This is a genomic window from Candidatus Propionivibrio aalborgensis (genome assembly GCF_900089945.1).
In the GTDB taxonomy this organism is placed as follows: Bacteria; Pseudomonadota; Gammaproteobacteria; order Burkholderiales; family Rhodocyclaceae; genus Propionivibrio; species Propionivibrio aalborgensis.
In genome coordinates this window covers 1-55,583 of sequence record NZ_FLQY01000012.1, presented here as the reverse complement: position 1 = coordinate 55,583, position 55,583 = coordinate 1, and the positions used below count along the sequence as shown (strand labels likewise).

At 57.2% G+C, this 55,583-nt stretch carries 57 protein-coding genes and 1 tRNA gene; 37 read left to right on the top strand and 21 right to left on the bottom strand.

What is annotated here, in order from left to right:
- The 16 genes from PROAA_RS01210 to PROAA_RS01135 form a co-directional block, all read left to right on the top strand.
- A partial coding sequence (locus PROAA_RS01210) for a DNA gyrase C-terminal beta-propeller domain-containing protein (RefSeq protein WP_186409563.1) occupies positions 1 to 228 on the top strand: 228 nt, incomplete at its 5' end.
- A gap of 70 nt (positions 229 to 298) precedes the next feature.
- Positions 299 to 1,390 (top strand): prephenate dehydratase, encoded by a 1,092-nt coding sequence (gene pheA / locus PROAA_RS01205; RefSeq protein WP_186409562.1) that lies wholly within the window; start codon positions 299 to 301, stop codon positions 1,388 to 1,390.
- A 28-nt stretch (positions 1,391 to 1,418) separates the two neighbouring features.
- On the top strand, positions 1,419 to 2,522 hold the full coding sequence (gene hisC, locus PROAA_RS01200) for a histidinol-phosphate transaminase (protein ID WP_186409561.1): 1,104 nt from the start codon (positions 1,419 to 1,421) through the stop codon (positions 2,520 to 2,522).
- A complete protein-coding gene (locus tag PROAA_RS01195; RefSeq protein WP_186409560.1) occupies positions 2,519 to 3,403 on the top strand; it encodes a prephenate dehydrogenase in 885 nt (294 codons plus the stop codon). The genes hisC and PROAA_RS01195 overlap by 4 nt, the downstream gene beginning before the upstream one ends.
- A 5-nt stretch (positions 3,404 to 3,408) precedes the next feature.
- Complete coding sequence (locus PROAA_RS01190; RefSeq protein WP_186409566.1) at positions 3,409 to 5,352, top strand: bifunctional 3-phosphoshikimate 1-carboxyvinyltransferase/cytidylate kinase; 1,944 nt, start codon at positions 3,409 to 3,411, stop codon at positions 5,350 to 5,352.
- A 172-nt stretch (positions 5,353 to 5,524) separates the two neighbouring features.
- Complete coding sequence (gene rpsA, locus PROAA_RS01185; RefSeq protein WP_186409559.1) at positions 5,525 to 7,222, top strand: 30S ribosomal protein S1; 1,698 nt, start codon at positions 5,525 to 5,527, stop codon at positions 7,220 to 7,222.
- A 9-nt stretch (positions 7,223 to 7,231) separates the two neighbouring features.
- Complete coding sequence (locus tag PROAA_RS01180) at positions 7,232 to 7,525, top strand: integration host factor subunit beta (protein WP_186409558.1); 294 nt, start codon at positions 7,232 to 7,234, stop codon at positions 7,523 to 7,525.
- Positions 7,526 to 7,606: 81 nt separating this feature from the next.
- The gene (locus PROAA_RS01175) at positions 7,607 to 7,891 is read left to right on the top strand and encodes a LapA family protein (RefSeq protein ID WP_186409557.1); all 285 of its coding nucleotides are present in this window, start codon (positions 7,607 to 7,609) and stop codon (positions 7,889 to 7,891) included.
- A gap of 48 nt (positions 7,892 to 7,939) precedes the next feature.
- Positions 7,940 to 9,106, top strand: coding sequence for a lipopolysaccharide assembly protein LapB (lapB, locus tag PROAA_RS01170; RefSeq protein WP_425393988.1), 1,167 nt, complete (start codon positions 7,940 to 7,942; stop codon positions 9,104 to 9,106).
- Positions 9,107 to 9,124: 18 nt separating this feature from the next.
- Positions 9,125 to 10,057, top strand: coding sequence for a D-glycero-beta-D-manno-heptose-7-phosphate kinase (rfaE1, locus tag PROAA_RS01165; RefSeq protein WP_186409555.1), 933 nt, complete (start codon positions 9,125 to 9,127; stop codon positions 10,055 to 10,057).
- A gap of 9 nt (positions 10,058 to 10,066) precedes the next feature.
- Positions 10,067 to 11,062: an ADP-glyceromanno-heptose 6-epimerase gene (rfaD, locus tag PROAA_RS01160; RefSeq protein WP_186409554.1), complete on the top strand. Its 996-nt coding sequence runs from the start codon at positions 10,067 to 10,069 to the stop codon at positions 11,060 to 11,062.
- Complete coding sequence (gene cysM, locus PROAA_RS01155; RefSeq protein WP_186409553.1) at positions 11,055 to 11,954, top strand: cysteine synthase CysM; 900 nt, start codon at positions 11,055 to 11,057, stop codon at positions 11,952 to 11,954. Before rfaD ends, cysM begins: the two co-directional genes overlap by 8 nt.
- Before the next feature lie 16 nt (positions 11,955 to 11,970).
- Positions 11,971 to 12,759 carry a 3'-5' exonuclease gene (locus tag PROAA_RS01150; RefSeq protein WP_186409552.1) on the top strand — a complete coding sequence of 263 codons (789 nt, stop codon included), beginning with the start codon at positions 11,971 to 11,973 and terminating at the stop codon, positions 12,757 to 12,759.
- 139 nt (positions 12,760 to 12,898) lie between these two features.
- A complete protein-coding gene (locus PROAA_RS01145) occupies positions 12,899 to 13,156 on the top strand; it encodes a hypothetical protein (protein WP_186409551.1) in 258 nt (85 codons plus the stop codon).
- A gap of 239 nt (positions 13,157 to 13,395) precedes the next feature.
- Positions 13,396 to 15,006, top strand: coding sequence for an NAD+ synthase (locus PROAA_RS01140; protein ID WP_186409550.1), 1,611 nt, complete (start codon positions 13,396 to 13,398; stop codon positions 15,004 to 15,006).
- Between the two features lie 60 nt (positions 15,007 to 15,066).
- Positions 15,067 to 15,405: a P-II family nitrogen regulator gene (locus PROAA_RS01135; RefSeq protein ID WP_186409549.1), complete on the top strand. Its 339-nt coding sequence runs from the start codon at positions 15,067 to 15,069 to the stop codon at positions 15,403 to 15,405.
- A gap of 133 nt (positions 15,406 to 15,538) precedes the next feature.
- On the opposite strand, the gene PROAA_RS01130 is transcribed toward PROAA_RS01135, so the two are convergent.
- A complete protein-coding gene (locus PROAA_RS01130) occupies positions 15,539 to 16,096 on the bottom strand; it encodes a Smr/MutS family protein (protein WP_186409548.1) in 558 nt (185 codons plus the stop codon).
- A 107-nt stretch (positions 16,097 to 16,203) separates the two neighbouring features.
- A complete protein-coding gene (gene trxB, locus PROAA_RS01125; RefSeq protein ID WP_186409547.1) occupies positions 16,204 to 17,163 on the bottom strand; it encodes a thioredoxin-disulfide reductase in 960 nt (319 codons plus the stop codon).
- Between the two features lie 146 nt (positions 17,164 to 17,309).
- Here trxB and PROAA_RS01120 point away from each other — a divergent pair, with 146 nt between their 5' ends.
- The 5 genes from PROAA_RS01120 to serS all read left to right on the top strand — a co-directional run bounded on the left by PROAA_RS01120 (position 17,310) and on the right by serS (position 23,712).
- A complete protein-coding gene (locus PROAA_RS01120; protein WP_186409546.1) occupies positions 17,310 to 17,984 on the top strand; it encodes a Crp/Fnr family transcriptional regulator in 675 nt (224 codons plus the stop codon).
- A 74-nt stretch (positions 17,985 to 18,058) separates the two neighbouring features.
- Positions 18,059 to 20,398 (top strand): DNA translocase FtsK, encoded by a 2,340-nt coding sequence (locus tag PROAA_RS01115; RefSeq protein WP_186409545.1) that lies wholly within the window; start codon positions 18,059 to 18,061, stop codon positions 20,396 to 20,398.
- Between the two features lie 33 nt (positions 20,399 to 20,431).
- Positions 20,432 to 21,097: an outer membrane lipoprotein periplasmic chaperone LolA gene (gene lolA, locus PROAA_RS01110; protein WP_186409544.1), complete on the top strand. Its 666-nt coding sequence runs from the start codon at positions 20,432 to 20,434 to the stop codon at positions 21,095 to 21,097.
- Complete coding sequence (locus tag PROAA_RS01105; protein ID WP_186409543.1) at positions 21,090 to 22,424, top strand: replication-associated recombination protein A; 1,335 nt, start codon at positions 21,090 to 21,092, stop codon at positions 22,422 to 22,424. Before lolA ends, PROAA_RS01105 begins: the two co-directional genes overlap by 8 nt.
- Before the next feature lies 1 nt (position 22,425).
- A complete protein-coding gene (gene serS, locus PROAA_RS01100) occupies positions 22,426 to 23,712 on the top strand; it encodes a serine--tRNA ligase (protein ID WP_186409542.1) in 1,287 nt (428 codons plus the stop codon).
- A gap of 13 nt (positions 23,713 to 23,725) precedes the next feature.
- Here the strand turns inward: serS and mltF are convergent, their stop codons facing one another.
- The gene (gene mltF, locus PROAA_RS01095) at positions 23,726 to 25,126 is read right to left on the bottom strand and encodes a membrane-bound lytic murein transglycosylase MltF (protein WP_186409541.1); all 1,401 of its coding nucleotides are present in this window, start codon (positions 25,124 to 25,126) and stop codon (positions 23,726 to 23,728) included.
- A 35-nt stretch (positions 25,127 to 25,161) separates the two neighbouring features.
- Between mltF and PROAA_RS01090 the strand changes: the two genes are divergently transcribed.
- A tRNA-Ser gene (locus PROAA_RS01090) sits at positions 25,162 to 25,249 on the top strand.
- Positions 25,250 to 25,441: 192 nt separating this feature from the next.
- Positions 25,442 to 25,933 (top strand): flavodoxin family protein, encoded by a 492-nt coding sequence (locus tag PROAA_RS01085; protein ID WP_186409540.1) that lies wholly within the window; start codon positions 25,442 to 25,444, stop codon positions 25,931 to 25,933.
- Between the two features lie 94 nt (positions 25,934 to 26,027).
- On the opposite strand, the gene aceA is transcribed toward PROAA_RS01085, so the two are convergent.
- From aceA to clpS, 4 genes are all read right to left on the bottom strand, one after another.
- Positions 26,028 to 27,326 (bottom strand): isocitrate lyase, encoded by a 1,299-nt coding sequence (gene aceA, locus PROAA_RS01080; protein ID WP_186409539.1) that lies wholly within the window; start codon positions 27,324 to 27,326, stop codon positions 26,028 to 26,030.
- Positions 27,327 to 27,575: 249 nt separating this feature from the next.
- Complete coding sequence (gene rraA / locus PROAA_RS01075) at positions 27,576 to 28,070, bottom strand: ribonuclease E activity regulator RraA (protein WP_186409565.1); 495 nt, start codon at positions 28,068 to 28,070, stop codon at positions 27,576 to 27,578.
- Between the two features lie 74 nt (positions 28,071 to 28,144).
- Complete coding sequence (clpA, locus tag PROAA_RS01070) at positions 28,145 to 30,403, bottom strand: ATP-dependent Clp protease ATP-binding subunit ClpA (RefSeq protein WP_186409538.1); 2,259 nt, start codon at positions 30,401 to 30,403, stop codon at positions 28,145 to 28,147.
- Positions 30,404 to 30,712, bottom strand: coding sequence for an ATP-dependent Clp protease adapter ClpS (gene clpS, locus PROAA_RS01065; RefSeq protein WP_186409537.1), 309 nt, complete (start codon positions 30,710 to 30,712; stop codon positions 30,404 to 30,406).
- Positions 30,713 to 30,944: 232 nt separating this feature from the next.
- Between clpS and PROAA_RS01060 the strand changes: the two genes are divergently transcribed.
- The 3 genes from PROAA_RS01060 to pabB all read left to right on the top strand — a co-directional run bounded on the left by PROAA_RS01060 (position 30,945) and on the right by pabB (position 34,636).
- Positions 30,945 to 31,148 (top strand): cold-shock protein, encoded by a 204-nt coding sequence (locus PROAA_RS01060; protein WP_186409536.1) that lies wholly within the window; start codon positions 30,945 to 30,947, stop codon positions 31,146 to 31,148.
- 148 nt (positions 31,149 to 31,296) lie between these two features.
- Positions 31,297 to 32,790: a beta-barrel assembly-enhancing protease gene (locus tag PROAA_RS01055; RefSeq protein ID WP_186409535.1), complete on the top strand. Its 1,494-nt coding sequence runs from the start codon at positions 31,297 to 31,299 to the stop codon at positions 32,788 to 32,790.
- A 61-nt stretch (positions 32,791 to 32,851) separates the two neighbouring features.
- Positions 32,852 to 34,636, top strand: coding sequence for an aminodeoxychorismate synthase component I (gene pabB / locus PROAA_RS01050; RefSeq protein WP_186409534.1), 1,785 nt, complete (start codon positions 32,852 to 32,854; stop codon positions 34,634 to 34,636).
- 35 nt (positions 34,637 to 34,671) lie between these two features.
- Here the strand turns inward: pabB and PROAA_RS01045 are convergent, their stop codons facing one another.
- Genes PROAA_RS01045 through coaBC form a run of 4 tightly spaced genes read right to left on the bottom strand, consistent with a single transcriptional unit; the run spans position 34,672 to position 36,981 of the window.
- Positions 34,672 to 35,085, bottom strand: a complete 414-nt coding sequence (locus tag PROAA_RS01045; protein WP_186409533.1) for a secondary thiamine-phosphate synthase enzyme YjbQ — start codon at positions 35,083 to 35,085, stop codon at positions 34,672 to 34,674.
- Between the two features lie 38 nt (positions 35,086 to 35,123).
- Complete coding sequence (gene dut / locus PROAA_RS01040) at positions 35,124 to 35,573, bottom strand: dUTP diphosphatase (protein WP_186409532.1); 450 nt, start codon at positions 35,571 to 35,573, stop codon at positions 35,124 to 35,126.
- An 11-nt stretch (positions 35,574 to 35,584) separates the two neighbouring features.
- The gene (locus PROAA_RS01035; RefSeq protein ID WP_186409531.1) at positions 35,585 to 35,791 is read right to left on the bottom strand and encodes a hypothetical protein; all 207 of its coding nucleotides are present in this window, start codon (positions 35,789 to 35,791) and stop codon (positions 35,585 to 35,587) included.
- Positions 35,791 to 36,981, bottom strand: coding sequence for a bifunctional phosphopantothenoylcysteine decarboxylase/phosphopantothenate--cysteine ligase CoaBC (gene coaBC, locus PROAA_RS01030; RefSeq protein ID WP_186409530.1), 1,191 nt, complete (start codon positions 36,979 to 36,981; stop codon positions 35,791 to 35,793). The genes PROAA_RS01035 and coaBC overlap by 1 nt, the downstream gene beginning before the upstream one ends.
- 62 nt (positions 36,982 to 37,043) lie before the next feature.
- Here coaBC and radC point away from each other — a divergent pair, with 62 nt between their 5' ends.
- The 3 genes from radC to rpmG all read left to right on the top strand — a co-directional run bounded on the left by radC (position 37,044) and on the right by rpmG (position 38,225).
- Complete coding sequence (radC, locus tag PROAA_RS01025) at positions 37,044 to 37,721, top strand: RadC family protein (RefSeq protein ID WP_186409529.1); 678 nt, start codon at positions 37,044 to 37,046, stop codon at positions 37,719 to 37,721.
- A gap of 98 nt (positions 37,722 to 37,819) precedes the next feature.
- Positions 37,820 to 38,053 carry a 50S ribosomal protein L28 gene (gene rpmB, locus PROAA_RS01020; RefSeq protein ID WP_186409528.1) on the top strand — a complete coding sequence of 78 codons (234 nt, stop codon included), beginning with the start codon at positions 37,820 to 37,822 and terminating at the stop codon, positions 38,051 to 38,053.
- Positions 38,054 to 38,069: 16 nt separating this feature from the next.
- Entirely contained in the window at positions 38,070 to 38,225 is a 156-nt protein-coding gene (gene rpmG / locus PROAA_RS01015) for a 50S ribosomal protein L33 (RefSeq protein WP_186409527.1), read from the top strand.
- A gap of 77 nt (positions 38,226 to 38,302) precedes the next feature.
- Here rpmG and aceK read toward each other — a convergent pair whose 3' ends face one another.
- The gene (aceK, locus tag PROAA_RS01010) at positions 38,303 to 40,072 is read right to left on the bottom strand and encodes a bifunctional isocitrate dehydrogenase kinase/phosphatase (RefSeq protein ID WP_186409526.1); all 1,770 of its coding nucleotides are present in this window, start codon (positions 40,070 to 40,072) and stop codon (positions 38,303 to 38,305) included.
- Between the two features lie 261 nt (positions 40,073 to 40,333).
- Here aceK and icd point away from each other — a divergent pair, with 261 nt between their 5' ends.
- Positions 40,334 to 41,563 (top strand): NADP-dependent isocitrate dehydrogenase, encoded by a 1,230-nt coding sequence (gene icd / locus PROAA_RS01005; protein WP_186409525.1) that lies wholly within the window; start codon positions 40,334 to 40,336, stop codon positions 41,561 to 41,563.
- A gap of 80 nt (positions 41,564 to 41,643) precedes the next feature.
- Here the strand turns inward: icd and arsB are convergent, their stop codons facing one another.
- The 8 genes from arsB to otnI all read right to left on the bottom strand — a co-directional run bounded on the left by arsB (position 41,644) and on the right by otnI (position 49,232).
- On the bottom strand, positions 41,644 to 42,732 hold the full coding sequence (gene arsB / locus PROAA_RS01000) for an ACR3 family arsenite efflux transporter (protein WP_186409524.1): 1,089 nt from the start codon (positions 42,730 to 42,732) through the stop codon (positions 41,644 to 41,646).
- A 1-nt stretch (position 42,733) separates the two neighbouring features.
- On the bottom strand, positions 42,734 to 44,536 hold the full coding sequence (arsA, locus tag PROAA_RS00995; protein ID WP_186409523.1) for an arsenical pump-driving ATPase: 1,803 nt from the start codon (positions 44,534 to 44,536) through the stop codon (positions 42,734 to 42,736).
- An 18-nt stretch (positions 44,537 to 44,554) separates the two neighbouring features.
- Positions 44,555 to 44,917 carry an arsenite efflux transporter metallochaperone ArsD gene (gene arsD, locus PROAA_RS00990; RefSeq protein ID WP_186409522.1) on the bottom strand — a complete coding sequence of 121 codons (363 nt, stop codon included), beginning with the start codon at positions 44,915 to 44,917 and terminating at the stop codon, positions 44,555 to 44,557.
- A 46-nt stretch (positions 44,918 to 44,963) separates the two neighbouring features.
- A complete protein-coding gene (locus PROAA_RS00985; RefSeq protein ID WP_186409521.1) occupies positions 44,964 to 45,479 on the bottom strand; it encodes an arsenate reductase ArsC in 516 nt (171 codons plus the stop codon).
- Complete coding sequence (locus PROAA_RS00980) at positions 45,476 to 45,796, bottom strand: ArsR/SmtB family transcription factor (protein WP_186409520.1); 321 nt, start codon at positions 45,794 to 45,796, stop codon at positions 45,476 to 45,478. Before PROAA_RS00980 ends, PROAA_RS00985 begins: the two co-directional genes overlap by 4 nt.
- Before the next feature lie 401 nt (positions 45,797 to 46,197).
- Complete coding sequence (locus PROAA_RS00975; RefSeq protein WP_186409519.1) at positions 46,198 to 47,268, bottom strand: hypothetical protein; 1,071 nt, start codon at positions 47,266 to 47,268, stop codon at positions 46,198 to 46,200.
- A gap of 197 nt (positions 47,269 to 47,465) precedes the next feature.
- On the bottom strand, positions 47,466 to 48,443 hold the full coding sequence (gene denD, locus PROAA_RS00970; RefSeq protein ID WP_186409518.1) for a D-erythronate dehydrogenase: 978 nt from the start codon (positions 48,441 to 48,443) through the stop codon (positions 47,466 to 47,468).
- A gap of 12 nt (positions 48,444 to 48,455) precedes the next feature.
- Positions 48,456 to 49,232, bottom strand: coding sequence for a 2-oxo-tetronate isomerase (otnI, locus tag PROAA_RS00965; protein ID WP_186409517.1), 777 nt, complete (start codon positions 49,230 to 49,232; stop codon positions 48,456 to 48,458).
- A gap of 289 nt (positions 49,233 to 49,521) precedes the next feature.
- Here otnI and PROAA_RS00960 point away from each other — a divergent pair, with 289 nt between their 5' ends.
- The gene (locus PROAA_RS00960; RefSeq protein WP_186409516.1) at positions 49,522 to 49,923 is read left to right on the top strand and encodes a DUF2914 domain-containing protein; all 402 of its coding nucleotides are present in this window, start codon (positions 49,522 to 49,524) and stop codon (positions 49,921 to 49,923) included.
- A gap of 106 nt (positions 49,924 to 50,029) precedes the next feature.
- Here PROAA_RS00960 and PROAA_RS00955 read toward each other — a convergent pair whose 3' ends face one another.
- Positions 50,030 to 51,016 (bottom strand): malate dehydrogenase, encoded by a 987-nt coding sequence (locus PROAA_RS00955; RefSeq protein ID WP_186409515.1) that lies wholly within the window; start codon positions 51,014 to 51,016, stop codon positions 50,030 to 50,032.
- A 216-nt stretch (positions 51,017 to 51,232) separates the two neighbouring features.
- Here PROAA_RS00955 and PROAA_RS00950 point away from each other — a divergent pair, with 216 nt between their 5' ends.
- From PROAA_RS00950 to PROAA_RS00925, 6 genes are all read left to right on the top strand, one after another.
- Positions 51,233 to 51,973, top strand: coding sequence for a GntR family transcriptional regulator (locus PROAA_RS00950; RefSeq protein WP_186409514.1), 741 nt, complete (start codon positions 51,233 to 51,235; stop codon positions 51,971 to 51,973).
- A 118-nt stretch (positions 51,974 to 52,091) separates the two neighbouring features.
- Positions 52,092 to 52,484 carry a succinate dehydrogenase, cytochrome b556 subunit gene (gene sdhC, locus PROAA_RS00945; RefSeq protein WP_186409513.1) on the top strand — a complete coding sequence of 131 codons (393 nt, stop codon included), beginning with the start codon at positions 52,092 to 52,094 and terminating at the stop codon, positions 52,482 to 52,484.
- Positions 52,478 to 52,825: a succinate dehydrogenase, hydrophobic membrane anchor protein gene (sdhD, locus tag PROAA_RS00940; protein WP_186409512.1), complete on the top strand. Its 348-nt coding sequence runs from the start codon at positions 52,478 to 52,480 to the stop codon at positions 52,823 to 52,825. The genes sdhC and sdhD overlap by 7 nt, the downstream gene beginning before the upstream one ends.
- 9 nt (positions 52,826 to 52,834) lie before the next feature.
- The gene (sdhA, locus tag PROAA_RS00935) at positions 52,835 to 54,610 is read left to right on the top strand and encodes a succinate dehydrogenase flavoprotein subunit (RefSeq protein WP_186409564.1); all 1,776 of its coding nucleotides are present in this window, start codon (positions 52,835 to 52,837) and stop codon (positions 54,608 to 54,610) included.
- Positions 54,611 to 54,643: 33 nt separating this feature from the next.
- On the top strand, positions 54,644 to 55,357 hold the full coding sequence (locus PROAA_RS00930; RefSeq protein WP_186409511.1) for a succinate dehydrogenase iron-sulfur subunit: 714 nt from the start codon (positions 54,644 to 54,646) through the stop codon (positions 55,355 to 55,357).
- A partial coding sequence (locus PROAA_RS00925) for an FAD assembly factor SdhE (protein WP_186409510.1) occupies positions 55,357 to 55,583 on the top strand: 227 nt, incomplete at its 3' end. The genes PROAA_RS00930 and PROAA_RS00925, both read left to right, overlap by 1 nt.

Below are 55,583 nucleotides of genomic sequence, written 5' to 3'. Positions count from 1 at the left end.
GTCCATGACGAAGACGAGATCATGTTGATTACCACGGGCGGTGTGCTGATCCGCACGCGCGTCAGCGAAATCCGCGAGTTAGGCCGTGCCACGCAAGGCGTTACACTAATTGCGCTGGATGCCGGCGAAAAGCTTGCCGGTCTGGAAAAAGTTGTCGAAACGGAAGATGATCAGGATGTCGTGCCGGAGTCAGGCGATGAGAAAGCTCCAGGGATGGATCAATCGTAAAGTCCGATCCCCGAGCATGAGATCATGATCAAATGAGCCGCAAATGCCGACACCATGCCGGATATAGACCATGAGCGATGAGCTTCAGCAAAAACTCTCGATAGTACGGGCCGAGATCGACGCCATCGATGCACAGTTGATCGAGCTTCTCAATCGTCGCGCCAAGTGTGCGCAGCAGGTTGGGGAAATCAAGGCAAGTCACGGGGATGCGGGCTACATTTATCGCCCCGAGCGCGAGGCGCAAGTGTTGCGTCGCATTCAGGAAATCAATCCGGGGCCCCTGTCGAACGAGAGCGTTACCTGGTTTTTCCGCGAGGTCATGTCCGCCTGTCTGTCGCTTGAACAAGCGCTCGGTATTGCCTTTCTCGGTCCGCTGGGCACCTTCTCGGAAAGCGCGGCAACCAAACACTTCGGCCATGCGGCGCGACTGATGCCGCAAGTTTCGATTGATGACGTGTTTCGTGAGGTTGAAGCGTCGCACGCCGATTATGCCGTGGTGCCGATCGAGAATTCAACCGAAGGCGCGATCGGGCGCACCCTTGATCTCTTGCTGACCACACCGCTGAAGATCTGTGGCGAAGTCGTGCTGCGAATTCACCAGCATTTGCTGTCGAGTGAAACATCGCTTGGCAACATTAGCAAGGTTTATTCGCATGCACAATCACTGGCGCAATGCCACGAATGGCTGAATCGTTCCCTGCCTAATGCCCAGCGTATCCCGGTGGCCAGCAACGCTCAGGCGGCTCAGTGCGCTGCTGCCGAGGCAGGAACTGCGGCGATTGCCGGGGAGGCCGCCGCCGAGCGGTACCAGTTGCCAAAACTGGCGAGCAGCATCGAAGACGAGCCGAACAACACCACACGTTTTGTCGTTCTCGGTCGTCAGGAAGCGAGGCCATCGGGGCGAGACAAGACATCGCTGATCATGTCGGCGCACAACCGGACAGGTGCGCTCGGTAAACTGCTCGCGCCATTTTCCGAGTCCGGTGTATCGATGACCCGGCTCGAATCCAGGCCGGCGCGGCATACTTTGTGGGAGTACGTCTTTTTCGTCGATATCGAAGGGCATCGAGAAGATCCCGCCGTGGCGACGGCGCTGGCCGAGCTTGGCCAGCGCGCAGCCTATCTGAAAGTTATGGGTTCCTACCCGGTTACTGTCTACTGACGACCCGCCAACTTTTCAAGGATCATCCATGGCGCTGTGTGACCAGTCGTTGCCTAACGTTCGTGCCATTTCACCCTATCTGCCGGGCAAGCCGATCACTCAACTGGCTCGCGAAATGGGCATACCGGTTGAGCGAATCGTCAAACTGGCTTCCAACGAGAATCCCTTGGGCATGAGCCCGAAAGCGAAGGTGGCGGTTGAAAAAGCCCTCGTTTCACTGGAGCGCTACCCTGATGACTTCGAGCTGAAACATGCGCTGGCGAATCATGTTGCTCTGGGCATGGAGCACATCGTTCTAGGCAACGGATCGAACGACGTTCTTGATTTGATTGCCCGAGTATTTTTGTCACCGGGTCGTTCGGCCATTTTTTCGCAACATGCTTTTGCCGTGTATCCGTTGGCGACACTTTCGGCAGGTGCCGAACTGATCCAAGTTCCGGCAAAGGACTACGGACACGACCTTGAGGCCATGGGTAATGCGATTCGCATTGACACCCGGCTGATCTGGATCGCCAACCCGAACAACCCGACCGGCACCTTCCTGACATATCCGCAACTGAAGGCCTTTCTGCGAGCTACCCCCCCGGATGTCGTTGTCGTACTCGATGAAGCGTACAACGAGTACATTCCTCCATTGGAACGTGCCGATACGACCGCCTGGCTGGCCGAATTTCCGAATCTTGTCGTCACGCGGACCTTCTCAAAGATTTACGGTCTGGCCGGCTTGCGTATTGGTTATGCGCTGGCATCGGTTGCAATAGCCGATCTGATGAATCGCGTGCGTCAACCCTTCAACTGTAACAATCTGGCGCTGGCCGCAGCGACGGCCGCACTGGACGATCACGAGTTTGTGGCACGCAGCTATGCGCTCAATCGCTCCGGCATGGAGCAGATCGTCACCGGCCTGAAGCACTTCGGCTTTTCGCATCTTCCGTCGCATGGAAATTTCGTGACATTCAAGGCCGGCGATGCGGCGGCTCTGAATCAGAGGCTGCTCAAGCAAGGCGTGATCGTCCGTCCGATTGGCGGCTACGGTATGCCAGAGTGGTTGCGAGTGACCATTGGCACCGAGACGGAAAACTTTCGATTTCTCGAAGCGTTGGACAACGCGCTGACGAGGCCGCAGCAATGAGCGGAAGCCCCGAATTTGGCAAGCTGGTCATCTTCGGCGTTGGCCTGATCGGCGGGTCCTTCGCTCTCGGGCTCAAGGCTGCCGAACAGGTCGAGGAAGTCGTTGGCTTCGGCCGTAGCCTGTCCACGCTGACTCAGGCCATGGACCTGGGTATTATCGATCGTGTGGGTGCCAATGCCGGACAGGAAGTCGCCGATGCCGATCTTGTTTTGATGGCCACTCCGGTCGGTCAGATGCCGGAGATCATGGCGCGCATTGCTCCCTATCTTGGCGCTCAGACGGTCGTTACCGACGGTGGTAGCACCAAAGCGGATGTGGTCGCGTCAGCACGTGAGCATTTTTCGGACAAGCTTGGACAATTTGTTCCTGCGCATCCCATTGCCGGAGCCGAGAACAGTGGGGCAGCGGCGGCGCGCGCCGATCTTTATCGCGACAAGAAAGTGGTGCTGACTCCCTTGCCGGAAAACCCCGTTCTTAATGTGGCTCGTGTACGTTCGGCCTGGGAATGGTGTGGCGCACAGGTTCACGAGTTGCCGCCGGCCGATCATGATCGCATTTTTGCCGCCGTTAGCCATCTTCCGCACCTATTGTCTTTTGCTCTGGTATATGAACTGGCAGTGCGCGAGAACTGTGATCAGTTTTTTGATTTTGCGGCAAGCGGATTCCGCGATTTCACGCGAATTGCTGCCAGCCATCCCGAAATGTGGCGCGATATCTGTCTGGCCAACCGTCCAGCGTTGCTGGACGAACTCGACCGCTATCGCGCGCAGCTGGACACATTGCGCGATGCGTTGCAGCGTGATGACGGCGCCCTGCTTGAGCGAACCTTCGACGTCGCCCGCAAGGCGCGTCGCAACTGGGCGGACGGCAAGGGCAAGTGATGGTCATGGACTTCGTCGATCTGCCGCCGCTGCTGTCCGCAAAAGGCGTAGTGCGTCTGCCCGGCTCAAAGAGCATATCCAATCGCGTGCTTCTACTCGCCGCGCTCGCCGACGGACAGACTGAAGTTCGCGATCTTCTGGAGTCCGACGATACAGCGCGCATGATAGATGCATTGAGATTGCTTGGCGTTGTCGTGGAGTCTCTGGGTGATCGCGCCTATCGCGTGCACGGCGTGGCCGGCAAATTTCCGTGCCGGCAGGCCGAGCTGTTTCTAGGCAACGCCGGAACGGCGTTTCGCTCGCTGACCGGGGCGCTGGCACTGGCAGGTGGGCACTACACGCTGACCGGCGTGGCGCGGATGCATGAGCGACCCATCGGCGATCTTGTCGACGCCTTGCGCCAGCTTGGCGCCGACATCCGCTATCTTGGGAATGAAAAATTCCCGCCGCTCGAGATTCGCCCGTCCGCGATCCGTTCCGGTGGCGTACTGCAGGTACGAGGCGATCTGTCGAGCCAGTTCCTGACCGGCCTGTTGATGGCGTTGCCGCTGACCGGCGTAGAAACCACGGTAGAGGTGGTGGGCGATCTGATCTCCCAGCCCTACATTGAAATCACCCTCGCGACGATGGCGCGCTTCGGTGTACAGGTGGAGCGCCAAGGGTGGCAGCGATTTACCCTTCCCGCCGGCCATGCCTATCGTTCGCCAGGGGTGGTGTCCGTTGAAGGTGATGCCTCTTCGGCATCGTACTTCCTTGCCCTTGGTGCGATTGGCGGCGGTCCGCTACGCGTTGAGGGCGTCGGTCGCGATTCGGTTCAGGGTGATGTGCGTTTTGCCGACGCGTTGGCGCTGATGGGTGCCCGCGTCGAAAGAGGCCCGAACTGGATTGAAACTGCCGGGCCACTGCAGGGAAAGTTGCACGGGATTGACCTTGACTGCAAGCACATTCCGGATGCGGCGATGACGCTGGCGACGACCGCGTTGTTTGCGGAAGGCGCGACGACGCTGCGCAATATCGCCAGCTGGCGTGTCAAGGAGACCGACCGCATTGCCGCCATGGCGACGGAATTGCGAAAGCTTGGGGCGGCGGTCGAGGAGGGGGCCGACTTTATTCGCGTCACCCCTCCCCATTCCTCGTTCCTCACTCCTCCCGCGGGTATCGATACCTATGACGATCACCGCATCGCCATGTGTTTCTCCCTGGCAGCGTTTGCTAACACCTTGCGCATCAATGATCCAGGTTGTGTCACCAAGACTTTCCCCGATTTTTTTGCACGTTTCGCAGCGGTCACGCAGCCTGTTCCGGTAATTGCCATTGACGGTCCATCAGCCTCGGGCAAAGGTACGGTTGCGGCACGTCTTGCTTCGACACTGGGTTGGCATTACCTTGATTCGGGGGCCTTGTATCGCCTCACCGCCTTGGCCTGCAGACGCGCCGGCGTGACGTGGGACGACGAGGCGGCCACAGCAACCATCGCTGCCGGACTGGATGTGGTGTTTGGCGAGAACTCGATACGGCTGTCCGGCGATGAAGTCAATGACGCAATTCGCGACGAGGAAATCTCCTCAGGGGCTTCCCAGGTTGCGGCGCTGCCTGCAGTGCGTGATGCGCTGCTCTTCAGACAGCGCGTCTTCCGGCGGGCTCCCGGTTTGGTCGCCGATGGTCGCGATATGGGATCAGTGGTATTTCCGGATGCGCTGACCAAGGTTTTTCTCACTGCGAGCGTTGAAGTTCGAGCGGAAAGACGTCATAAGCAGTTGATCGAAAAAGGAATCGCTGCTAGTATCCTGCCTCTTTTGCTGGATTTGCGCGAACGTGACCAACGCGATAGCCAACGTAGCGTTGCGCCCTTGCAGCAGAGTGAAGACGCCAATTTGCTCGATACGACAGATTTGACCATTGAACAAGCCGTGTCTCAGGTCTTGTCCTGGAGCAAACAGGGCGCATAGAAAAGGGAGTGTGTAAATGCCGGGTGTGGGCAAATGCCGTTCCCTTAATTGTTGCCGGTTCAATACATTTCGCATGCCCGTCAGGACACTTCGTGTTCCGCTGGGGTAGCGATCAGAATCGGTGATTTTTTATTAACTTTACCCGCAGCCATGCGGACAGGTCATTTTATATATGTCAGCTAATCCCGTTATCCAGGAAAGTTTTGCAGATCTTTTTGAAGCCAGCCTTGCGCGTCAGGAAATGCGCCAGGGTGAAGTCATCACCGCTGAGGTGGTGCGCATCGACCAGAATTTTGTGGTCGTCAATGCAGGATTGAAGTCCGAAAGCTATATTGATCGCGAAGAATTCCTGAGCGATCAGGGCGAACTTGAAGTCAATGTCGGCGACTTTGTGCAGGTCGCCATTGAGCAACTCGAAAACGGTTTCGGCGAGACCCGCCTGTCGCGTGAACGCGCCAAACGCGTTGCCGCATGGAACTACCTTGAGGCTGCCTTGAACGAAGGCACCCTGGTCACCGGAACCATCACCGGCAAGGTCAAGGGTGGCCTGACCGTCATGGCCAACAGCGTCCGTGCATTCCTGCCGGGTTCGCTGGTCGACATGCGTCCGGTCAAGGACACTACGCCATACGAAGGCAAGACCTACGAGTTCAAGGTCATCAAGCTTGATCGCAAGCGCAATAACGTCGTCGTTTCCCGTCGTGCCGTTCTCGAAGCCAGCGTTGGTGAAGAGCGCGAAGCACTGCTGTCCAATCTTAAGGAAGGCAGTATCGTCAAGGGTATCGTCAAGAACATTACCGACTACGGCGCATTCGTCGATCTCGGAGGCATTGACGGTCTGCTGCACATCACCGACCTGGCCTGGCGCCGTGTCCGTCATCCGTCAGAAGTTCTGGCAGTCGGCGACGAAGTGCAAGCCAAAATTCTCAAGTTCGATCAGGACAAGAACCGCGTCTCGCTGGGCCTCAAGCAGCTTGGCGAAGATCCGTGGGTCGGCATCTCGCGTCGTTATCCGCAGAGCACCCGTATGTTCGGCAAGGTTACCAATCTGACCGACTACGGCGCTTTCGTCGAAATCGAGCAAGGTATCGAAGGCCTGGTGCACGTCTCCGAGATGGACTGGACGAACAAGAACGTTCATCCGTCCAAGGTGGTTCAGCTCGGCGACGAAGTCGAAGTCATGATTCTCGAGATTGACGAAGAGCGACGTCGTATTTCGCTTGGCATGAAGCAGTGTGCGGCCAATCCGTGGGACGATTTCTCGATGAACCAGAAGAAGGGCGACAAGGTTCGCGGCGCGATCAAGTCGATTACCGACTTCGGCGTGTTCATTGGTCTGCCGGGCGGCATAGATGGCCTGGTTCACCTTTCGGATCTGTCATGGTCCGTTCCCGGCGAAGAAGCGATCCGCAACTTCAAGAAGGGCGACGAAGTTGAAGCCGTCGTTCTCGCCATTGATACCGACAAGGAGCGTATCTCGCTCGGCATCAAGCAGCTTGACGGTGATCCCTACACCAGTTTTATTGCCACTCACGAGAAGAACGCCATTGTTCGCGGTGTCGTCAAGTCGGTTGATGCCCGCGGTGCGGTCATTACTCTGGAGGGCGACATGGATGGCCATCTTCGAGCCTCGGAAGTGTCGCGGGATCGTATCGATGACCTGACCAAGGTTTATAAGGAAGGTGACGCAGTCGAGGCGATGATCATCAACATCGACCGCAAGACGCGTTCGATCAACCTGTCGATCAAGGCCAAGGATCAGGCCGAGCAACATGAAGCGATGCAGAAGTTTTCAGCGGACAGCAACGCGAGCTCGGGTACAACAAACCTTGGCGCTTTGCTGAAGGCCAAGCTGAGCAACACACAATAAGGCTTGAGCATGACCAAGTCAGATATGATCGCGCGACTGGCGGACCGGTTTCCGCAGCTTGTCGCAAAAGATGCCGATTTCGCGGTCAAGATGATTCTCGATGCGATGTCCGAGGTTCTGGCCAAGGGCGATCGTATCGAGATTCGCGGGTTTGGTAGTTTTTCGCTGAACTACCGACCACCGCGCGTTGGCCGAAACCCCAAGTCCGGGGATAAAGTCAGTGTCCCGGCAAAATGGGTTCCACATTTCAAGGCTGGCAAGGAGTTGCGTGAGCGTGTCGATAGCGCGCTCAACGCGGGTTGAGTGACGAAGCGGTGATACCGTGAAATACCCTGTTGGGCGGCGACGAAGGTTGCCGCCCTTTTCATTGCTGGAGGATGACCGATGAATGCCTTGTTGTGGGGATTTCGCATTTTCATATTCCTGTTCTTGTTCGCCTTTGCCCTCAAGAACACGGATCCCGTGGGCGTCCGCTTTTTCTTTGATTCCGTCTGGCAAGCACCGCTGATCATCATCGTTCTGGCCTTTTTTGCGGGCGGTGCGGTACTGGGCGTGATGTCGCTGCTCGGAATGGTTTTCAACTTGCGCCGGGAAGTGGGCAAATTGAAGCGCGAACTGAAATCAGCGAATCAGCATCAGAATCGCGCAACGCAACTGGACTCGAAATAGCGTGCGGCGATCAGGTTTCGCGTGTGACCATAAAATTGGCATGGCATGATTGAATTCGAATACTGGCAACTCCTCTTCTTCCCCGTCTTCTTCGGACTGGGCTGGGCGGCTGCACGAATCGATATCCGGCACTTGGTCAAGGAGTCGCGTGCCTTGCCGCGCTCCTATTTTCAAGGGCTCAATTTCCTGCTCAATGAACAGCCGGACCGGGCCATCGAGTCCTTCGTCGATGCTGTCAAGGTCGATCCGCAAACCATTGAACTGCACTTCGCGCTGGGCAGTTTGTTCCGTCGTCGTGGCGAGACCGAACGTGCCATCCGTATGCATCAGAATCTCGTCGAGCGGGATGATCTGCCGCAGGATCTGAAGTTGCAGGCGTTGTCCGAACTGGGGCAGGATTATCTAAAAGCTGGTCTGCTCGACCGCGCCGAGGAAGTGTTCAACAAGCTTCGTGACTCGGCAATGGTCAAGGAAGCCAAGAGGAATCTTCTCGAAATCTACCAGCTCGAAAAGGACTGGGAGAAGGCGATAGCCATCGCCGCTGAACTGCCTGACATCGCTACGCAGAAGGAAATTGCCGAGTACTATTGCGAGCTTGCCGCCGCTGAAATGATTCGTTCGCGACGCGACGTTGCGTCGGGCTACCTGAAGACAGCGCTTGAGCGTAACCGGAAATGTGTTCGTGCCAGTCTGTTGCAAGGTGACATCGAGGCACAGCAAGACAGAATCGAGGAGGCTGTTGCCTGCTGGCAACGCATCGAGCAGCAGGACCCGACCTATCTGGCGCTGGTTGCCTCCCGTCTGCTTGATGCATTTCGCAAGCTGGCGCGTCGCGACGAAGGTTTGCAGCTTCTGCGTGGCTATCTGGAGCATTATCATTCGCTCGACCTGCTTGACGTCGTCTTTCAGCTCGTGCTGGAAAGTGAAGGCGCCGACGCGGCGTATTGTCTGGTCCGCGACGAGTTGAAACGCAACCCGACACTGCTCGGATTCGACAAGTTGATCGAAGCCCGATTGCTGGTCGCACCGCCCGAAACGCGCGCTGATCTGGATCTTGCCAAAAGCATTGTGCAGGGCTACACACGCCGGCTGGCACGCTATCGGTGCGATAATTGCGGCTTCAAGGCACGACAGTTCTATTGGCGCTGTCCAGCGTGTGGCGGCTGGGAGACCTACTCGCCAAAACGTACCGAAGAATTCGATTTGACGCCTTAGTTTGCCGGGGTAATTTGCATGGTTTTGGGAGATTTTTCGACAGTTCGCCTGCTCATTGTCGGCGATGTCATGCTCGACCGTTACTGGTTCGGAGAGGTGTCGCGCATTTCGCCTGAAGCGCCGGTGCCGATCGTCAGGGTCGAGCGTAGCGAGGAACGTCCCGGAGGGGCCGCCAACGTGGCACGCAATGCAGCGGCGCTTGGAGCACAGGTCTCCTTGTTGGCGCTGGTCGGTAATGATGAACCGGGCGAACGGCTAAGAGGCTTGATGAAAGAAAGCGACATCAACGCCAGCCTGTACATCGACGAAGCCGTTACGACAACGGTCAAGCTGCGCGTGATTGGCCGACAGCAACAACTGTTGAGAATAGATTTCGAGACGATACCTTCGCATGAAGTGCTGCGGGCAAAGCTTTCAGAGTTCGAGCAGCGCCTGCCCATGTGTGATGCCGTTGTTTTCTCTGATTATGGCAAGGGTGGATTGACGCACATCAGCGAGATGATCAGTTTGGCGCGTGCTTCCGGAAAGATCGTTCTGGTTGACCCGAAGGGTGAAGAGTACTCGAAGTATGCGGGCGCAACGATCATTACGCCGAATCGAGGTGAGCTGCGTTCTGTCGTCGGGCGCTGGAAGGACGAGGCTGAGCTGGAGCGCAAAGCCAGTGCTCTGCGCACAGAACTGGCGCTCCAGGCACTGCTGGTTACGCGCAGCGATGAGGGCATGTCGCTTTTCCATGCCGGGGGTACGGTCCATGAAAAGGCCGTGGCACGCGAGGTGTTTGATGTGTCGGGCGCGGGTGATACGGTAATTGCCACGCTGGCGGTCATGCTGGCGCGCGGTGCTGATTGGACGCACGCGATTCATGTTGCGAATGTCGCGGCCGGCATTGTAGTCGGCAAGTTGGGTACTGCCGTTGTGACGCGTGCCGAGCTTGACGCGGCACTGAACTGAGGGCGTTTTATGTATACCATTGTCACAGGCGCGGCAGGTTTTATCGGCTCAAATCTCGTCAAGGCGCTCAATGAGCGCGGTACAGACCAGATTATTGCGGTCGACAATCTTACGCGCGCCGACAAATTCAAAAATCTGGTTGATTGCGAAATCGTCGATTACATCGACAAGACCGAGTTCCTCGCACGACTGCTGGGCGGGCAATTCAACGGTCAGGTCGACGCCATATTCCATGAAGGCGCGTGTTCCGACACGATGGAGTCTGACGGTCGCTACATGATGGAGAACAATTTCCGTTATTCACTCGGGATACTCGATTGGTGCATCGACCAGGGCGTGCAATACCTCTATGCATCAAGTGCAGCGACCTACGGGGGAAGCAGTGAATTCAGGGAAGAGCGGGCATTCGAGGCGCCGCTAAACGTTTACGGCTATTCCAAGTTCCTCTTTGATCAGATTGTGCGTCGGCGTTTGCCGAAGGCTTCGTCGCAGATCGTCGGTTTTCGCTATTTCAATGTCTATGGTCCGCGCGAATCGCACAAAGGGCGTATGGCCTCGGTCGCCTTTCACCACTTCAACCAGTTTCGTGCCGAGCACAAGGTAAGGCTGTTCGAAGGCTGCAATGGTTTTGCGAATGGTGAGCAGAAGCGCGATTTCGTTTTTGTTGGCGATGTGGCCGCAGTGAACCTTTACTTCCTCGATCACCCTGAAGAATCCGGGATATTCAACGTCGGCACCGGACGCGCGCAAAGCTTCAACGAACTGGCCGCAGCCAACGTGAACAGTTGCCGCGCGCTGGCGGGTGAGCCCGCACAGTCGCTGGATGAACTCGTCAGGCTGGGCTTCATTGAATACATACCCTTTCCCGAAGCGCTTCGAGGCAAGTACCAGAGCTTCACTCAGGCGGACCTGGCCACGCTCCGGAAGGCGGGTTATGACGCACCGTTTGCCAGTGTCGAGCAAGGTGTGGCGAAATACGTTGAATGGTTGAACGCGCGTGTATAAAACGCTGGAAGATTTCGTTGGCGGCACGCCGCTGGTTCGCTTGAAGCGTCTGCCAGATGAGGGTCTGGAGGCGAGGGGCAACGTCATCCTGGCCAAGCTTGAAGGCAACAACCCGGCAGGGTCGGTCAAGGACAGACCGGCGTTGTCGATGATCCGTCGCGCCGAACAACGTGGCGAGATCAAACCGGGCGATACGCTGATCGAGGCAACCTCGGGCAATACCGGTATCGCTCTGGCGATGGCGGCGGCAATGGGCGGCTATCGCCTGCTTCTCGTCATGCCGGAAAACCAGAGTATCGAACGTCGCCAGACCATGCGTGCCTTCGGTGCGGAACTTGTCCTCACACCAAAGAGCGGCGGCATGGAGTTGGCCCGCGATGTGGCGGAGAAGATGCAGAAAGAAGGCAGTGGGTTGATTCTCGACCAGTTTGCCAACCCGGATAATCCGCTGGCACACTACGAAGGCACCGGACCTGAGATCTGGCGCGATACGCAAGGGCGTGTTACGCACTTCGTCAGCAGCATGGGCACGACGGGGACGATCATGGGCGTTTCACGTTATCTCAAGGAGCAGAATCCGGCCGTCTGCATTGTCGGCTGCCAACCGGAGGAGGGTTCGCAGATACCTGGAATCCGGAAGTGGCCGGAAGCCTATCTTCCGAAGTTCTTTGAGCCATCGCGTGTGGACCGCGTTGAGTCGGTCGCGCAGGGGGATGCCGAGGCCATGACACGGCGGTTGGCACGCGAAGAGGGAATTTTTGCCGGTATTTCTTCCGGTGGCGCAGTTGTGGTTTCCTTGCGGCTGGCGCGTGAAATCCAGAACGCCACGATCGTGACGATCATTTGCGACCGTGGTGATCGTTACTTGTCCACCGGCGTGTTTCCATCCTGAACCCATCGAGTTTCGTATGAAGCCCGTTCTCGTCTTCGATATTGAAACCATTCCGGACGTGCCGGGCCTGCGCCGTTTGCATGATCTCGACCCGGCATTGTCGGACGCCGAGGTCGCGGAAATGGCCTTTCAGCAATGTCGGGTCAAGAGCGGAAACGATTTTCTGCCACACCATCTGCAACGCATCGCCGTCATCTCCTGCGCATTGCGTTCTGGCGAGGATATTCGCGTCTGGTCGCTGGCCGAGCCTGAGCAGAGCGAAGCCGAGATTATTCAACGCTTCTTCGACGGTGTCGAAAAGTTTACCCCGCAGATCGTTTCCTGGAACGGGGGAGGGTTCGACCTGCCGGTGCTGCATTATCGTGGGCTGATTCACGGTGTTGTGGCGCCGCGCTACTGGGATCTTGGCGACGGCGACTACGGCGACAGCCGCGAGTTCAAGTGGAACAACTATATCAGCCGTTACCACACGCGCCATCTCGACCTCATGGATTTGTTGGCCATGTACCAGCCGCGAGCCAGCGTCCCGCTGGATGCTCTCGCCAAGCTGATCGGTTTCCCCGGCAAGCTCGGCATGGATGGAAGCAAGGTCTGGGAGGCCTGGCAGAACGGCGAAATTTCCGGGATTCGCGACTACTGCGAAACCGATGTGATGAATACCTATCTCGTGTCGCTGCGTTTCCGGCTGATGCGCGGCGAGTTATCGCGGGCTGAATACGATGCCGAGATCAGGTTTGTTCGCAGCGAGCTGGAGCGGCTCGACAAGCCGCACTGGCGGGAGTTCCTGGCCGCTTGGGGCGGCTGATGTCGCGGTGCTCGGGCGGTACCTTCCGTGAGTACATCGACAGGCTTGCTAAAGTTGTTGCGATGGAGGCCGTAGACCGACTTGTCTCCAACCCGAACCTCACGAGGTCCAGCGCCCTAAAAAGATACTGGGAAGTGCCATGTTGAATTTAACCCTGAATACCAATGACTCGATCGAAACCGTTCTGCCGACCGTTGAACTGGCCATGCATACCGGGGATGTCTGCAACATTCACAACATCAACTACCTGGGCCATATCCACATGGCGGCACTGACCCTGCTGGCGATGTCCGAAAATCTGTTGGATCCGGTGACCGGCCGGATCTTTCACCCGCACCCGGGTTTCCGCTTGCTTGGCATCGACGAACATGGGGTGACGCGAACACTGGTGATGTGATCTGAACAGTGGTCTGGGCGTGCTTTTCTTCGGACCCGGTCGCCATGAATATGGCACAGGGCGCAGCCCGCATTTCCATGCATCATGACCATCTGGTTGATTTGCAGTGTCGACTCAGCAATTGCCTGCGTATAACCGTATACCTCGCAACACGATGCGTGGATCGGTTTGGCATTGACGGCTAGGAAGTAGTCGTTGGTCCGTTCTTTAGGCGGGCGCTATCGTTTATAGTTACGCCTATGCCCCTAAAGATCGCCATTGCTCAAATCAACGCCACGGTCGGCGATCTGACCGGCAATGCGGCGCGGATTCTCGATTTCGCCGAACAGGCCAAGGCTCAAGGCGCCGATCTTCTGCTTACCCCCGAATTGGCACTTTGCGGCTATCCGCCGGAAGACTTGTTGTTGCGCGAGGACTTTTATGTGGCCTGTGAACGGGAACTCGATGCACTGGCAGCCAGAGTCAAAGGCATTGCCGTAATCGTTGGACATCCGCTTTTGCGCGAAGGGTGCCGCTACAATGCGGCCACCTTGCTGATGAATGGTGTGCGCATCGCGACTTACTGCAAGCAGCGCTTGCCCAACTATGAGGTTTTCGACGAGGAGCGCTATTTCGAGTCCGGAGATACCGCTTGCGTCGTGAACATCAACGGAGTCCGCTGCGGCATCAACATCTGTGCCGATGTCTGGGAGGCGGGGGCGGCGGATCTGGCTCGGGAATCCGGGGCCGAAATACTTCTCGTGCTCAACGCCTCGCCCTATCACATTGGCAAACAGCAGCGTCGAGCCGATGTGTTGCGGAAGCGCATCGCGTCAACCGGATTACCGGTGGTTTATGCCAATCTGGTCGGTGGTCAGGATGAACTGGTCTTCGACGGTGGGTCGTTTGCCATGGATTCGCGCGGTGTGCTGTGTTGTCAGTTGCCCAAGTTCGACGAAGCGCTGGCAATGGTTGATTTCGATCATGGCGAGCCGCAGCCGGGCATTATCGTTGCGGATCAGGCCGTCGAAGCCGAAGTTTATCGGGCGCTTGTCATCGGCGTGCGCGACTACCTCGGGAAGAATGGTTTCCCGGGCGCAATCATCGGGCTTTCGGGCGGCATCGACTCGGCGTTGACTCTTTGCATCGCAGTCGACGCACTTGGCGCAGACAAGGTACGTGCCGTGATGATGCCTTCGCCATACACCGCCGAGATCAGTTTGTCGGATTCGCGGGAGATGATTCGCCTGCTCGGCGTGCGCTATGATGAAATTCCCATTGAGCCGGCGATGCAGACCTTTGCCAGCATGCTGGAGAAAGAATTTTCCGGCTTGCCAGCCGACACGACGGAAGAGAACCTGCAAGCGCGCATTCGCGGCATGATCCTGATGGCGCTCTCGAACAAGACCGGGTCGCTGGTATTGACGACCGGTAACAAGTCCGAGATGGCAGTCGGATATTGCACGCTCTACGGCGACATGGCTGGCGGGTTTGCGGTAATCAAGGACATTGCCAAGACGCTGGTTTACCGTCTGTCACGCTGGCGGAATTCGGTTTCCTGCGCGATTCCCGAGCGCATCATTACGCGGGCGCCTTCGGCCGAATTGAAGCCGGGGCAGACCGACCAAGACAATTTGCCGCCCTACGATGTGCTTGATGCCATCATCGAGGCGTATATGGAAGACGACCTCAGTCCGCGTGAGATTATTGCCAGAGGTTATGCCGAAGCCGATGTGTGCCGTGTCGTACAACTGCTCAAGATCAGCGAGTACAAGCGACGCCAGGCACCGGTGGGTATCCGCGTAACGCAGCGAGGTTTTGGCAAAGATTGGCGGTATCCGATTACGAATCGCTATCGCGACCCGTACTGAACTCATGCTGAAACCCGATTTCTGGTACGATTTGGCAAGATTTTTCCGGAGTAAACTGCTATGAAAAAAATTGAGGCTGTGATCAAACCCTTCAAACTCGACGAGGTGCGCGAAGCGTTGTCGGAAATTGGCGTATCGGGCCTGACAGTGACTGAAGTGAAAGGCTTCGGCCGTCAGAAGGGCCATACCGAGTTGTATCGTGGCGCAGAGTACGTCGTCGATTTCTTGCCCAAGGTCAAGATCGAGATCGTTGTCGCGGATGATGCGGTCGAAGGCGCCATTGAATCAATCATCAAAGCCGCACGCACCGGCAAGATCGGTGACGGCAAGATCTTCGTCTCTCCCGTTGAACAGGTTGTACGTATTCGTACCGGCGAGACGGGCGAATCAGCCGTTTGATTTTCCTCCCGTTCGACACAGACGGCTCGCAAATTCGCGAGCCGTTTTTGGTTCGGCCGGCAGGAGTATAAGCCGGCATACCTTTCGAAAACTACGCCATCCCCAAGCGATTATTCCGATTCTCAGCCGATTCTCAGCCCCGAAAATCTGCCTTGAGCAACACCCACAACGCACCTTCGCCGCCGTCGCAGGGCGGGGCGTGGCAGAAGGCCAAAACATCCTTGCGACGCGCGAGCCACGATTTGACCAGTTGACGCAGGATGCCCTCCCGGCCGGGGGAGCCGTGTCCGCGACCATGCACAATGCGCAGGCATCGTTTGCCGGAGCTGTGTGATTCAGCAAGAAAGCGCGAAACTTCTTCATGTGCCTCGTGTCGGTTGAGGCCGTGCAGGTCGGTGTGATTCTGGATCGACCAGCGGCCGCGGCGCAAATCGCGTAGAACGTTGCGCGGCAGCCCCGTGCGCAGGTAGGAGTCGGCATCGCCGATGGCCAGCAGATCGTCGATTTCAAACGGGCCGTACAGGGATTCGGTGACGGCTGCCGCCTCATCGAGCTCCCTTTGGCGCGGACGCGGACTGGGCTTGGGCGGTTCAAAAGCAACACGCTCAGGTACGCGCAAGGGGACAGCGCCATCGACCGCAGCACGAAAGGCGGCCAGATCTTCCGGGGTCGGTTGGCGGCGTTGAGTCATCGGAATTGACTAGTGAACAGAATATCCACCACAAAGCATCCTGAGCACACCGGGAAAGCCTGGCTGTCTATCCTGGCAATCCCCGTATTTCTTGCGCTTTGTGGCTCTCAGTTCTCAAGACTGTCGAGATAGCGTTCGGCGTCGAGTGCGGCCATGCAGCCGGTGCCGGCCGAGGTGCAGGCTTGTCGGTAAATGTGATCCTGCACGTCGCCGGCAGCGAAGACACCGGGGATCGAAGTCGCCGTTGCATTCCCCTTGCTGCCACACTCGGTAATGATGTAGCCGCCTTCCATCTCCAGTTGCCCGACGAAAAGGTCCGTATTCGGCTTATGGCCGATGGCGATGAATACGCCCATCAGCGCGATATCTTCGCAGGCGCCGTTCAGCGTACTCTTGATGCGGATTCCCGTAACCCCTGATTTGTCGCCGAGTACCTCGTCGAGCGTGTTGTTCCATTTGATGGTGACTTTTCCGGCTTTTTCTTTCTCAAAGAGTTTGTCCTGCAGAATCTTTTCTCCGCGCAGCTTGTCGCGCCGATGCACGAGCGTCACGTGACTGGCGATATTGGCCAGATAGAGCGCTTCCTCGACAGCAGTATTGCCGCCGCCAATAACGGCCACCGGCTGGTTCCGGTAGAAGAAGCCGTCACAGGTGGCGCAAGCGGAAACACCTCGGCCGGAAAACGCTTCCTCCGAAGGCAGGCCGAGGTACTGCGCCGAAGCACCGGTAGAAATAATCAGTGCATCGCAGGTGTAGGTTCCCGCGTCGCCCATTAGCGTGAAGGGCTTCTCGGTCAGCTTGGCCGTATGGATGTGGTCAAAAATGATCTCGGTTTCGAAGCGCTTGGCGTGTTCTTCGAAGCGCTGCATCAATTCCGGTCCCTGTACGCCCTGGGCGTCGGCTGGCCAGTTATCGACGTCGGTGGTTGTCATCAATTGGCCACCCTGGGCCATTCCGGTAATCAGCACGGGTTTGAGGTTGGCGCGGGCGGCGTAAACGGCTGCCGTGTAGCCGGCAGGCCCGGAACCGAGTATAAGAAGGCGGCAGTGGCGCGGAGTGAGGGTCATTTCCATTCCATTCGAGGCTAAGCGAGAGGAAAATTATAACCGGCAATGCTCGATCCAATTCGGGGTGAATTGCTACCAATCCCATAAAGTGTCTTATAATTCCAACGCAACCTATTGAAATAATTGCTCAAACGGAAGGAGCAATCATGCAGGCAAAACAGCAGAAGGCGGGTGCGAAGTCAGGACTGACTTTGTTGCAGAGTATTCCCATGTTTGCGGGCTTGCCGGATGCGCAACTCGAACAGATTTCCAGAATGGCAGTGAGTCGCAAAGTGGCACGAAATACGACCATTGTCTATGTCGGTGACAGTACGGACTCACTGTTCGTCATTGTAAGCGGAAGTGCGAAAGTGATGAATCGGGACCCCGAGGGCAACGAGGTCATTCTGTGCTTTCTGAACGAAGGTGAATGCTTTGGAGAGATGGGTTTGATCGACGGGTCTCCGCGCTCGGCAGACGTTGTCGCCAACGAAGCCTGCGAGCTGCTGGTCATTGCCAAGTCCGATCTGATGAAAGCCTTGGCAGAAAACCTTGATCTCTGTCTGAACATCATGAAGAGCCTAGTGCTGCGATTGCGCGAGGCAAACCGAAAGATCGAGAGTCTGGCACTGATGGATGTTTATGGCCGGGTGGCCAAGCTGCTGCTCGATCTTTCCGAGAAGGAAAACGGCATTCGCACAATTCGGCGCAAGATAACAAAACAGGATATGGCCAAGATGGTGGGGGCATCCCGCGAAATGGTCAGTCGCGTAATGAAGGATCTGGAGCGTAGCGGTTACATCCGTGTCGAAGCGGGACGGATCGTCCTCAACGAGGACTGAACATTGGTCGAACCGCTCCGGTTGTTGCCTGCAGCCGGCTATAATCCTCGTTTGTCCAGTTTCTACTGATATCGATGGCTTCGCTGCTCAAGAACAGGATTGATCGGGCTTCCAATCCGCCCAGCCCGCTACCGGAAAAGATTGCCGCCATATTGCAGGAATCGCGCTGGCTGGCGCTGGTTGTCCTTGCCGCATTTCTTGGCTTGGCCTTGTGGGGCTACCAGCGGGATGATCCCGGCTGGTCGCATGCTGTGCATGGAGGGGCACTTCACAATCCGGCGGGTCGTGGCGGCGCCTGGATCGCCGATTTGCTGCTTTATGTCTTTGGTCTATCAGCCTGGTGGTGGATCGTCTTCCTGGTTGCCGTTGTCTGGTGGGGCTATCGTCGGCTTGACGGTCTGCGTACGACGGATCGGCGCCCTTTCTATATCGCGCTGGCCGGCTTTGTAGTTTTTATCCTGGCCAGTTGCGCACTTGAGAACTTGCGTTTTTACACGCTCACGGTTCAGTTGCCGCTCGAACACGGTGCCGGCGGAATGCTGGGTATCGAAATCGGTAATGCGGCAGTGCGTTATCTTGGCTATACCGGTGCCACGCTGACTTTGCTTGCAGCGCTGGGGCTTGGTTGGAGCATATTTTCCGGAATGTCGTGGCTTTCGGCTGCCGAACGTTTTGGCAGCTTGCTTGAAACTACTTACGGCGCGGTTCGCGACTTGATCGAGCGCTGGCAGGACAGACGCATTGGACGTGAGGTGGCGCGCGAGCGCGAAGCAGTGGTTGACGACGAGAAACGTCGGGTGGAAGGCCATGGGCCGATATATATCGAAGCGCCTGAGCCGGCGGCCCCGCTGCCGGCCAAGGTCGAAAAGCGGATCGAACGCGAGCGTCAGGTACCGCTCTTCCCCGAGGCAGTTGTTGGCGGCCTGCTGCCCCCACTGCATTTGCTCGAACAAGCCGAATCCCACACCGACCATGTCAGTAGCGAGAGTCTCGAGTACACGTCGCGCCTGATCGAACGCAAGCTCGCCGACTTTGGTGTTCAGGCCAGGGTGCTCGCCGCGTATCCGGGACCGGTAATCACGCGTTACGAGATCGAGCCGGCGGTCGGGGTCAAGGGTGCTCAGATCGTCAATCTGGCCAAGGATATGGCGCGTGCTCTGTCCATGGTTTCAATCCGGGTCGTCGAGACGGTACCCGGAAAATCGTGCATGGCGCTTGAGCTTCCGAACGCCAAGCGGCAGATCGTTCGGCTTTCCGAGATTATTTCGAGCAGTGCCTATCACGATATGTCATCGCCGCTGGCCATGACGCTGGGCAAGGATATCGGCGGTCATCCGGTAGTTGTCGATCTGGCCAAGATGCCGCATTTGCTGGTCGCCGGAACGACCGGGTCGGGCAAGTCGGTCGGAATCAATGCGATGATTCTTTCGCTGCTGTACAAATCCGAACCGGACAAGGTGCGTTTGATTCTGGTCGACCCGAAAATGCTCGAACTGTCCATCTACGAAGGCATCCCGCATCTGCTGGCGCCGGTGGTGGTGGATATGAAACAGGCGGCCAATGCGCTCAACTGGTGCGTGGCGGAAATGGAAAAACGTTACAAGCTGATGTCGGCCATGGGCGTGCGCAATATTGCCGGGCTCAACCATCGCATCAAGGATGCGGAGAAGGCCGGGAACAAGTTGACGAATCCATTTTCGCTGACGCCGGAATCGCCTGAGCCTTTGATTTCAATGCCGAACATCGTCGTGGTCATCGACGAACTGGCTGATCTGATGATGGTCGCCGGCAAGAAGGTCGAGCAGTTGATTGCACGACTCGCCCAGAAGGCACGTGCGTCGGGCATCCATCTGATTCTCGCGACACAGCGACCTTCGGTCGACGTGATTACCGGCCTGATCAAGGCCAACATACCCACGCGAATGTCATTCCAGGTGTCATCGAAAATCGACTCGCGCACCATTCTCGACCAGATGGGCGCCGAGGCACTGCTGGGTCAGGGCGATATGCTTTTCCTTGCACCGGGAACCGGGTATCCGACGCGCGTGCATGGCGCTTTTGTGGCCGACGATGAAGTACACCACGTTGTCGATTACCTGAAGCGCGCCGGTGCGCCGGACTACGTCGAAGGCGTGCTGTCAGGCGCCGGTGTTGACGATGACAGCGACGAGGCGAGCGATGGTGGCAACGGCAATGGAAATGGCGGCGATGGCGAATCCGACGCGCTGTACGATCAGGCTGTAGAGATCGTTCTCAAGAACCGCCGCGCTTCGATCTCGCTGGTTCAGCGCCATTTGCGCATTGGCTACAATCGCTCGGCGCGCCTGATCGAAGCCATGGAGAAATCCGGGCTGGTATCGGCCATGGATGGGCGCGGTGGCCGCGAAGTCATTGCGCGAAAGACGCAGGAATGACAAGAGTCAGCTCACCACAGAGACGAATAACAGATGCAATACACTAAGAATTGGTCCATCTCGCTCTTGTCTGTGTCTCTGTGCCTCTGTGGTTTGCTGTTGATAAATAAAGCCCATGCCGGTGCCATCGACAAGCTGCACGCCTTCTTTGAAACAACGAAGAGCATGCGCGCCGATTTTGCGCAGATCGTAGTCGCCAAAAATGGCAAAAGGCCGCAGCAGTCGACCGGCGTGATGATGTTCTCGCGACCCGGAAAATTCCGCTGGCAGATCGAAAAACCCTATAGTCAGTTGCTGGTCGGTGATGGCAAGAAAATATGGATCTACGATCCTGATTTGCGCCAGGTGACGGTGAAGAAGTTCGACGCCGCCCTTGGCAGCTCGCCGGTGGCGCTGCTTGTTGGCGAGAGTGATGGTAAGGGGAGCGACAAAGGTGCCCTTGAGAGAAACTTTACCCTGCGCGAAGCCGGCGAGCGGGAGGGTCTCGAATGGCTGGAGGCGATCCCGAAATCGGCGGACAGTGGTTTTGAGAAATTGTTGCTGGGGTTTTTCGGAAACGATCTCAAGTCGATGGAGCTGTTCGACAATTTCGGACAGGTCACAACCTTGTTCTTTTCAAATCTGGACCGCAATCCACCGCTATCGCCCGCGCTTTTCCGCTTTACGGCCCCTGCGGGCGTCGATGTCCTAGGTGAGTGATCTCTTCGCACAGCCTCATCCAGTGCCCCTCGCGGAAGCGCTGAGACCCGCGACGCTGGACGAGGTGATCGGCCAGCAACATCTGCTCGGCGCCGGGAAGCCTCTCAGGCTGGCGTTTGAAGCGCGCAAACTGCATTCGCTGATTCTCTGGGGACCGCCAGGCGTCGGCAAAACGACGTTGGCACGCCTGATGGCCGATGCCTTTGATGCCGAATTCATTGCCCTGTCTGCGGTATTTTCGGGGATCAAGGATATTCGGGAGGCGGTAGCGAGTGCTGAAGCCGCATGGGCTCGGCACGGTCGACCGACGATACTTTTTGTTGATGAAGTCCATCGCTTCAACAAGGCGCAACAGGATGCCTTTCTGCCTTACGTTGAAAGCGGGCTGCTGACGCTGGTTGGTGCGACGACCGAGAACCCCTCGTTCGAAGTCAATTCTGCCCTCCTGTCGCGCGCTTCGGTTTATGTTCTGAATCCCCTGTCCGAAGATGAATTGGGCGTGTTGCTTGAGCGCGCCTGCCGGCAGGCCCTGCAAGGGTTGAGTTTTGAGGACGATGCGCGATCGCGCTTGATCGGCGCGGCTGACGGTGATGCGCGCCGGCTGGTCAATCTGCTGGAGCAGATGCGTACTGCGGCGGCCACAGCGAATCTGTCGCAAATCGACAGCGTCTTGATCGAAAACACACTGGCGCAGAATCTGCGCCGCTTCGACAAAGGTGGCGAGGCCTTTTACGACCAGATTTCGGCTCTGCACAAGGCGGTGCGCGGCTCCAATCCCGATGCGGCGCTGTACTGGTTCTGCCGCATGCTCGACGGGGGCGCGGATCCGCGCTATCTGGCGCGGCGAATCGTGCGCATGGCGTGGGAAGACATCGGCCTCGCCGACCCGCGTGCGGCACAAATTACTGGCAGCGCAGCCGAAACCTACGAACGCCTCGGCTCACCCGAGGGCGAACTGGCGCTGGCCGAAGCCGTGCTCTATCTGGCGCTGGCAGCCAAATCGAATGCGGCCTACGTCGCGTATAATGCGGCGCGAGGATTCATTGCCAAAGATGCTTCCCGGCCGGTGCCGCTTCACTTGCGCAATGCGCCGACGCGGCTGATGAAGGAACTCGACTACGGCAAGGATTACCGATACGCGCACAATGAAGCCGAGGGCTTTGCCGCCGGCGAAAACTATTTTCCGGAAGGTATGCCACCGGTCGAATGGTACCGGCCGGTCGAGCGTGGGCTGGAGATCAGATTGGGCGAAAAGCTTGCTCATCTGCGCGATCTTGACCGCGATGCGCTGAAATTCACAAGAACTCCCAAAGACTCAGAGGACTGAAATGCTTGATATTCAACTGTTGCGTAACGATATAGGTGTTGTTTCCGAACGGTTGGCAACACGAGGTTATACCCTTGACATTGCCGCATTCCAGCAACTCGAAGCCGAACGCAAGTCGCTGCAGACGCGCACCCAGGACTTACAGGCCAGCCGTAACAGCCTGTCCAAGCAGATTGGCGTGCTCAAGGGCAAGGGGGAGGACGCTTCGGCCGTCTTGGCCGAAGTCGCCACGCTGAAGGAAGAACTCGATGCCAACGAGATCCGGCTCGACGCCTTGCTCAAGACCTTCGACGCCTTTGTGGCGATGATTCCCAATCTACCTCAGGAGAGTGTTCCGGTCGGCAAATCCGAAGTCGACAACGTCGAGGTGAGGCGTTGGGGGACACCGCGCAACTACGATTTCACGGTCAGAGATCACGTCGATCTGGGCGAAGCACTTGGGCTGCTCGATTTTGCCACGGCTGCCAAGATTGCCGGCTCGCGTTTCTCGCTGATGACCGGGTCGCTTGCCCGCCTGCATCGCGCCATTGCCCAGTTCATGCTCGACGTGCATAGCGAAGAGCACGGCTATACCGAAGTCTATGCACCCTACCTGGTCAATGCCGCCAGCCTGTTCGGCACCGGCCAGTTGCCAAAATTCGAGGAGGATCTGTTCAAGATATTGCGTCCTGATGCCGAACCGCTGTATCTGATTCCGACCGCCGAAGTTCCGGTTACCAACATCGTGCGCGACGAAATTCTGGCTTGGGAAACTCTGCCGCTCAGACTGGTCTGCCATACACCGTGTTTTCGCTCGGAGGCAGGTTCCTACGGCAAGGACACGCGCGGCATGATTCGTCAGCACCAGTTCGACAAGGTTGAACTGGTGCAGATTGTTGCAGCTGACAAATCAAATGAGGCGCATGAGGAGTTGACGCGTCACGCCGAGATCATTCTTGAGAAACTTGATTTGCCTTATCGTCGCGTCGCCCTATGCACCGGCGATATGGGCTTCTCTTCGGCCAAGACTTACGATCTGGAAGTCTGGCTGCCGGCACAGAATACCTACCGCGAAATTTCTTCCTGCTCCAATTTCGAGTCCTTCCAGGCGCGGCGCATGCAGGCGCGCTGCCGAAATGAAAAAAACAAGACCGAGCTGGTGCACACGCTCAATGGTTCGGGCCTTGCCGTTGGGCGCACCTTGGTCGCCATCATGGAGAACTACCAGAATGCCGACGGCAGCATTTCCGTGCCCGCTGTCTTGCGTTCGTATCTTGGCGGCCTGGAAAAAATCGCGGCGCAAAAGTAAGCCGCTCGGATCGTTATGGCGTTACCGGTTGTTCTGTTCGCAGTTTCTGTTGCCTGCTTCCAATGACAGATACGTGTTCCAATGGATTGTAAGCTGGTTCGTAGCGATCAAGTATGTCGGTGAAGACGCGGATGTTCTCAACCATGATGACGGCTTCTCCGCCACGCCCCTTGCCGGATTTTAGCCGGCTGTAGTACTGAGGAAGTCCGAGCAAGGGGAGGACCTTCTTCATGGCATACCAGGAATCCGGGTTGGCCTTTAGCGTCTTGGCAATGTAACGGGCGGCGTTCAGGTGACCCATGCCCAGATTGTAGGCGGCAAGCGCCAGCCATAAACGATCGGGTTCGGCAATGCTCGCCGGGAGCGCCTCGCGCAGGTCACGGATGTACTGGGCTCCGGCACTGATGCTTTGCGCTGCATCGAGCCGGTTGCTGACGCCCAGCAGGTCGGCAGTATCCTCGGTCAGCATCATTATGCCGCGCACGCCGGTTGGACTGGTCGCCAGCGGATCCCACTGGGATTCCTGGTAGGCGACCGCCGCCAGCAGCCGCCAGTCGATTCCTGTTCGCGTCTGAGCCTCTTGAAAAAGGGGGCGATAGGGCTTGAGAACAGAGTGCATGCGCTCGATGAAACGAATGCTGTCGGCCTCGGTGAGCCGCTTGACATGCCCGAAATAACGGTCTTTCAAGCGATCCATTTCGCCATTCTTCTGCGTGCGCTCCAGAAAAGCGTCGGCTCGGGCAATCAGTTCAGGATCAACACCCGGTGAAAACAGCCAGACTATCGGTCGGGCTGCGTCGATCTTCAGCGCGTCCTGCAATTCCGGGTAGAAATTGTTCCCAATATTGAATGCTGCGTTATTGACTAGGGTCGCCTCCAAGCGTTGGGTTGCGACGCCTTCCAGCAAGTCGAGCTCACGGCGTTTATGACTGCCGACGATGATCATTTCTGGAAATTCACTACTCAGTTCGCGTAACGCCTCCTCCTGCCGCGAACCGGAAACAACATGTATGGTCTTGTTGGCCAGTTGCTCGATGCCGGTCAATGGCAATGCCGCTTCGTGGGAGACCAGCACGTCATAGTCCTGGAAGTAAGGCGTGCTGCTGTGAATCTCCGGATCGTCAACCGGCGACTGCCACGCGGCTGCCATGTGCGCTTCGCCGTTTTTGAGTCGTAGCAGTATGTCACTGTCGCTGGCGGCAACAACAATACGGATCTTCAGACCCAGTTCCTTGGCGAACATGCGGACCAGGTCGTAGTCAAAGCCCGTGGCGCCATTCGTTTCATCAACCGAGTAGGTGGTTGAACCCACTCGGGTGAGGACGACAAGCTTTTTGGTACTTTCGAGAGGCTGCCGAGTGCTATCGCCGCAGCCGCCAGCAATGACGGCGAGAAGAAGAAGGATCAGGCGCATAGGCTGTCGAGTTGTGCTAAACTCCCGCCCCTGACGGAGAGGTGGCAGAGTGGTCGATTGTACCTGACTCGAAATCAGGCGTACTGCAAGGTACCGAGGGTTCGAATCCCTCCCTCTCCGCCAGATGCCAAGCCACCTTCGTATCCAAGCGCCGCACGAAGTGCTTTGCCGTATTATTTGCCATCGCAGATACCGTTCATTGTGCGCTTGAATGGTCTATCCTGACACAAGAACTCGGTCATGCACTATCGACGGGCTGTTCTTCTTCTGTGGATCCGGCGAGACGTGTGATCCCCTTTTATGCGGGCACCCGAGATGAAAACGCTACTCGTTGTATATAACTCGATGACCGGCGGCACCGAGCAAATGGTGCGTGCGCTGGTCATGGGTGCCAAGCTTGAAGATGGAGTGACGACGCGACTACTCCATGCATCGGCCGCTTTGGCGGCGGATGTCATCAACGCCGACGGTTACGTGTTCGCAACGCCGGAGAATCTCGCGGCTATTTCGGGGCTGATGAAGGATTTCTTTGATCGCTGCTATTACCCTGCGCTCAATCGGATCAACGGTCGGCCTTATGCCGTCCTGGTCTGTGCAGGCAGCGATGGGCAAAACGCCGTGCGACAGATTGACCGCATCGCTACCGGATGGCGACTGCGACGTACAGCCGAAGCTCTGATCGTTTGCACACACGCGCAATCTCCGGAAACCATACTTTCGCGCAAAACCATCAGCCCGCCTGATCTTGATCGCTGCAGGGAACTTGGAGCAGCGTTCGCTACGGGACTAGCGATAGGCGTGTTCTGATCGCACGGACAATTCCGCCGTCCACAAACCGAAGCAAGCGTGGCGTTGGGGCAAAAAAAAGCCGCCTGCTGGCGGCTTTTTTGATCGAGTCAGATCAGTGAAACTGCTCTTCTTCTGTCGAGCCGGTTAGTGCGGTGACCGATGAGACTCCGCCCTGGATAACGGTGGTGACTTCGTCGAAATAGCCGGTACCGACTTCCTGCTGGTGCGATACGAAGGTGTAACCACGATCACGCGCCGCAAACTCGGGTTCCTGAACCTTTTCGACGTAGGCCGTCATGCCGCGTTTTACATAGTCTTGCGACAGATCGAACATGTGGTACCACATGTTGTGGATGCCGGCGAGGGTGATGAACTGGTACTTGTAGCCCATGGCGCCGAGTTCTTTCTGGAATTTGGCGATGGTGGCGTCGTCCAGATTCTTCTTCCAGTTGAACGAAGGCGAGCAGTTGTAGGCAAGCATCTTCCCCGGGAACTTGGCATGTACGCCCTCGGCGAATTTCCGGGCAAACTCCAGATCCGGTGTGCCCGTTTCGCACCATACGAGGTCGGCGTAGGCCGCATAGGCCACGGCGCGGGAGATAGCCTGCTCCAGGCCTTTTTTCGTTTTGTAAAAGCCTTCCGCTGTGCGCTCGCCGGTGACGAAGGGCTTGTCGTTCTCGTCATAGTCGGAGGTCAGCAGGTCGGCAGCTTCGGCATCGGTACGGGCGATAACCAGCGTCGGTACGCCACAGACGTCAGCAGCAAAACGTGCGGCAATCAGTTTCTGGACCGCTTCCTGGGTTGGCACCAGAACCTTGCCGCCCATATGGCCGCACTTCTTGACCGAGGCCAGCTGGTCTTCCCAGTGAACGCCGCCAGCGCCAGCGCGGATCATGGCTTTCATCAGCTCGAAAGCGTTGAGCACGCCGCCGAATCCGGCTTCAGCATCGGCAACGATCGGCGCGAAATAATCAACGTAGCCTTTGTCTCCAGCGTTAATGTTCTTGGAGAACTGAATCTCGTCGGCGCGACGGAATGAGTTATTGATGCGCTCGACAACCTTCGGGACGGAGTCGACGGGGTACAGCGACTGATCGGGATACATCGCGGCATAACCGTTGTTGTCCGCGGCAACTTGCCAGCCGGACAGGTAGATGGCTTTTACACCTGCCTTGACCTGTTGCATGGCCTGGCCTCCGGTCAATGCGCCGAGGCAATTGACGTAAGGTTCGCTGTTGACGAGGTTCCACAACTTCTCGGCGCCTTGACGGGCTATGGTGTATTCGATCGGGAAGGAGCCACGCAAACGGACAACATCAGCCGCTGAGTAGCCTCGCTTGATTCCCTTCCAACGTGGGTTTTCAGCCCAGTCTTTTTCAAGTTCGGCGATTTGTTGTTCACGTGTGCTCATAATTGATCTCCCAAAAGATTAGAAACATGACCGGAATTCGAGAAAAACAGACTGCAAGTCTTGTCTATGGATGATTCACTATTCCGAGCAGTCTATACGAACAATTATAGAGCGCTTTTGCTTCAGCATCAATAGTCTTATATAAGACATAAGATATTTGCCGCTCGCGATAATTTTTGGTCAGGCGTGCGACTTGATCCTGCCGAATCAAGTTGGAGGCGATCGTTCGGGAATTGCTGCAAGAAGGTCTTAAGTCAGCGCCGACGATGAGACGATCACGCCGTCCTCATCAGCGTAAATCCATTCGCCCGGCTTGAAGGTGACACCGCCGAAGGTGATGTCGATGTTGCGGTCGCCAACGCCCTTCTTGATGCTTTTCAGAGGGTGGGTATTGAGGGCACGAACGCCAATGTCGATCAGGTTGATATCACCAGAATCCCGGATACAGCCGAAGACGATCGCGCCTTCCCAACCGTTTTTGTGTGCGAGGATCGCCAACTGATCGCCGACCAACGCGCAGCGCGTTGAACCACCCCCATCAATCACCAGCACCTTTCCGTTTCCAGCTTCAGCGAATGCCTCGCGCACCAGCGAGTTATCTTCAAACAGCTTGAGCGTGACGATCTGGCCACTGAACGAAGTTCGAGCGCCGTAACGCTGGAACATTGGAGCGACAACACGCACGGCGCCTGCAAGGGTCTGCTCTTCGTTGGAATCGAGAAGGTCGGGGGTTTTGAGACTCATGGGGGGGCCTGAATGAAAACAAAATACTTGGGGGCGATAAGAAAGCCCTGAGGAGAGCGCCTTGTCCAGGCTAGTCAAACGACCGCTTCGGCTTCTTCTTCAAAAACCAGTCTTACCTTGTCCTCTTCGTCCAGATCGACCGTTACCTGACCGCCGCTGGTCAAGCGTCCGAACAGCAATTCGTCAGCCAGCGCCGAGCGGATGGTGTCCTGAATCAGGCGCGCCATGGGGCGTGCGCCCATCAGTGGATCGAATCCATGGGCGGCAAGGTGTTCCTTCAGCCGATCGGTGAAGGTGGCTTCCACCTTCTTCTCATGCAACTGTTCCTCAAGCTGGATAAGGAACTTGTCGACCACGCGCAGAATAATGTCGTGGTCAAGTGCCTTGAAGGAAATGGTGGCGTCGAGCCGGTTGCGGAACTCGGGCGTGAACAGTCGTTTTATTTCGACCATCTCGTCGCCTGCCGTCTTGACATTGGTAAAGCCCATACTGGTTTTTTGAATGGATTCCTGACCGGCATTGGTGGTCATGATGATGACCGCGTTGCGAAAATCAGTCTTGCGGCCGTTGTTGTCCGTCAGGGTGCCATGGTCCATCACCTGCAACAGGATGTTGTAAATATCCGGGTGGGCTTTTTCGATCTCGTCAAGCAACAGTACGCAATAAGGCTTCTTGGTGACTGCCTCAGTCAATTGCCCGCCCTGCTCGAAACCGACATAGCCCGGTGGCGCGCCGATCAACCTTGAAACCGCATGGCGTTCCATGTACTCCGACATGTCATAACGCAATAATTCATTGCCGAGGCAGTAGGCGAGCTGTTTGGCCACTTCGGTTTTGCCGACGCCAGTGGGGCCGGAAAACAGGAAGCAGCCAATCGGCTTGGTTGGATTGCCCAGTCCCGAACGTGCCATCTTGATCGCCCTGGTCAGAGCATCGATGGCTGCCTCCTGTCCAAAGACTACCGCTTTGAGATCGCGGTCAAGGTTCTTCAGCGAACTGCGGTCATCGGTCGAGACGTGCGTCGAGGGAATGCGTGCGATCTTGGCCACGATCTCTTCGATGTCCTGCTTGCCAATCATCTTCTTCTGACGGGACTTGGGAAGAATGCGTTGTGCGGCACCGGCTTCATCGATGACATCGATGGCCTTGTCCGGGAGGTGGCGGTCGGAGATGAAGCGTACCGAGAGTTCAACGGCCGAGGTCAACGCTGCAGCCGAGTACTTGATGCCGTGGTGCGTCTCGAAGCGGGTTTTTAGACCCTTGAGAATTTCAATGGTCTCGGCGATAGAAGGTTCATTGACGTCGATTTTTTGGAAGCGACGCGACAACGCGTGGTCTTTCTCGAAGATGCCGCGGTACTCGGTGTAGGTTGTCGCACCGATGCACTTGAGCTGGCCGTTGGAAAGCGCCGGTTTGAGCAGGTTCGACGCATCGAGTGTGCCGCCGGAAGCCGATCCGGCACCAATCAGGGTATGGATTTCGTCGATGAACAGAATGGCCTGGGGTTTTTCGCTCAGTTGCTTCAGAACGCCTTTTAAGCGCTGCTCGAAGTCGCCGCGATACTTCGTGCCCGCCAGCAGCGCGCCCATGTCTAGTGCGTAGACGTTTGCCTTCTCGAGAACCTCCGGCACGTTATTTTCAACGATTCGACGGGCAAGGCCCTCGGCAATGGCAGTTTTGCCCACCCCCGCTTCGCCTGCCAGCAAGGGGTTGTTCTTGCGTCGACGGCAGAGTGTCTGGATGACCCGCTCAAGTTCCTTTTCACGCCCGATCAGAGGATCGATCTTGCCTTGCTGGGCAAGTGCGTTGAGATTGATGGTGTAGCTCTCCAGCGGCCCGGCGGCGACCTGGGCTTCACCTTCGGTTTCAACATCATTTTCGCTGCGCACCGTGCCTTGCGGTACCTTGCTGATGCCGTGGGAAATGTAATTGACTACATCAAGGCGGGCGATTCCCTGTTTCTGCAGGTAATACGCCGCGTGTGAATCCTTTTCGCCAAAAATCGCGACCAGGACATTGGCGCCATTGACCTCTTTCTTACCGGAAGACTGGACATGCAGGATGGCGCGTTGGATAACGCGCTGAAAACCGAGCGTGGGTTGCGTATCGATATCGTCTTCACCGTCGACCGTCGGCGTGTGCTCAACGATGAACTTGGTCAAATCCTTGCGAAGCTGTTCTATGTTTCCGCCACAGGCGCGCAAGGTCTCGGCGGCTGAGGTGTTGTCAAGCAGCGCAAGCAGAAGGTGCTCGACCGTGATGAACTCATGGCGCTTTTGTCGTGCCTCGACAAAAGCCATGTGCAGGCTGACTTCAAGCTCTTGCGCAATCATTCAGTTTTCCTCCATTACACACGCCAGGGGATGCTGGTTTTCCCTGGCGAAGATCGCAACCTGCTCGACCTTGGTGGCGGCCACATCACGCGGATAAACTCCACAGACGCCTCGCCCCTCGATATGTACTTTGAGCATGATTTGCATTGCTTGTTCTCTGTTCATGGAAAAAAACCGCTGCAACACAAGAACAACAAACTCCATTGGCGTGAAATCGTCGTTGAGCAACAGTACGGTGTAAAGCGGCGGCGGCGCGGTCTTGCTGCGTTTAGCCTCGAGTACGGAACCTTCCTGCTGCTGTTTTGCCATGATTCAATTCTAACCAGTCTTTTCGAATGTGCAAAACCACTTTAGAACCGCTTTGTTTGCCTCTTTCGTTGTACAAATCCCGCTGTGCCGGCATTCGCGTTCAAAAATGCTTGACGCATCCACCATAACTAGCGTAAAAAGTCTTCATGTTTTGGTTCAAGTCCTAATTTGAATTTCAAACATGCACGTCGGGCGATGCCCGGATCTTGTCTCTTTTCAAGGAAGTAGCAATATGGCAACAGGTACAGTTAAGTGGTTCAATGACGCCAAGGGTTTCGGTTTCATTACTCCGGATGATGGCAGCGAAGATCTTTTTGCGCATTTTTCCGCGATCACCATGGGCGGATTCAAGACCCTCAAAGAGGGCGAGAAGGTTTCCTTCGACGTTACGCAGGGTCCTAAGGGCAAGCAGGCTTCGAATATTGGGCGTGCCTGAGCTTAGTCTCAGAGCTGCGCCGAGAAAACCCGCCTTTGGCGGGTTTTTTTTCGTCGAGCGAATTTGACAGGGCACGCCTGAAACATCTGGAAACACGGCGATACGATCGAGTCCGGTATCATTGCGGCATGTACTTGGAATTGTATTCATGAACATAGTGAACTTCTGCCTTTCCAGCTCGCTATTCCGCATAGTCCGTGCCGTCTTGCAGCTGACGGTGGCAATAGCGGTCTCGGGATTCCCGAATTCATGGGCCGCTGAGCTCCCGGATCTCGGAGAGTCGGCGCGTGCCGATTTTTCGCCGCAGGTTGAGCGCCGGATCGGCGAGAGCATCATGAACGAGATTCGACTGCGTGAACCCAGCTACGTCGACGATCCGGAAATCAACGACTACCTCAATCGCCTGGGCCACCGCCTTGTTGAAGCCAGTGCGAATCCGGTTGGCGATTTTCACTTTTTTGCCATTCGCGACAACACGGTAAACGCGTTCGCGATGTTCGGTGGCTTTATCGGCGTAAATACCGGAACCATTCTTACAGCACAGTCCGAGTCGGAACTGGCGGGCGTGATTGCTCACGAAATCGGGCACGTGACGCAGAACCATCTGGCCCGGCAGATCGCCAAGGAAAAGCAGAATACGATTCCAAGCATGATCGCCATGGCCGTTGGCCTGCTTGCTGCCCGTGCCAATGCAAATATCGGCATGGCCACAATATCTTCGGTGCAGGCCGGCGTGATTCAATCGCAGCTTGGGTTCAGCCGGGATTTTGAGCGGGAGGCAGATCGCTCGGGCTATAGAACCCTCGAGAAGGCCGGCTTCGATGTTCGTGGCATGAGCGATTTCTTCGAACGCATGCAGAAGGCTGGGCGAGTTTACGAGAACAATGCGCCCGTCTATTTGCGTACGCATCCGCTGACGATCGAACGGATTTCCGATATGCAGAACCGGGCGCAGAGCTCGCCCTATCGGCAGGTTGTCAGCAGCCTCGATTTTCATCTCGTGCGCGCCAAGCTGCGCGCGCTGATGGGTACGCCACGCGAGGCCGTGAGTGAGTTTGAAACCCTGTTGCGGGAAAGGAAATATGCATCGCAGGCGGCCGCTCAGTACGGGCTCGCCTTTGCCTTCATGAGGGCCAAGGACGTTCCGGCTGCGCAGCGTGAAATGGACGCTCTCAAAGCCCTCAAGGTGGCGTCGCCAATTATTGCCGATCTGGCTGCCGAGATCAGGGCGGCCGCCGGGGACTTGCCTGCTGCCCAGGACATCTATCGCGATGCCCTGTTACGCTTTCCTCAGGCCAAGTCGCTCGTCTATGGGTATGCCGAGTCGCTTTATGCGGGGAGGCAGTACGAACAGGCCTTGCAGTTTCTGGATTCACAAGTGCAGCTCAGTTTTTCTGACTACAAACTCTATGGCCTGCAAGCCAGATCATATTCTGCCCTGGGCAGGCGCTTGCAGCAGCATCGGGCGCAAGCCGAGTTCTATTTCCTGCAGGGGCAGCTCGGGCAGGCGGTTGAGCAGTTGCAGTTCGCACAGCAGGCAACCGATGGCAATTTCTATGAAAAATCTGCCGCTGATGCGCGACTCCGCGAATTGCGCAAGTTGCTGGCCGAAGAGGCGAAGCTGAAAAAGGATGGCGGTTGAACATCCATCTAGCAACAGCTTGCCGGCAGCAGAACCGTTTCTTCAAGACTGAACGCTGATCATGATCGATGGCCGTTTCGCATTGTTTGACAGCGATAACGGTCATGCCATTCTTTTGTCGGAGTATCGACGAGCGATCATTTTCGATGGCGATGATGAACGCCGCGATGATTTGGCGTCGGTATTTTCCGCATTTGAAGCGGCTGCAAGGCAGGGCGAATGGGTAGCTCTTGCTGCGGACTATGCGCTTGGCGGGTGTTTCGAGCCCGCCAGCACCTTGCCGAAAACCGGGCGCCCGTTGTTGCGGGGTTGGGTGTTTGGTCAGGCCCGGCAGCTTGACCCGGCGGCGCTCGAAGCGTTTTTCAGTGAGCAGCTGGCTGGCGTTTCCGAACAGGATCGGGTTGTGGGGGTGGCCGACCTTGTGGCGGCCCTCGATGCTGAAGAACATGCGTCAAAGGTCGAGCAGATAAGGCGCTGGATTGCCGACGGCGATTGCTACCAGATCAATCTCACCTTCCCGATCGATTTCAGGCTCTACGGCCATCCGCTGGCGCTATACGCCCGACTGCGCGAACGCCAGCCGGTGCGTCATGGAGCTTACATCGACACGCAAGAGGAAATACTGCTTTCCTTTTCTCCTGAACTGTTTTTCGAGCGGATCGGCGGTCGAGTCCTTACGCGCCCGATGAAGGGAACCACTCAACGTGGTGCGTCGCCGTCAGACGATGTTGTGAGGCGCAATGAATTGCTGGCGTCGGAGAAGGAGCGCGCCGAGAACATCATGATCGTCGACCTGCTGCGTAACGATCTGGGGAAGCTGGCGTTGCCCGGCAAGGTGCGGGTTGAATCCTTGTGCGAAGTTGAAGCCTATCCGACTCTGTGGCAGGTCGTATCGACAGTTTCGGCAGAGCTGCCCGATGTGTGCCTCTATGACTTGTTCCGGGCGCTATTTCCTTGCGGTTCGATTACCGGCGCTCCGAAAATTCGCGCCATGCAGCGTATCTCGGAGTTGGAGGACTCTCCGCGCGGCATCTACACGGGGTCGCTGGGCTGGATGGCGCCTAACGGCGATTGTCGTTTCAATGTAGCGATTCGGACGCTTGCGCTTGCCCCTGATGGGCGGGCTCGCCTCGGCGTCGGTAGCGGCGTCGTCATTGATTCGGAGCCCGAACGCGAATATGCCGAATGCCTCCTGAAATCGCAGTTTCTCACGGGCTTTGACCCTGGTTTCAAGCTCATTGAAACCATGCGTTTGGAGCACGGGGCGTATCGTCTTCTGGACTTCCATCTGGAGCGGCTTAAGGCTTCGGCGTTTGCCCTGGGCTTTGCGTGTGATGTCTCGTCGATTGCGGCGAGTCTGTCGGAGCAGGCATCGGCTCAGACAACCGGTATTTTCCGGGTTCGTTTGACTCTTTCCCACAACGGCCACTATCTGATCAGCCTTACTTCGATGGATGACGGCATTCAATCATGGAAGGTAGTTGTAGCGGACGAACGCGTGGATGCCGAGAACTACCTTCTGCGCCACAAGACCAGCGCGCGCGGCATGTATGATCGGGCCCTGGCCCGGCTGGCCGCATGCCCGGATGTGTTCGATGCGATTTTTCTCAATACGCGTGAAGAAGTGTGCGAGGGCGCGCGCAGCAACGTATTTGTAGAGCGCGGTGGCGTTCTGCTGACGCCGCCGTTGTCTTGTGGACTGCTTCCGGGCGTCATGCGCCGGCAGCTTCTTGAAACGGGGCGCGCCGTCGAGTGCGTCCTGGATCGGGACGACTTGCTCAGTGCGTCGCCGATCTACCTGGCAAACAGCTTGCGCGGGCTGGTTTCGGTGAGCCTGCAGACCTGAAGTGTCGGCGAGGGTGACAGGTCTTCTCCGAACCGTCAGCCGATGACGGTCACGACGATTCTTCGGCGATGGGAGAAAGTCCGGTGTTCCCACAAATAGATACCTTGCCAGGTTCCCAGCTTGAGGTCGCCGTTGCTTACCGGCACCGTGATTGAGCTGCCCGCCAGAATGTTTCTGCCATGCGCCGCCATGTCGTCATCACCTTCGCTGTCGTGTCGATACGCGGAGTCGCCGTCGGGCGCCCAGCGCAGCGCAAGTGTTTCAAGATCCCTGCGCACCGTCGGATCGGCATTTTCGGTAAGAATGACCGAGCAACTCGTATGCAGAACAAAAACATTGACCAGACCGGTTTCGATGTGCGAAGCGCGGACGATCCTGGCGACCTCAGCGGTAATTTCCGTCGTTCCCCGACCGTTTGTGGATGCCTCAATGGTCTGTTGATGCGGCACGTCTTCTTCCTTTGCCTGTTGGCTGCATGAATGCGTTATCAGGATTTTCCAGTACTGCCGAAGCCGCCGGAGCCACGCGTGCTGATGGTGAACTCGTCAACCACGTCGAATGCAACCTGCATTACCGGAACGATAACGAGTTGCGCCAGACGGTCAAGCGGATTGAGCGTGAAGCTCTCTTTGCCTCGATTCCAGGTGGATACCATGATTTCGCCCTGGTAGTCGGAGTCGATCAATCCCACCAGATTGCCGAGCACAATGCCGTGTTTATGACCCAGGCCGGAACGCGGCAGAATCATTGCCGCCAGTCCGGGGTCGGCGAGATGAATGGCGATGCCCGTTGGAATCAGCATGGTGTCGCCGGGGTGGATTTTCACCGGAGCCTCGATGCAGGCGCGTAGATCCAGTCCGGCTGAACCGGGAGTGGCGTAGTGCGGCGGGTTGTCCTTGAGTCGAGAGTCGAGGAGACGAACGTCGATGCGATGCATGTTGTTTCCTGTCAGATGAAGATGGATAGGGCAACGCCAAGAAGCACAACGATAAGCAGGCAGATGGCGATGCGTCTTGCAAGCTGACCCTTCTCCTGTTCTTCCAACTGCCAGTCCTGGATCGTCCGGCTGGCGCGTCTGAGTGCTGCACGACCGACGATGTAACGGGTCTTCTCGCGCGCGTAATCCTTAGCAGAGTCACTATGCTGCGAGTGCATCAGCGTCCCTCGACCAGCGCGGCAATGTGCCCGATGAGCGCCCTGGCCAACTCCAGTTTCGATCCAGGCGGAAGCGGGGTTGCACCATCTGCGTCGAACAGGGTCAGGGTGTTGTCGTCGCCGCCGAAGCCGTGTTGAATCAGGTTGCCGACGATCAGCGGTATCTTCTTTGTCATGCGCTTTTTCTCCGCGTATTCCGCCAGATTCCGGCTTTCGGCAGCGAAACCGACGCATAGCGGCGGTGCGGGCAGGGCAGCGACATCGGCCAGAATATCCGGATTCTGGACCAGTTCAATGGGCGGCGCACTCTGTCCGTCTTTCTTGATTTTGTGCTCGGCAACGGCTTGCGGGCGGTAGTCGGCCACTGCAGCGACACCGATGAATACGTCCTGTGCGGCGGCATGTTGCATGACGGCAGTGTGCATTTCGAGTGCGCTGATGACGTCGATGCGATTCACTCCGGGTGGTGTCGGCTGACTGACCGGGCCGCTGACCAGGGTAACCTTGGCTCCGGCTTCCTGCGCCGCGCGGGCCAAGGCAAAACCCATTTTTCCGCTCGACAGATTGGTGATGCCGCGAACCGGATCGATGGCTTCGAAGGTCGGCCCGGCGGTCAGCAGAACCTTCTTGCCATTGAGTCGTTTGGGCTGGAAGTGGGCAATCAATCGGGCCCCGATTTCTGCCGGCTCGATCATGCGACCCTGGCCGTTCTCTCCACAGGCCTGATCGCCGCAGTCCGGGCCAAATATGTTAATGCCATCGTCAATCAGCGTGGCGATATTGCGTTGCGTTGCCGCGTTCTCCCACATCTGCCGGTTCATCGCCGGTGCCGCCAGCAGCGGGCAGTCACGTGCCAGAGCAAGTGTGCTCAGCAGATCGTCAGCCAACCCGTTGGCCAGCTTGGCAAGAAAATCGGCCGAAGCCGGTGCGACGAGCAGAACGTCGGCTTCGCGCGACAGATCGATGTGCGCCATGTTGTTGGCCATACGCGCATCCCATTGGTCGCTGAATACAGGTCTGCCGGAGAGCGCCTGGAAGGTGACAGGCGTTACGAAGTGGGTGGCTGCCTCGGTCATTACCACCTGCACAGTGGCGCCCTCCTTGATCAGCAATCGAACCAGTTCGGCCGCCTTGTAGGCAGCAATTCCGCCGGTGATGCCGAGAGCAATACGTCGATCTTTCAATTCCATGCGAATGACCCGAGAGCTTGGCGATAGAATGCCAGACGGAACATTCTAACCGAGATTGCAAAATGGCAATTACCGACTGGCCGGAAAACGAACGCCCGCGTGAACGCTTGCTGGCGCAAGGCGCCGCGGCACTGACCGACGCTGAATTGCTGGCTATCTTTCTGCGAGTCGGCATGAAGGGAAAGAGTGCGGTTGATCTGGCTCGCGAGTTGATCCAGCATTTCGGCAGCCTGAATCGCCTGTTCTCGGCGACTCGAGACGATTTCTCCGCCATATCCGGCATGGGGCCAGCCAAATACGCCCAGTTGCAGGCTGTTCTTGAAATGTCGCGCCGGGCTCTGGCCGAGGAAATGAAGCGGAGCAATGCTTTCTCGACGCCGGCTGCAGTGCGCGATTATCTGCGCCTGCATCTGGCCGGGCTGGCGCATGAGGTCTTTCTCGCGCTGTGGCTGGACGCTCAAAACTGCCTGATCGCCGCCGAAGAGCTGTTCCACGGCACGCTGACGCAAACCAGTGTCTATCCGCGCGAGGTGGTCAAGAAAGCGCTGTGGCACAACGCTGCTGCGGTGGTTCTGGCGCACAATCATCCCTCCGGCGTCGCCGAACCTTCCAACGCCGACCAGTTGCTGACGCGGGAGCTCAAGCAGGCGCTGGCCCTGGTTGACGTGCGAGTTCTGGATCACTTCATCGTGGCCGGACAAAACCAGCCCCTGTCGTTTGCCGAACGCGGGTTGCTATAGGCCGCTCACAAATCGCATCGCACAATTAACTTGAGGCAAGCCCTTGTTTTGAGCTAGAATCCCCGACCTTCATCCCAAGCACAACTGGAGCAACAATCATGGCGCGAGTCTGCCAAGTGACGGGCAAAGGCCCGATGGTCGGGAACAATGTTTCCCATGCCAACAATCGAACCAAGCGCCGCTTCCTGCCGAATCTGCAGTACCGCCGCTTCTGGGTAGAGAGCGAAAACCACTGGGTGCGCCTGCGAGTATCGAACGCCGGACTGCGCACCATCGACAAGAACGGTATCGACGTCGTGCTCGCTGACCTGCGCGCACGCGGCGAGATCTGACCAGGGAACTTAAGCCATGCGCGAAAAGATCAAACTCGAATCGACCGCCGGCACCGGTCATTTCTACACCACGACCAAGAACAAGAAGACCATGCCCGAAAAGATGGAAATCAAGAAGTACGACCCCAAGGTGCGCAAGCACGTTGCGTACAAGGAAATCAAGCTGAAATAAGACGACGGGGTGATGCCCGAAGCGAAACGAACCTCGCCTATTGAGCGAGGTTTTTTTTGCCTGTCGAGGGAGCTTCTTTAGGGCGCTTCTTCCGGGAACGCATCCTTGAACGCATTGCAGAAACGCAATTCTTCAGGATAGGGAAAGAAATCTTCAAGGTAACCCGAACGGATTTTATCCTGTGCTGCTTTCCAGAACTTTGCATTCAGAAGATAGCGGTGGTATTTGAGAAAAGCTGTGCGCACTTTGGGCGACCCGAGCAGGAAGGAGGCAAATTCCTCGGGGAAAACATCGTTCTTTCCCACTGAATACCAAGGCTCACTGGACATTTCCATTTCCGGGTACGGAGCTTCGGGGATCACGCGGAAGTTGCAGTCGGTCATGTATTCGATTTCATCGTAATCGTAGAACACCACCCGTTTGTAGCTGGTCATGCCGAAATTCTTCCACAACATGTCGCCAGGAAATATGTTGGCGCTGGCCAGTTCGCGAATGGCATTGCCATATTCAAAGACGGCGTGGTCGATCTGTTCGGGCGTTGCGGAGTCGAGATAGACGTTCAGTGGCGTCATGCGACGCTCGATATAGAGGTGCTTGATAACCAGATCATCGCCATCTTCTTCAAGCAGCGAAGGAACGTGTGTGCGCAAGTTTTCGAGCAATTCGCCCGAAAAACGGTCTTTCGGAAAGGCGACGTCCGAAAATTCCAGCGTGTCTGCCATTCGGCCTACACGGTCGACTTTCTTGACCATCAGGTACTTGGCCTTGACCGTGTCGTGATCAACTTCCTTCGTCGCCGCGAATACGTCTCGGAGCATCTTGAATACATAAGGATAAGAGGGCAGCGTGAAGACCAGCATGACCATTCCGGGGACACCCGGTGCGATGATGAATTGGTCCCGCGAGTGACGCAGATGCTCATGCAGGTCGCGGAAGAACATCGTTTTACCTTGCTTGCCGAGGCCAAGCATGGTGTAGATTTCCGATCGAGGCTTGTTTGGCAGCATGCTGATCAGGAATTGAGCGTAACCTGAAGGCACCTCCATATCGACCATGAAGTAGGCGCGGGACAGCGAGAAAAGAGTAACGATCTTCGCTGGGTCGAGTAACAGGGTGTCGAGTACCAGTTTGCCTTCCGCGTTGTGCAGGACGGGTACGGCAAAAGGAGTCTCAATGTGGCCGTTGATGGCTTTGCCGAAAATATAGGCGCCCTTGTTACGGTAAAAAGCGGAGTGCAGCACCTGTATCTGAACGTTGGCTTCAGCTTTGGGCCAGCCCCCCAGAAACTGTGCCGCTGCGCGCAATGCACAATCGACATCCCGGTCGAGGTCTTCAAAGGGGCGTTGCCAATCGAAATCGAGAATGATCTGCTTGATCGTCTGTCGCAGTCCATGTTGACTTGGGTAGTAACTTGCATAGACGGGCGGGTCAGAGAGAATGTATTCGGTGGATAGCGCCGGGCGGGCAAAGATGTAGTCGTTGTGAAAATAGGTCCGGTGCAGGAGTCGTGAGCTAACCGAGTTGAAGAATGTTTCCGCGAGTTCAGGCTGCTTGTGATTGATCAACTGGCCAATGTAATGCAGCTTTAGTTGTTGCAAGATTGCGTCGTCGAGCGAATCGGTGCCGTACCGGGCTTCGATGAGTTTGGCGGTTTCTGTCGATCGGTTGTCGTAAGAGTGGATGCGCTCACGGACGGCATCCTGCACGCCTTTCCAGTCACCTTCTTCAAAAAGCTCTTTCGCCCGCTGACCGTACTCGCGAAACAATCGATAGTGGCGGTTGAAGCCCTCGATCATTGCTTTCGCAATTAGAAGGGAGGGGGGGTGTTCGTCGAAAAAATCTACCATCTTTGTTGACCGTGATTTGGGAGCCAGAAATTGTAGCACTAACTGCACCACAAGTAAGTATGACAATCGAGATTAACGGAATGCTGGCGAAACGCCGGTTTTTCCGCCATAATTGCGCCCTGTGCCAACTGAAGACAGCGTTTACGATTGATCACGCTGCATCGATTAACTTTCAAGTCTGCAGCAAATGCCAACAACGCGAGTTGGCTGATTTTCGGGCACGCGACCAGGGCATAAACAAATCACATTATTGGAGTAAACATGAGCGAAAGTCTGATCAAGATTCCGCAGGGCGGCCAAAAGATCGTTCCCGGTGAAAGCATTCCGGATAATCCGATTATCCCGTTTATCGAAGGCGATGGAATTGGCGTTGACATCACGCCGGTGATGATCAAGGTGGTCGATGCTGCGATTGAAAAGGCGTATGGCGGGAAGAAGAAGATTCACTGGATGGAAGTGTATGCCGGTGAGAAGTCGACGACGATGTACGGAGCCGACGTCTGGTTGTCAGCCGAAACGCTTGCCACCCTCAAGGAATACTCCGTTTCGATCAAAGGCCCGATGACGACGCCGGTTGGCGGCGGCATCCGCTCGCTGAACGTGGCCTTGCGTCAGGAACTTGACCTGTTCCAGTGCGTGCGTCCGGTACAGTACTTCAGGGGCGTGCCTTCGCCAGTCAAGCATCCGGAGCTGATCAATATGGTCATCTACCGCGAGAATACCGAGGACATCTACGCCGGCGTTGAATGGGAGTCCGGCTCCGAACCATGCAAGAAGGTCATCAAGTTCCTCCAGGAAGAAATGGGCGTCAGCAAGATCCGTTTCCCGGAAACATCAGGTATTGGCGTCAAGCCGGTATCCAAGGAGGGCACCGAGCGGCTGGTGCGTGCGGCAATCAATTACGCAATTGCCAACAAGCGCAAATCGGTGACGATTGTGCACAAAGGCAACATCATGAAATTCACCGAAGGTGCTTTCCGTGACTGGGCCTATGCGCTGGCCAAGAACGAATTCGGCGGCGTCGAGATCGACGGTGGCCCATGGCTCAAACTGCCAAACGGCATCATCATCAAGGATTCCATTGCCGACGCTTTCCTGCAGCAGATTCTGCTGCGCCCGGCAGAATACGATGTGATCGCCACGCTCAATCTCAACGGGGATTACATTTCCGACGCACTGGCCGCGCAGGTCGGCGGCATCGGCATCGCCCCGGGCGCCAATATCTCCGACAAGTACGCCTGTTTTGAAGCCACGCACGGTACGGCGCCGAAGTACGCTGGCCTGGACAAGGTCAACCCCGGCTCGCTGATTCTTTCCGCCGAAATGATGTTGCGCCATCTCGGTTGGATGGAAGCAGCCGACCTGCTCATCAGGTCCATGGAAGCGGCGATCGGCGACAAGGTCGTGACTTACGACTTCGCCCGTTTGATGGAAGGCGCAACCGAGGTGTCCTGCTCGGAGTTTGGCGACGCAATGATCGTTCGCATGTAGTTTGTAGCGCTTCTGGCGTTAGCAAAAAAGCCTCCGTTGTCGGAGGCTTTTTTTCGGGCTTCATGGTCACAGAATTCAAGTCAGGCTCTCTGTTTTCCGTGATCCGATACCGGGGTTCCTGCCAAAGCCGTGGCGAAGTACTTCCTTTGAAACAGGAGCGCCACATTGACCAGGCCGATCATCACCGGCACTTCAACCAGTGGGCCGATCACCGCGGCAAACGCGACGCCCGAGTCGATGCCATAAACCGCGACGGCAACGGCGATCGCCAGTTCGAAGTTGTTGCTGGCCGCGGTGAATGAGAGGGTCGCGCACTTTTCGTAATTGGCTCCCAGGCGCTTGCTCACGAAGAACGAAAAGATGAACATCACGACGAAATAGATCAGCAACGGGATGGCGATACGCACCACGTCCAGCGGAATGCTGACGATCAGCTTGCCCTTCAGGCTGAACATGACGACGATGGTGAACAGCAGCGCGGTCAGGGTGATCGGCCCGATCTTCGGAACGAAACGGGAGTGATACCAGTCCTTGGTCACAAAACGCAGCATGATCACGCGCGTCAGCACTCCGGCAAGGCACGGGATGCCCAGATAGATGAAGACGCTCTCCGCAATCTGCCCGATCGAGATGTCGATAACTGCTCCAGTGAGGCCAAAGAGCGGTGGCAGCACAGTGATGAACAGCCAGGCATAGACGCTGAAGAACAGCACCTGAAAGATCGAGTTGAAGGCCACCAGGCCAGCGGCATACTCGGTGGAGCCCTTGGCCAGTTCGTTCCACACAATCACCATGGCAATGCAACGTGCCAGTCCGATCATGATCAGGCCGACCATGTATTCCGGCTGGTCCTGCAGGAATATGATCGCCAGAATGAACATCAGGACCGGCCCGACGATCCAGTTCTGTACCAGCGACAGCCCCAGCACCTTCGTGTCGCGGAATACGTCGGGCAGTTCTTCGTAACGCACCTTGGCGAAGGGCGGGTACATCATCAGGATCAGCCCGATGGCAATCGGCATGTTGGTTGTGCCGACCTGGAAGCTGTTGATGAAATCCTCGATCCCCGGAACGGAAAAACCGAGACCGACGCCGAGCGCCATGGCGGCGAAAATCCAGACGGTGAGATACCTGTCGAGGAACGAGAGTTTTCTTGTGACGGCGCGCATATCACATCCCGTCTGCGGCAACAGGCTCTGCTTCCCTGTTCGCCAGTTTTCTCAGACGCGCCGTTCCGATCGGCTCCTCGGCCAGCAAAGGAACCACCGCGTAACGCTTGGCATGCCGGGATGCCACGGCATCGATCTCGCGCAGTTCATTTCGCGCACGCTGGCGTAGCAAAGGCGAAACGACAGTGGTGGCCGCGATGCTGTTATTGACCACCCAGGCCCAGGGCTCGATGCCGGCACGACGCAGATCCGCCTGCAGGTTCGCTGCCTCCAGAACGGGCGTGGTTTCGGCCAGCGTCACCAGCAGAACCTTGGTCTGCTTTGGATCCTGCAACTGCATCATCGGCGTGGTGAAATGCTCATCGGCGTTGCGCGACTGGCGCGCGATTTCGCGGTGGTAGGCGCCCGTTGCGTCAAGCAGCAACAGGGTATGCCCGGTTGGCGCGGTATCCATCACGACGAACTTCTTGCCGGCTTCGCGAATGACGCGCGAAAACGCCTGGAAGACGGCGATTTCCTCGGTGCAGGGTGAGCGCAGGTCTTCTTCCAGCAGGGCACGACCCTGCGCATCGAGGGATGCCCCCTGGGATTCGAGCACCTGCTGGCGGTAGCGCTCCGTTTCAGCATGCGGGTCGATCTGGCTGACCGTCAGGTTTTCGAGCGCGGCATCGAGTGTGTCCGAGAGATGTGCAGCCGGATCGGAGGTGCTCAGATGCACCGGATAGCCACGGCTTGCCAGCTCGACAGCCAGTGCGGCAGCCAGCGTTGTCTTGCCGACACCGCCCTTGCCCATCAGCATGACAAGGCCATGCCCGTCCACGGCAATCTCGTCGACCAGAGTCGCAAGGTCCGGAGCAGCCAGCGGAGCAGGCGACGTCTGCGCGGTATGGGCTGGGTCAATCTCGGTCATGGCATCGTCCGCCGACCCGAGCAACTGGCGAAGCGCGGTCAGGCCCACCAGATTGAAAGACTTCAGAGCCAGGCGATCGCAGGGCAGCCGCTTGAGTACGGCGGGGATCCGGGCCAATGCGGCTTGCTCCCGCTCGTGAATGGCCGCAGCCAGAGGATCGGCGGCCGTTTCGCTCGCGGGCAGAACGCCGTTGACCACCAGATACTGCTGCGAAAGGCCAATGGCGGCGAGCTCTTCGTGCGTTCGCGCGACCTCGCGCAAGGTGGCAATCTGGGCGCGGGCGACGAGAATCAATCGGGTGCGGTGACCATCGGCTAGCGCGTCGACCGCCGCCTTGTACTGCGAACGCTGCTTTTCCAGCCCGGCGAGCGGGCCGAGACAGGAGGCATCGCCCTTGCCCTCTTCAAGAAAACCGCTCCAGGCCCCCGGCAACTGCAGGAGGCGGATGGTATGCCCGGTCGGCGCGGTGTCGAAAACGATGTGATCGAAATCGACGGTGAGCGTCGAGTCGGTCAGCAGTGCGGTGAATTCGTCGAACGCGGCAATCTCGGTGGTGCAGGCGCCGGAAAGTTGCTCCTCGATGCCCTTGACTATCGCCTCCGGCAGCACGCCTCGTACCGGGCCGACGATGCGATCGCGGTAAGCCTGCGCCGCCGCCTGCGGGTCGATCTCCAGCGCGGACAAACCGGCAACGGCCTCAATGCCCACAACCTGATTGCCAATCGTCACGCCGAACACCTGGCCGACGTTGGAGGCAGGATCGGTGCTGACCAGTAGCACCCGCTTGCCGCTTTCGGCCAGTTGAATGGCGGTGGCACAGGCGATCGACGTCTTGCCGACGCCGCCCTTGCCAGTGAAGAAAAGAAAGCGCGGCGGATGATCGAGAAATTTCATGGAATCCGGCTTTCCCGTTCAGCAGCAGCGCTTGCCGCTGCAACATGCAGCCGCCGGCTCTTGCTGATTTGAAGGCGCACTGATACCGGCCCAGCGGGTGAGCTCTCCCCGGTTGGGATAACGCCCGGCGAGAGCGACTTCGCCGTCGACCAGGATGAGCGGCAAGGCTTCGGCGCCCGAACGTTCGAGAAAGCTTTTGACGACCGTGTTTTCGGCAAAAGCCATCGGCTGCTGCGCCAGATTGAAGCGTTCGACGTGAGCGCCGTTCTGCTTCGCCCAATCGACATCGGCGGAAAAGCTCACCAGTTGCTGATCCACGTCCACCCCGCAAACACCCGTGCTGCAGCACAGCGCCGGGTCATAAATCTGGATGTTGGTCATTTGAGTCTCCTTGGTAAATCGGCATCGTCCTTGCCGTAGAAAGTAATCACTGCGCTTCTTGTCCGGCTTCCTCATGAATACGCCGGGCGGCAGCCTTGACCTCGTCGGCCGAGAGCGTTTCGAGCGGCAAGGCGAGGAAAGCCCGGACGCGCTTCTCCAACTGGCGGTAGGCCAGTTCGAAGGCTTCCCGCCGCGCTTCGAGCGGCTCGACATGCGCCGGGTCCGCGATGCCCCAGTGCGCAGTAGCTGGATGCCCCGGCCAGATCGGGCAGGTCTCGCCGGCGGCGCTGGCGCACACGGTGAAGATGTAATCGAGCTGCGGCGCACCCACCGCGGCAAACTCGTCCCACGATTTGCTGCGCACCTCGGACGGCAGCGCGATGCCGTGCTTTTCCAGCGTTTCCAGCGCGACCGGATTGACCTTGCCGGAAGGCTTGCTGCCTGCCGAAAAGGCGCGAATGCGGCCCTTGCCGAGATGGTTGAACAGGGATTCGCCAATAATCGAACGGGCGGAATTGCCGGTACACAACACCAGCACGTTGAGGGGGTTGCCAGTTGTCACGTTTGCTTTCCTTTCGGGATACAGAGTTCGGGATGACCGCCGCAGCAGTCCTCGGTCAAAAATTCGATCAGCGCGTTGATGCTGGCCATTGCCACGCGGTAACGCAGGAAACGACCTTCCTGCACCGTCGTAACCAGACCGGCCTGGGCCAGCGTCTTGAGATGAAACGACAACGTCGGCGCCGGCAAGCCAAGCTGCTCGCCGATCACTCCCGGCGTCAGCCCTTCGGGGGCGTTACGCACCAGCAAGCGGAAGACGGCCAGACGGCTTTCCTGGGCCAGGGCGGCAAGTGAGCTGACGGCATCGTTGGTTTCCATGTTTCCAATACTATGGAAATATTTGCGGTTTGGCAAGTGCTGTGTTGGGAGTGTCGCGGGTTCTTAGATTTGTCCGGTTCTGTAGCGCGCTATCTGTATGATCGCCAAAGAGCCCAAACGGAGAAGTGCTATGGGGCGCGAATTGCCCCAGAACCCGCAGGCAGATACGGTATACCCACTTAGGCGAATCAGCAGCCTAGCACCCATTGCTTGCCAATCTACCACCTTCGACCTTTGCCGGCGCGTACCAGTTCATTTCCGCGCCTCCGATTCTCGGCGCTAACGACCGACGAGGTTTCTGGCCGTATGAGATTAGCGGAGCGCGCATCAATCGGGCGGCTTAAGATTGATTGTGCGCGAGGCATTATCACGCATAGCTCTTGCGCAGACTGATATGTGGTCTAGACTTCGCGCGTAGAGAATTTGACTTTTCCGTCGTGGAATTCAAGACGGAAGCTCTGATCCGCCGGGCTGACGTTCTGGGAGATTATCGTTCCGATTCCTATGCTTTTGCCTGCGACATGGACCGCGATGCAGTGGCAGTATGTGCTGGATTCAATGTGTATGTCGGCGATCCGAGCAACTGTCGGCATTTGCTCGGATGCGATCATTGGGGCAATCACGAAGCGTCGTTCGTCGACATTCAACGGAGCTTGTGAGACCGTCGATGGATCAAAGCGTAATGAGCGAATCAGAAGAAATTCGCCGCTATAATGCTGTGCAACTATCAATCGAGGCAATCCAACATGGACGCTCCCGTCGGTGCAGTCCACTGTCCAAAGTATGTAGGTGATGGGCGCTATCTTCTCAAACCGACGCAAGCGGTAGTCATAATGTGCTATTTCGTACCCGCCACCAAACATGTTTCTGATTGTCGTTGCAGCATCACCTTGAAGATATTCAGTTTGAAGAAGCGCTGCACCAAAGAATAGATTGGCACTTAGGGCGGTCAGAATTGGATTGTCGGGGCCGACAGCGCATGCATCGGAAGAAATCACAGACTCTGTGAGGTCCTTGAATATGCAGGCTCCGGTCCCTGCATAGAAGAGTTTGCCATGTGATTGGCTGTCGAGTTCCTCAGCATGAAAATGAAATCGCCGTATTCCGTCCTTCTCCGAAATTAAGCCGATGAACGATGCGGGATGCAGCGCCAATTCTTCCTCACCGTTAAGGTATTCAAAGATGTCGCTATAACTCAGAAGGCCCAGCGCATCACGTCTTCGTAGCTCTGCCAGCACAAGGGATGCACCAAGCCAACTACCTGACCACGCCACGACCAGCCTATCCGACACAAGGCAGATCTTTTGAGCCAATCTGCTAACTACCCAACCGGAGTTGCCGAAGAAGTTGCTTACGTTCCCTAAGGCGGGAATGGAGACGTTTGGGGCAGTATTGGCGGTTGGACCCGTCAACAGCAGGTCTCCAAAGAGCGTCGGATGTCCGTCCGCTGCAAGTGATGCTATCAGTGTCATCTTGGTTAAGTCCGTCGGCGCAAAATGCCTTGATCAATCGCAGCTTGGCTGTTTAGTAATTCGATGAATAGCGATACTACGCCACGCACCCATAAACAATTTCGTGTAGCACTCGATGCAAGTGCCAGCTTGAAGCGATGTGTCAGCGTAGTACGACTACCAACAGCCTCGCAGCCCGATACCTACCTAGCAAATCTTTAGCCCGGAGCCAGATCGTCCGCCATATACGCCCGCACGATCCCTTCAAAGTCTTGATCACCTGTGAAGCCCAGCGCGTGGGCACGCGTCATGTCCCAGCAGCCGGGCCAGCCGCCGACGATGCGTTGTACGACGGGATCGCTTTCCCAACGAATCTTGTCGATCGCCGGCTTGCCGGCAACCCGGCCCAGGGTATCGACCATCTCCCCAACCGTCACGCTGACGCCGGGCAGGTTGAGCACCGGGTGTTGCGCGAAGGCCTCGCTTTCCAGATCGTGCGCCCAGACTAGGCATTCGATGGCCTGGCGTGGGGAAAGCAGCCACAGACGGGTATCCGCCGTCACCGGGCAGACTGTCGCTTCGTTGTTCAGCGGTTCCCGAATAATGCCGCTGGCAAATGACGATGCGGCTTTGTTGGGTTTGCCCGGCCGTACGGATATCGTCGGCAGACGCACGCCGCGTCCGTCGATGAAGCCCCGGCGACTGTAGTCGGACAGTAGCAGCTCGCCGATGGCCTTCTGGACGCCGTACGAGGACTTCGGGCTGAGCGCGGTGTCGTCCCGAACAATCTCGGGAAGCTCACCGCCATAGACGGCGACCGAACTGGCAAACAGCACTTTCGGGCGATGTTCCAGTTGGCGGCAGCGCTCGAAGAGAAGGCGCAAGGCCTCAATGTTGACGCGCATCCCCAGATCGAAATCCGCTTCCGCCTGGCTGCTGACTACCGCGGCCAGATGGAAGATTGACGCGGTATCGGTGTCGACAAGGTCGCTGATCGCCAGCGGATCGGCAAGATCGCCGGTGACAGCCAAAACCCGTGGATCGGTGAATCCGTCGGCCTTGACGACATCGAACAACACCAGCCGGTCGATTGCTTCTTCCTCGCCCGTAGAATTCCTGAGCACGCCGCGTTGCAGCAGCTTCCTGGCCAGTCGCCGACCCAGGAACCCGGCGCCACCGGTAATCAGTACTTTCATGTCATCGTCCTCTCAAGTCATGCTCTTTAACCAGCCCAGCCCGTCCTCGGTCTTGCCGCGCGGGCGATACTCGCAACCGACCCAGCCCTGGTAACCCAGGTCGTCCAGCAACCGGAACAGATGGCGGTAATTGACTTCTCCTTCGTCAGGCTCGTGCCGCTCGGGAACGCTAGCGATCTGGATATGACCGATGCCAGTGATATTGTTCTTCAGCGTAACGCTGAGGTCGCCCTCGACAATCTGAGCATGATAGAAATCCATTTGCACCTTAAGGTTAGCGGCGCCTATCTCGTTGCGCAGGGCATGCGCCTCGGCCTGCGTGTCGAGGAAGTAGCCGGGCATGTCGCGCGTGTTGATCGGTTCGATGAGCAGCGTCAGGCCCTGGCTGGCAAGCGCTTTGGCCGCACAGCGCAGATTGTCGACCAACACCGCCCGATGCTGCGCCCGGTCGGCACCTGCCGGAAGCAAGCCGGCCATGGCATGGAGGCCGGGAGTCCCCATGGCCAGCGCATATTCGAGCGCCAGGTCCACGCCGGCGTGGAATTCCGCTTCGCGTCCCGGAATCGAGGCGATGCCACGCTCTCCCGCCGCCCAGTCGCCGGGCGGCATATTGAACAGCGCGCTCTTGAGTCCGGCGTCCTTGAGCCAGCGGGTCACATCCGCGACCGGGTAATCGTAGGGAAAAAGAAATTCAACCGCCGGAAAGCCGGCCCTGGCGGCAGCGGCAAAGCGCTCCGGGAACGGGAGTTCGGTGAACATCATTGTCAGGTTGGCGGCGAATCTTGGCATGGCGGCTCTCTCAGCAAAGGGTGTTCATTCTTCGCAACTGATATTTGTAACGCATGTCAAACGACTCTGTTTGTCTCTAGTCACGCCGTGTTGAATGGCGCCACCGCCAAAATATTTCGAAGTCATAATCAGTATTGGCGTGCGAAGCCTGATTATCATTGACTGCTAGGCAGAGGCTACGGATAATTTGGCTCGTGTGTTTGAAATGCCTGTCCATATTGTTGCCCATTTTTATTGGCGTGTGGAGGGTTCCGCCGGTCAAGCCGGCTATCCCAGATGGAGAGACCCCGTGAAGATTCCCAGTTTTGTGATTGTGCTTGCCGTTGCCGCCGCTTTGTCCGGACCGGCAGCCTTTGCCCAGGATGGGGGGGCGGTTATCAACGCCACATTCACCTCGGACGTTGCAGACGGCAAGCCCGTCGATTTCCGCCAACAGTTCATGAATTCGACACCGGCCGTTTTCTACTACGGCGAACTGGTCGGTCTCACCGGGCAGACCGTAAAGCTGCGCTGGAGTCTTGAGGGCAAGAGCAAGCAGGAAGAATCAATCAAGGTGACACGTGCGCAGCAACCCGTTTGGTCGAAAATGAAAATGCAGGAGGAATGGACGGGTGATTGGACGGTCATGGTGCTGAATGGCCAGGGCCAGGTGATCGATCAGCGGAACTTCGCATTCAGCCCCCCTTTGTAAGGCAGCGATTCCGCATTGCCGCAGCACCGCCGATTCCTGGCGCACGGTTGCGGTGGACAAAAAAAGCCGCAGACTCGCTGCGGCTTTTTGTTGAGCAGGTACCCGCTTAGAGCATGGCCTTGACTGCTTCAGCTTCGTCGGTGAGTTCCTTGAGGGTCTTGTTGATCTTCTCGCGCGAATAGTCGTCGATTTCGACCCCTTGAACGATCTTGAACGAGCCGCCTTTGCATTCGCAGGGGAAGCCGAACACGATACCGGCGGGGATGCCGTAGGAGCCGTCGCTCGGTACGCCCATGGTGACCCAGTTGGCTGAACCAAGCACCCAGTCATGGATATGGTCGATCGCGGCGTTGGCTGCGGAAGCGGCTGAAGAAAGGCCGCGTGCCTCAATAATGGCAGCGCCGCGTTTGCCGACGGTCGGCAGGAAGACATCGTTGTTCCAGACCGGGTCGTTGATCAACGTCTTGACGTTGTCGCCATTGGACGTGCAGTTGCGATAATCGGCGTACATCGTCGGCGAGTGATTTCCCCACACCACCAGATTCTTGAAGCTGGCAACCGGACGCTTGCTCTTTTGGGCGAGCTGCAGGACGGCACGGTTGTAATCGAGACGTAGCATGGCGTGGTAGTTGGCCGGGTTGGTACGGCCAACCTTCTTGGCAGCGGAGGCGGCGATCAGTGCGTTGGTGTTGCAGGGGTTGCCGACGACCAGGACTTTCACATCCTCCTTGGCGTTCTCGGCAATGGCTTTGCCCTGAACGGTGAAGATGGCGCCGTTGGCCGTCAAGAGATCGGCACGTTCCATGCCGGGGCCGCGCGGGCGGGCGCCGACCAGCAGGCAGATGTCGGCGTCCTTGAATGCAACGTTGGGGTCGTCGGTGGCGATCATTCCTTCGAGAAGCGGGAACGCGCAGTCGTCGAGTTCCATCATGACACCCTGGCAGGCTTTCTGGGCTTGCGGCAGGTCGAGCAGTTGGAGAAAGACCGGTTGGTCTTTTCCGAGCATTTCACCGGAGGCGATCCGGAAAAGCAGGCTGTAACCGATTTGGCCGGCAGCGCCGGTAACGGCGACACGAACTGGGGATTTGGACATGGTGCGGCTCCTGTAGGTAAAGATGAACTGCAAAAAAACCAGAAAAGTACCGTTGCATTGTCCGTAACTGGTTCATTCAAGGCAAGTAATACCAGAGGAGAATCATAAGAGCGAATCTCTCTTGGTGTCAAATGTCGTTTTTGATGGTCATGTGTCTTATATAAGATATTTATAATAAAATGGACTTGAAGGGAAATTTGTGCTGAAATTCATAGTATGAACCGGCCGGCAACAACGCATTCTCCAACCTTCAGTCCGCTCTACCAGCAGATCAGGGCGCTGATTACGAGGAGTCTCGAATCAGGTGAGTGGAAGCCTGGCGATATCATTCCCAGCGAATCCGATCTGGCCGAGCGCTTTGGCGTGAGCCAGGGTACGGTGCGGAAAGCGATTGACGAGCTGGCAGCCGAGAATTTGCTGGTGCGTCGCCAGGGGAAGGGCACTTTCGTTTCAACACACGACGATCCGCGATCCTTTTTTCGCTTCCTTCGGCTGGCGTCCAATGAAGGCGAGCTGCTCAGGTTGCAGAGCATTCCTTTGGAGTGCTGGCGAGCCAAGGCGGGGCCTGACGTTGCCCGTACTCTCGCTCTTGAGCCGGGTGCGCCGATCAACATCGTTCGCCGACTGATGCGGTTTGGCGATGAGCCCGCTGTCTATGACGAAATCTATCTGCCTGGCGAGTTATTCCCCGATCTGTCGCTGGATATTCTCAATTCCGTCGCGGTATCCATGTACAGCTTGTTTGAAAGTCGGTATTCGGTACGCATTATCAGGGCTGAGGAGCGCTTGCGGGCAGTCTCCGCCGACCGGGTGAGTGCAGAACTGTTGCAAGTGGCCGAGGGTAGCCCCTTGCTGCTTGTCGAGCGTGTTACGTACACCTATGACAACAAGCCGGTTGAGTGGCGTCGCGGGTTTTATGCAACCAAGAATTTTTACTATCACAACGAATTAGGGTAGTTCATATCGAAGTGAGTTTTGCGGGGTAAGGGAAAGCTGTTCCGCAGCTAGAACTTATTGGGTTTATGTAGGTCTAAGCGGCCATTTTTTTGGCCGTCCAACTTGGGGGGTGATGTCCATGGCAGAAATGATTCTTAAAAAGAAGCGTCCGAAAAATCTGGATTTGATGACGATCCGATTACCTTTGCCGGGTATTCTGTCGATCGTTCATCGCGTTAGCGGCGCTGTAATTTTCCTTCTCTTGCCTGTGCTCCTCTGTTTGTTCGAGAGCAGTCTCACTTCCCCTGAGGCCTTTGCCGCGGCCAAGAGTTTCGTCGCGCATCCGCTGGTCAAACTGATTGTGTTCGGACTGATCTGGCTGTACCTGCATCATTTCTGTGCGGGCATCCGCTATCTGCTGCTGGATATGCACAAGGGAATCGACCTCGCGTCGGCGCGTCTTTCCAGCAAGATTGTCTTTGCGGTGAGTATCGCCCTGACCCTGATTATCGGAGGGAAAGTGTTATGGTAAATCGAATTCTCGTCGGGGCGCACTACGGCCTCAAGGACTGGGTAATCCAGCGTGCGACGGCCATCATCATGGCGGTTTACACGGTCATTTTCTTTGCTGCGGTCCTTGTGGTCGGGCCGGATTCCTTCGACAGCTGGCGCGGAATTTTCGCCAATGGCTTCATGAAGTTTGCCACCTTCCTGTGTTTCATCAGCCTTTTCTATCATGCCTGGATCGGTATTCGGGATATCTGGATGGACTACGTCAAGCCGGACGGCTTGCGTCTGCTTCTGATGATTGCAACCGCTGCGGCGCTGGTCGGTTACACCGGCTGGGCGGTGCAGATTCTGTGGAGAATTTAAGTGAGCAAGATAACCATACCCGTTCGTAAATTTGATGCAGTAATCGTTGGGGCCGGTGGAGCCGGTCTGCGCGCAGCCATTCAACTATCCGAAGCTGGTTTGAAGACCGCTGTTCTGTCCAAGGTCTTCCCCACACGTTCGCACACGGTTGCCGCTCAGGGTGGCGTGTCTGCCTCGCTGGGCAACTCCGAGGAGGACCACTGGCATTGGCATATGTACGACACTGTCAAGGGATCCGACTGGCTCGGAGACCAGGATGCCATCGAATACATGTGCCGCAAGGCGCCCGAGGCCGTTGTCGAGCTTGAGCACTTTGGCATGCCTTTTGACCGGACCGACGAAGGCAAGATTTATCAGCGACCCTTCGGTGGTCACATGTCCAACTTCGGCGAAAAGCCGGTGCGTCGCGCCTGCGCGGCGGCCGACCGGACTGGTCACGCCATGTTGCATGCCCTCTATCAGCGCAACGTACGCGCTAATACGCAGTTTTTCGTCGAATGGATGGCGCTCGATCTGATTCGTGATGCGGAAGGTCAGGTTCTCGGTGTCATTGCACTGGAAATGGAAACCGGCGAGATTGTAGCCTTTCATTCCAAGGCGACTGTCTTCGCAACCGGAGGCGCCGGTCGGATCTACTATTCATCGACCAATGCCTTTATCAATACAGGTGACGGACTGGGCATGGCGGCTCGTGCCGGTATCGCCCTCGAAGACATGGAGTTCTGGCAGTTCCATCCGACCGGCGTTGCCGGCGCCGGCGTGCTGATTACCGAAGGCGTGCGCGGCGAAGGCGGCATCCTACGCAATTCGGACAACGAGCGCTTCATGGAGCGTTACGCTCCCAACGCCAAGGATCTGGCGTCGCGCGACGTCGTTTCGCGCGCCATGGTCACTGAAATCAATGAAGGTCGCGGCTGCGGTCCGGCCAAGGACTTCGTACTGCTCGACATCACCCACCTCGATCCGGCGACGATCATGAAGCGCCTGCCAGGCATCCGTGAGATTTCGATCCAGTTCGCCGGTATCGACCCGATCAAGGCGCCGATTCCGGTAGTGCCGACCTGCCATTACCAGATGGGCGGCATTCCGACCAACTTCCACGGCCAGGTCGTCAATCCTGACGGCAGCACCGTGACGGGGTTCTACGCCGCCGGAGAATGCGCCTGCGCTTCGGTACACGGCGCCAACCGTCTGGGCACCAATTCCCTGCTCGACCTGCTGGTGTTCGGCAAGTCGTCCGGCGACTCGGTGGTCGAAGCGATCAAGGCTGGCCCGAATACCCTGAAGGATTTACCGACGAATTTCGCCGAATCCACGCTCGGCCGTTTGAATCGGCTGAACACGCAGACGAGCGGCGCGAGCGTCAATGAGACGCGCCTCGAATTGCAGCGGACGATGCAGAAGCATTGTGGCGTGTTCCGCTTCAAGGACATGCTTGAGGAAGGCGTGCGCAAGATTTGCGAAGTCGAGAAGAGCGTGCGGCTGACCGAAATCGGCGACAAATCAGCGACATGGAATACGGCTCGCGTCGAAGCGCTGGAACTCGACAACCTGATCGAGGTAGCCAAGGCGACCATGGTTTCTGCCGAGGCGCGCAAGGAGTCGCGTGGCGCACATGTGCGCGACGATGCACCGGATACCGCCGCTAATCCGAACGGCCGGGACGATGAGAAGTGGCTCAAGCACACCCTGTGGCACCGCGAAGGCAACAAGCTGACCTACAAACCGGTGCAACTCAAGCCGCTCTCCGTCGAAACCATCGCGCTAAAGACGCGTGCCTACTGATCACGGCACTCACATGCCCAGGAGTCAATGACTATGTCAAACCCAACCATGCAATTCAAGATTTACCGCTACGATCCGGACAAGGATAGCGCCCCGTACATGCAGGACATTTCGATCGAGGTCGATCCGGCGATTGATCGCAAGCTGCTCGATGTGCTGACCAAGCTCAAGGCGAAAGACGATTCGCTGTCCTACCGCCGTTCGTGCCGGGAGGGGATTTGCGGGTCCGATGCGATGAACATCAACGGCAAAAACGGTCTGGCGTGCCTGACCGAGATCAACGAACTCAAACAGCCGGTTGTTTTGCGCCCGCTGCCGGGTCTTCCGGTGATACGCGATCTGATCGTCGATATGACGCAGTTCTTCAAGCAATATCACTCGGTCAAGCCGTACCTGATCAACGACTCGCCACCGCCGGAGCGTGAGCGACTGCAGACGCCAGAGGATCGCGATGAACTCAATGGTCTGTACGAATGCATTCTCTGCGCCTGTTGCTCGACATCGTGCCCGTCGTTCTGGTGGAATCCGGACAAGTTCGTTGGCCCAGCAGGGCTTCTGAACGCCTACCGCTTCATTGCCGACACGCGTGATGAGGCAACCAACGCGCGTCTTGACGATCTTGAGGACCCTTACCGCCTGTTCCGCTGTCACACCATCATGAATTGTGTTGAGGTCTGTCCGAAGAACCTGAATCCGACCCAGGCCATCGGCAAGATCAAGGAAATGATGGTCAGGCGAGCGATTTGATGGAGGCCGACGCCGAGCTGAACCGGTTGCGCTGGCGTTGCACGCGTCGCGCCATGCTGGAGATGGATTTGCTGCTGGGAGACTTTCTCGACACGCACTTCTCCGGCCTGACTCCGGAACAGGCGGCGGCGTTTGTGGTACTGGCCGATATGGAGGATCTGGAGCTTTGGCCTTTGATTACCGGTAAGCGCGAGTGTGCGAACTCCCTGCAGGCCGAGGTCGTGTC

Coding starts and splice junctions, on each gene's coding strand:
- PROAA_RS00980 (WP_186409520.1), bottom strand. CDS start 45,796: ATGGAAACCAACGATGCCGTCAGCTCACTTGCCGCCCTGGCCCAGGAA.
- PROAA_RS01120 (WP_186409546.1), top strand. CDS start 17,310: ATGCAGGCAAAACAGCAGAAGGCGGGTGCGAAGTCAGGACTGACTTTG.
- PROAA_RS01145 (WP_186409551.1), top strand. CDS start 12,899: ATGTTGAATTTAACCCTGAATACCAATGACTCGATCGAAACCGTTCTG.
- PROAA_RS01035 (WP_186409531.1), bottom strand. CDS start 35,791: ATGCACTCGCAGCATAGTGACTCTGCTAAGGATTACGCGCGCGAGAAG.
- icd (WP_186409525.1), top strand. CDS start 40,334: ATGAGCGAAAGTCTGATCAAGATTCCGCAGGGCGGCCAAAAGATCGTT.
- rpsA (WP_186409559.1), top strand. CDS start 5,525: ATGTCAGCTAATCCCGTTATCCAGGAAAGTTTTGCAGATCTTTTTGAA.
- pheA (WP_186409562.1), top strand. CDS start 299: ATGAGCGATGAGCTTCAGCAAAAACTCTCGATAGTACGGGCCGAGATC.
- PROAA_RS00950 (WP_186409514.1), top strand. CDS start 51,233: ATGAACCGGCCGGCAACAACGCATTCTCCAACCTTCAGTCCGCTCTAC.
- rfaD (WP_186409554.1), top strand. CDS start 10,067: ATGTATACCATTGTCACAGGCGCGGCAGGTTTTATCGGCTCAAATCTC.
- rpmB (WP_186409528.1), top strand. CDS start 37,820: ATGGCGCGAGTCTGCCAAGTGACGGGCAAAGGCCCGATGGTCGGGAAC.
- PROAA_RS00975 (WP_186409519.1), bottom strand. CDS start 47,268: ATGACACTGATAGCATCACTTGCAGCGGACGGACATCCGACGCTCTTT.
- clpS (WP_186409537.1), bottom strand. CDS start 30,712: ATGGCAAAACAGCAGCAGGAAGGTTCCGTACTCGAGGCTAAACGCAGC.
- PROAA_RS01195 (WP_186409560.1), top strand. CDS start 2,519: ATGAGCGGAAGCCCCGAATTTGGCAAGCTGGTCATCTTCGGCGTTGGC.
- pabB (WP_186409534.1), top strand. CDS start 32,852: ATGATCGATGGCCGTTTCGCATTGTTTGACAGCGATAACGGTCATGCC.
- dut (WP_186409532.1), bottom strand. CDS start 35,573: ATGCATCGCATCGACGTTCGTCTCCTCGACTCTCGACTCAAGGACAAC.
- rraA (WP_186409565.1), bottom strand. CDS start 28,070: ATGAGTCTCAAAACCCCCGACCTTCTCGATTCCAACGAAGAGCAGACC.
- denD (WP_186409518.1), bottom strand. CDS start 48,443: ATGAAAGTACTGATTACCGGTGGCGCCGGGTTCCTGGGTCGGCGACTG.
- clpA (WP_186409538.1), bottom strand. CDS start 30,403: ATGATTGCGCAAGAGCTTGAAGTCAGCCTGCACATGGCTTTTGTCGAG.
- aceA (WP_186409539.1), bottom strand. CDS start 27,326: ATGAGCACACGTGAACAACAAATCGCCGAACTTGAAAAAGACTGGGCT.
- PROAA_RS01135 (WP_186409549.1), top strand. CDS start 15,067: ATGAAAAAAATTGAGGCTGTGATCAAACCCTTCAAACTCGACGAGGTG.
- PROAA_RS01085 (WP_186409540.1), top strand. CDS start 25,442: ATGAAAACGCTACTCGTTGTATATAACTCGATGACCGGCGGCACCGAG.
- PROAA_RS00930 (WP_186409511.1), top strand. CDS start 54,644: ATGTCAAACCCAACCATGCAATTCAAGATTTACCGCTACGATCCGGAC.
- PROAA_RS01175 (WP_186409557.1), top strand. CDS start 7,607: ATGAATGCCTTGTTGTGGGGATTTCGCATTTTCATATTCCTGTTCTTG.
- PROAA_RS01055 (WP_186409535.1), top strand. CDS start 31,297: ATGAACATAGTGAACTTCTGCCTTTCCAGCTCGCTATTCCGCATAGTC.
- aceK (WP_186409526.1), bottom strand. CDS start 40,072: ATGGTAGATTTTTTCGACGAACACCCCCCCTCCCTTCTAATTGCGAAA.
- trxB (WP_186409547.1), bottom strand. CDS start 17,163: ATGACCCTCACTCCGCGCCACTGCCGCCTTCTTATACTCGGTTCCGGG.
- PROAA_RS01190 (WP_186409566.1), top strand. CDS start 3,409: ATGGACTTCGTCGATCTGCCGCCGCTGCTGTCCGCAAAAGGCGTAGTG.
- rfaE1 (WP_186409555.1), top strand. CDS start 9,125: ATGGTTTTGGGAGATTTTTCGACAGTTCGCCTGCTCATTGTCGGCGAT.
- radC (WP_186409529.1), top strand. CDS start 37,044: ATGGCAATTACCGACTGGCCGGAAAACGAACGCCCGCGTGAACGCTTG.
- arsA (WP_186409523.1), bottom strand. CDS start 44,536: ATGAAATTTCTCGATCATCCGCCGCGCTTTCTTTTCTTCACTGGCAAG.
- PROAA_RS01140 (WP_186409550.1), top strand. CDS start 13,396: ATGCCCCTAAAGATCGCCATTGCTCAAATCAACGCCACGGTCGGCGAT.
- sdhD (WP_186409512.1), top strand. CDS start 52,478: ATGGTAAATCGAATTCTCGTCGGGGCGCACTACGGCCTCAAGGACTGG.
- rpmG (WP_186409527.1), top strand. CDS start 38,070: ATGCGCGAAAAGATCAAACTCGAATCGACCGCCGGCACCGGTCATTTC.
- arsD (WP_186409522.1), bottom strand. CDS start 44,917: ATGACCAACATCCAGATTTATGACCCGGCGCTGTGCTGCAGCACGGGT.
- PROAA_RS01115 (WP_186409545.1), top strand. CDS start 18,059: ATGGCTTCGCTGCTCAAGAACAGGATTGATCGGGCTTCCAATCCGCCC.
- mltF (WP_186409541.1), bottom strand. CDS start 25,126: ATGCGCCTGATCCTTCTTCTTCTCGCCGTCATTGCTGGCGGCTGCGGC.
- PROAA_RS01130 (WP_186409548.1), bottom strand. CDS start 16,096: ATGACTCAACGCCGCCAACCGACCCCGGAAGATCTGGCCGCCTTTCGT.
- arsB (WP_186409524.1), bottom strand. CDS start 42,732: ATGCGCGCCGTCACAAGAAAACTCTCGTTCCTCGACAGGTATCTCACC.
- PROAA_RS01060 (WP_186409536.1), top strand. CDS start 30,945: ATGGCAACAGGTACAGTTAAGTGGTTCAATGACGCCAAGGGTTTCGGT.
- PROAA_RS01150 (WP_186409552.1), top strand. CDS start 11,971: ATGAAGCCCGTTCTCGTCTTCGATATTGAAACCATTCCGGACGTGCCG.
- PROAA_RS01180 (WP_186409558.1), top strand. CDS start 7,232: ATGACCAAGTCAGATATGATCGCGCGACTGGCGGACCGGTTTCCGCAG.
- lolA (WP_186409544.1), top strand. CDS start 20,432: ATGCAATACACTAAGAATTGGTCCATCTCGCTCTTGTCTGTGTCTCTG.
- sdhC (WP_186409513.1), top strand. CDS start 52,092: ATGGCAGAAATGATTCTTAAAAAGAAGCGTCCGAAAAATCTGGATTTG.
- hisC (WP_186409561.1), top strand. CDS start 1,419: ATGGCGCTGTGTGACCAGTCGTTGCCTAACGTTCGTGCCATTTCACCC.
- coaBC (WP_186409530.1), bottom strand. CDS start 36,981: ATGGAATTGAAAGATCGACGTATTGCTCTCGGCATCACCGGCGGAATT.
- serS (WP_186409542.1), top strand. CDS start 22,426: ATGCTTGATATTCAACTGTTGCGTAACGATATAGGTGTTGTTTCCGAA.
- otnI (WP_186409517.1), bottom strand. CDS start 49,232: ATGCCAAGATTCGCCGCCAACCTGACAATGATGTTCACCGAACTCCCG.
- PROAA_RS00955 (WP_186409515.1), bottom strand. CDS start 51,016: ATGTCCAAATCCCCAGTTCGTGTCGCCGTTACCGGCGCTGCCGGCCAA.